This is a genomic window from Halomonas sp. PR-M31 (genome assembly GCF_001039575.1).
Taxonomy (GTDB): Bacteria; Pseudomonadota; Gammaproteobacteria; order Pseudomonadales; family Halomonadaceae; genus Modicisalibacter.
The window spans coordinates 1-57671 of the sequence record NZ_JIBT01000045.1; the positions used below are offsets into that span (position 1 = coordinate 1).

General features: G+C 57.2%; 44 protein-coding genes, 2 tRNA genes, 1 other RNA gene, 5 pseudogenes and 2 riboswitches (1 of these 54 running past the window's edge). Of the genes and pseudogenes, 38 read left to right on the forward strand and 14 right to left on the reverse strand.

What is annotated here, in order from left to right; translation table 11 throughout:
- The first annotated feature begins 196 nt into the window (after positions 1 to 196).
- The 3 genes from CH74_RS12680 (at position 197) to CH74_RS12690 (ending at position 2630) form a co-directional block, all read left to right on the forward strand.
- Positions 197 to 272 (forward strand) — tRNA-Glu (locus CH74_RS12680).
- Positions 273 to 419: 147 nt separating this feature from the next.
- Positions 420 to 513, forward strand: a riboswitch (TPP riboswitch).
- 36 nt (positions 514 to 549) lie between these two features.
- Entirely contained in the window at positions 550 to 1326 is a 777-nt protein-coding gene (locus CH74_RS12685) for a 3-oxoacyl-ACP reductase (protein ID WP_048307924.1), read from the forward strand.
- Positions 1326 to 2630 (forward strand): LLM class flavin-dependent oxidoreductase, encoded by a 1305-nt coding sequence (locus CH74_RS12690; RefSeq protein WP_048307925.1) that lies wholly within the window; start codon positions 1326 to 1328, stop codon positions 2628 to 2630. Before CH74_RS12685 ends, CH74_RS12690 begins: the two co-directional genes overlap by 1 nt.
- On the opposite strand, the gene CH74_RS12695 is transcribed toward CH74_RS12690, so the two are convergent.
- The gene (locus CH74_RS12695) at positions 2627 to 4069 is read right to left on the reverse strand and encodes a sodium:solute symporter family protein (protein WP_048307926.1); all 1443 of its coding nucleotides are present in this window, start codon (positions 4067 to 4069) and stop codon (positions 2627 to 2629) included. The two genes, CH74_RS12690 and CH74_RS12695, sit on opposite strands and share 4 nt — an antisense overlap.
- 81 nt (positions 4070 to 4150) lie before the next feature.
- Positions 4151 to 4277, reverse strand: a riboswitch (TPP riboswitch).
- Between the two features lie 170 nt (positions 4278 to 4447).
- On the opposite strand from CH74_RS12695, the gene CH74_RS12700 reads away from it, so the two are divergent.
- The 8 genes from CH74_RS12700 (at position 4448) to CH74_RS12735 (ending at position 9517) form a co-directional block, all read left to right on the forward strand.
- On the forward strand, positions 4448 to 5410 hold the full coding sequence (locus tag CH74_RS12700; RefSeq protein ID WP_048307927.1) for an ABC transporter ATP-binding protein: 963 nt from the start codon (positions 4448 to 4450) through the stop codon (positions 5408 to 5410).
- On the forward strand, positions 5407 to 6180 hold the full coding sequence (locus CH74_RS12705; protein ID WP_048307928.1) for an ABC transporter permease: 774 nt from the start codon (positions 5407 to 5409) through the stop codon (positions 6178 to 6180). Before CH74_RS12700 ends, CH74_RS12705 begins: the two co-directional genes overlap by 4 nt.
- Positions 6177 to 6995, forward strand: a complete 819-nt coding sequence (queF, locus tag CH74_RS12710; RefSeq protein WP_048307929.1) for an NADPH-dependent 7-cyano-7-deazaguanine reductase QueF — start codon at positions 6177 to 6179, stop codon at positions 6993 to 6995. Before CH74_RS12705 ends, queF begins: the two co-directional genes overlap by 4 nt.
- Positions 6996 to 7071: 76 nt before the next feature.
- The gene (locus CH74_RS12715; RefSeq protein WP_048307930.1) at positions 7072 to 7632 is read left to right on the forward strand and encodes a nitroreductase family protein; all 561 of its coding nucleotides are present in this window, start codon (positions 7072 to 7074) and stop codon (positions 7630 to 7632) included.
- Between the two features lie 2 nt (positions 7633 to 7634).
- Positions 7635 to 8156, forward strand: coding sequence for a YiiD C-terminal domain-containing protein (locus CH74_RS12720; RefSeq protein ID WP_048307931.1), 522 nt, complete (start codon positions 7635 to 7637; stop codon positions 8154 to 8156).
- A gap of 112 nt (positions 8157 to 8268) precedes the next feature.
- Positions 8269 to 8356, forward strand: a tRNA-Ser gene (locus tag CH74_RS12725).
- A 578-nt stretch (positions 8357 to 8934) separates the two neighbouring features.
- The gene (locus CH74_RS12730; protein ID WP_253273061.1) at positions 8935 to 9192 is read left to right on the forward strand and encodes a type II toxin-antitoxin system RelE/ParE family toxin; all 258 of its coding nucleotides are present in this window, start codon (positions 8935 to 8937) and stop codon (positions 9190 to 9192) included.
- A 1-nt stretch (position 9193) separates the two neighbouring features.
- Positions 9194 to 9517: a DNA-binding protein gene (locus tag CH74_RS12735; protein ID WP_048307932.1), complete on the forward strand. Its 324-nt coding sequence runs from the start codon at positions 9194 to 9196 to the stop codon at positions 9515 to 9517.
- Between the two features lie 306 nt (positions 9518 to 9823).
- Here CH74_RS12735 and CH74_RS12740 read toward each other — a convergent pair whose 3' ends face one another.
- The gene (locus tag CH74_RS12740) at positions 9824 to 10069 is read right to left on the reverse strand and encodes a type II toxin-antitoxin system HicB family antitoxin (RefSeq protein WP_082140422.1); all 246 of its coding nucleotides are present in this window, start codon (positions 10067 to 10069) and stop codon (positions 9824 to 9826) included.
- A gap of 251 nt (positions 10070 to 10320) precedes the next feature.
- Here CH74_RS12740 and CH74_RS12745 point away from each other — a divergent pair, with 251 nt between their 5' ends.
- From CH74_RS12745 to CH74_RS12765, 5 genes are all read left to right on the forward strand, one after another.
- Entirely contained in the window at positions 10321 to 11280 is a 960-nt protein-coding gene (locus CH74_RS12745) for a proline iminopeptidase-family hydrolase (protein WP_053070756.1), read from the forward strand.
- A 375-nt stretch (positions 11281 to 11655) separates the two neighbouring features.
- A complete protein-coding gene (locus CH74_RS12750) occupies positions 11656 to 14040 on the forward strand; it encodes a penicillin acylase family protein (RefSeq protein WP_216594761.1) in 2385 nt (794 codons plus the stop codon).
- Positions 14041 to 14049: 9 nt separating this feature from the next.
- Complete coding sequence (locus tag CH74_RS12755; RefSeq protein WP_048307934.1) at positions 14050 to 14262, forward strand: hypothetical protein; 213 nt, start codon at positions 14050 to 14052, stop codon at positions 14260 to 14262.
- The gene (locus CH74_RS12760) at positions 14225 to 14590 is read left to right on the forward strand and encodes a hypothetical protein (RefSeq protein WP_053070757.1); all 366 of its coding nucleotides are present in this window, start codon (positions 14225 to 14227) and stop codon (positions 14588 to 14590) included. Before CH74_RS12755 ends, CH74_RS12760 begins: the two co-directional genes overlap by 38 nt.
- Before the next feature lie 270 nt (positions 14591 to 14860).
- Positions 14861 to 17605, forward strand: coding sequence for a cation-transporting P-type ATPase (locus CH74_RS12765; RefSeq protein ID WP_048307935.1), 2745 nt, complete (start codon positions 14861 to 14863; stop codon positions 17603 to 17605).
- 54 nt (positions 17606 to 17659) lie between these two features.
- Here CH74_RS12765 and CH74_RS12770 read toward each other — a convergent pair whose 3' ends face one another.
- Positions 17660 to 18079, reverse strand: a complete 420-nt coding sequence (locus tag CH74_RS12770; protein ID WP_048307936.1) for an STAS/SEC14 domain-containing protein — start codon at positions 18077 to 18079, stop codon at positions 17660 to 17662.
- Positions 18080 to 18193: 114 nt separating this feature from the next.
- On the opposite strand from CH74_RS12770, the gene CH74_RS12775 reads away from it, so the two are divergent.
- The 3 genes from CH74_RS12775 to egtD all read left to right on the forward strand — a co-directional run bounded on the left by CH74_RS12775 (position 18194) and on the right by egtD (position 21746).
- On the forward strand, positions 18194 to 19375 hold the full coding sequence (locus tag CH74_RS12775) for an NAD(P)/FAD-dependent oxidoreductase (protein ID WP_048307937.1): 1182 nt from the start codon (positions 18194 to 18196) through the stop codon (positions 19373 to 19375).
- Between the two features lie 98 nt (positions 19376 to 19473).
- On the forward strand, positions 19474 to 20781 hold the full coding sequence (gene egtB, locus CH74_RS12780; RefSeq protein ID WP_082140423.1) for an ergothioneine biosynthesis protein EgtB: 1308 nt from the start codon (positions 19474 to 19476) through the stop codon (positions 20779 to 20781).
- Between the two features lie 2 nt (positions 20782 to 20783).
- Positions 20784 to 21746: an L-histidine N(alpha)-methyltransferase gene (gene egtD / locus CH74_RS12785; RefSeq protein ID WP_048307938.1), complete on the forward strand. Its 963-nt coding sequence runs from the start codon at positions 20784 to 20786 to the stop codon at positions 21744 to 21746.
- A gap of 97 nt (positions 21747 to 21843) precedes the next feature.
- On the opposite strand, the gene CH74_RS12790 is transcribed toward egtD, so the two are convergent.
- From CH74_RS12790 to CH74_RS12805, 4 genes are read right to left on the reverse strand one after another with little or no spacing between them, the layout of a single operon-like run.
- Positions 21844 to 22143 carry a YqjK-like family protein gene (locus tag CH74_RS12790; RefSeq protein WP_053070758.1) on the reverse strand — a complete coding sequence of 100 codons (300 nt, stop codon included), beginning with the start codon at positions 22141 to 22143 and terminating at the stop codon, positions 21844 to 21846.
- Positions 22130 to 22474, reverse strand: coding sequence for a phage holin family protein (locus tag CH74_RS12795; RefSeq protein WP_253273062.1), 345 nt, complete (start codon positions 22472 to 22474; stop codon positions 22130 to 22132). Before CH74_RS12795 ends, CH74_RS12790 begins: the two co-directional genes overlap by 14 nt.
- Positions 22475 to 22524: 50 nt before the next feature.
- Positions 22525 to 22881: a YqjD family protein gene (locus tag CH74_RS12800; RefSeq protein ID WP_082140424.1), complete on the reverse strand. Its 357-nt coding sequence runs from the start codon at positions 22879 to 22881 to the stop codon at positions 22525 to 22527.
- A 60-nt stretch (positions 22882 to 22941) separates the two neighbouring features.
- Positions 22942 to 23889: a phospholipase A gene (locus CH74_RS12805; RefSeq protein ID WP_053070759.1), complete on the reverse strand. Its 948-nt coding sequence runs from the start codon at positions 23887 to 23889 to the stop codon at positions 22942 to 22944.
- Positions 23890 to 24046: 157 nt separating this feature from the next.
- On the opposite strand from CH74_RS12805, the gene mscK reads away from it, so the two are divergent.
- A complete protein-coding gene (gene mscK, locus CH74_RS12810; protein ID WP_053070760.1) occupies positions 24047 to 27367 on the forward strand; it encodes a mechanosensitive channel MscK in 3321 nt (1106 codons plus the stop codon).
- 5 nt (positions 27368 to 27372) lie between these two features.
- Here mscK and CH74_RS12815 read toward each other — a convergent pair whose 3' ends face one another.
- The gene (locus CH74_RS12815; protein ID WP_048307940.1) at positions 27373 to 28140 is read right to left on the reverse strand and encodes a TlyA family RNA methyltransferase; all 768 of its coding nucleotides are present in this window, start codon (positions 28138 to 28140) and stop codon (positions 27373 to 27375) included.
- 191 nt (positions 28141 to 28331) lie between these two features.
- Here CH74_RS12815 and CH74_RS12820 point away from each other — a divergent pair, with 191 nt between their 5' ends.
- From CH74_RS12820 to CH74_RS12835, 4 genes are all read left to right on the forward strand, one after another.
- A complete protein-coding gene (locus CH74_RS12820; protein ID WP_048307941.1) occupies positions 28332 to 30335 on the forward strand; it encodes a cation:proton antiporter in 2004 nt (667 codons plus the stop codon).
- A gap of 139 nt (positions 30336 to 30474) precedes the next feature.
- The gene (locus tag CH74_RS12825) at positions 30475 to 31455 is read left to right on the forward strand and encodes a tripartite tricarboxylate transporter substrate binding protein (protein WP_156181515.1); all 981 of its coding nucleotides are present in this window, start codon (positions 30475 to 30477) and stop codon (positions 31453 to 31455) included.
- Entirely contained in the window at positions 31455 to 31907 is a 453-nt protein-coding gene (locus tag CH74_RS12830; RefSeq protein ID WP_048307943.1) for a tripartite tricarboxylate transporter TctB family protein, read from the forward strand. Before CH74_RS12825 ends, CH74_RS12830 begins: the two co-directional genes overlap by 1 nt.
- Entirely contained in the window at positions 31907 to 33421 is a 1515-nt protein-coding gene (locus tag CH74_RS12835) for a tripartite tricarboxylate transporter permease (protein ID WP_048307944.1), read from the forward strand. Before CH74_RS12830 ends, CH74_RS12835 begins: the two co-directional genes overlap by 1 nt.
- Before the next feature lie 69 nt (positions 33422 to 33490).
- Here the strand turns inward: CH74_RS12835 and CH74_RS12840 are convergent.
- Both CH74_RS12840 and CH74_RS12845 read right to left on the reverse strand, forming a co-directional pair.
- Positions 33491 to 35502, reverse strand: a pseudogene (locus CH74_RS12840) (hypothetical protein).
- 31 nt (positions 35503 to 35533) lie between these two features.
- Positions 35534 to 36756, reverse strand: a pseudogene (locus CH74_RS12845) (acetyl-CoA carboxylase biotin carboxylase subunit family protein).
- Between the two features lie 309 nt (positions 36757 to 37065).
- Here CH74_RS12845 and ffs point away from each other — a divergent pair.
- The 3 genes and pseudogenes from ffs (at position 37066) to CH74_RS12855 (ending at position 39919) form a co-directional block, all read left to right on the forward strand.
- Positions 37066 to 37162: signal recognition particle sRNA small type (ffs, locus tag CH74_RS18340), an RNA gene on the forward strand.
- 122 nt (positions 37163 to 37284) lie between these two features.
- A pseudogene (locus CH74_RS12850) lies at positions 37285 to 39188 on the forward strand (DUF294 nucleotidyltransferase-like domain-containing protein).
- A gap of 8 nt (positions 39189 to 39196) precedes the next feature.
- Positions 39197 to 39919, forward strand: a complete 723-nt coding sequence (locus tag CH74_RS12855) for a 3'-5' exonuclease (protein WP_048307990.1) — start codon at positions 39197 to 39199, stop codon at positions 39917 to 39919.
- Between the two features lie 19 nt (positions 39920 to 39938).
- Here the strand turns inward: CH74_RS12855 and CH74_RS12860 are convergent, their stop codons facing one another.
- From CH74_RS12860 to CH74_RS12870, 3 genes are all read right to left on the reverse strand, one after another.
- Positions 39939 to 41609, reverse strand: coding sequence for a BCCT family transporter (locus CH74_RS12860; RefSeq protein WP_048307945.1), 1671 nt, complete (start codon positions 41607 to 41609; stop codon positions 39939 to 39941).
- Positions 41610 to 41744: 135 nt separating this feature from the next.
- Complete coding sequence (locus tag CH74_RS12865; RefSeq protein ID WP_048307946.1) at positions 41745 to 43406, reverse strand: BCCT family transporter; 1662 nt, start codon at positions 43404 to 43406, stop codon at positions 41745 to 41747.
- A gap of 122 nt (positions 43407 to 43528) precedes the next feature.
- Positions 43529 to 45169, reverse strand: a complete 1641-nt coding sequence (locus CH74_RS12870; RefSeq protein WP_048307947.1) for a BCCT family transporter — start codon at positions 45167 to 45169, stop codon at positions 43529 to 43531.
- A gap of 385 nt (positions 45170 to 45554) precedes the next feature.
- Between CH74_RS12870 and dnaX the strand changes: the two genes are divergently transcribed.
- Genes dnaX through CH74_RS12900 form a run of 6 tightly spaced genes read left to right on the forward strand, consistent with a single transcriptional unit; the run spans position 45555 to position 50445 of the window.
- Entirely contained in the window at positions 45555 to 47501 is a 1947-nt protein-coding gene (gene dnaX, locus CH74_RS12875) for a DNA polymerase III subunit gamma/tau (RefSeq protein ID WP_048307948.1), read from the forward strand.
- 29 nt (positions 47502 to 47530) lie between these two features.
- Positions 47531 to 47857, forward strand: coding sequence for a YbaB/EbfC family nucleoid-associated protein (locus CH74_RS12880; protein WP_048307949.1), 327 nt, complete (start codon positions 47531 to 47533; stop codon positions 47855 to 47857).
- On the forward strand, positions 47857 to 48462 hold the full coding sequence (gene recR / locus CH74_RS12885) for a recombination mediator RecR (RefSeq protein ID WP_048307950.1): 606 nt from the start codon (positions 47857 to 47859) through the stop codon (positions 48460 to 48462). The genes CH74_RS12880 and recR overlap by 1 nt, the downstream gene beginning before the upstream one ends.
- Positions 48463 to 48508: 46 nt before the next feature.
- The gene (gene rnd, locus CH74_RS12890) at positions 48509 to 49675 is read left to right on the forward strand and encodes a ribonuclease D (protein WP_048307951.1); all 1167 of its coding nucleotides are present in this window, start codon (positions 48509 to 48511) and stop codon (positions 49673 to 49675) included.
- Positions 49675 to 49965, forward strand: a complete 291-nt coding sequence (locus tag CH74_RS12895) for a YcgL domain-containing protein (RefSeq protein WP_048307952.1) — start codon at positions 49675 to 49677, stop codon at positions 49963 to 49965. Before rnd ends, CH74_RS12895 begins: the two co-directional genes overlap by 1 nt.
- A 30-nt stretch (positions 49966 to 49995) precedes the next feature.
- The gene (locus CH74_RS12900; RefSeq protein WP_048307953.1) at positions 49996 to 50445 is read left to right on the forward strand and encodes a YcgN family cysteine cluster protein; all 450 of its coding nucleotides are present in this window, start codon (positions 49996 to 49998) and stop codon (positions 50443 to 50445) included.
- A gap of 18 nt (positions 50446 to 50463) precedes the next feature.
- Here the strand turns inward: CH74_RS12900 and CH74_RS12905 are convergent, their stop codons facing one another.
- Positions 50464 to 52521 (reverse strand): S9 family peptidase, encoded by a 2058-nt coding sequence (locus CH74_RS12905; protein WP_048307954.1) that lies wholly within the window; start codon positions 52519 to 52521, stop codon positions 50464 to 50466.
- Between the two features lie 49 nt (positions 52522 to 52570).
- Between CH74_RS12905 and CH74_RS12910 the strand changes: the two genes are divergently transcribed.
- The 5 genes and pseudogenes from CH74_RS12910 to hrpA form a co-directional block, all read left to right on the forward strand.
- Positions 52571 to 52999, forward strand: coding sequence for a hypothetical protein (locus CH74_RS12910; protein WP_048307955.1), 429 nt, complete (start codon positions 52571 to 52573; stop codon positions 52997 to 52999).
- A gap of 13 nt (positions 53000 to 53012) precedes the next feature.
- On the forward strand, positions 53013 to 54812 hold the full coding sequence (locus tag CH74_RS12915; protein WP_053070761.1) for a vWA domain-containing protein: 1800 nt from the start codon (positions 53013 to 53015) through the stop codon (positions 54810 to 54812).
- Positions 54805 to 55593 (forward strand): class II glutamine amidotransferase, encoded by a 789-nt coding sequence (locus tag CH74_RS12920; RefSeq protein WP_048307957.1) that lies wholly within the window; start codon positions 54805 to 54807, stop codon positions 55591 to 55593. Before CH74_RS12915 ends, CH74_RS12920 begins: the two co-directional genes overlap by 8 nt.
- 168 nt (positions 55594 to 55761) lie before the next feature.
- Positions 55762 to 57443: pseudogene (locus CH74_RS12925) on the forward strand (AMP-binding protein).
- Positions 57444 to 57534: 91 nt separating this feature from the next.
- Positions 57535 to 57671: pseudogene (gene hrpA, locus CH74_RS12930) on the forward strand (ATP-dependent RNA helicase HrpA); it runs 3960 nt beyond the window's last position.

The following is a 57671-nucleotide window of genomic DNA, read 5'->3' on the forward strand; positions in this document are numbered from 1 at the left end:
TGTTTGTTCGCGCCATCTGCTCATCGCTTTTTTGAATCTTGTCACTCATGGAAGCTCCAATTTCCTGTTTGCTTGCATGCCATGAGACAACGAGAAGCGGATAACTTTCCACTCTCATTTTTCAAAGCCGCAGGTGCTTGACACCCAACACCGGGCTAATTAATATACGCGCCACCTCGACGAGGCAAGGCACTGCGTCCCATTCGTCTAGTGGTCCAGGACACCGCCCTTTCACGGCGGTAACAGGGGTTCGAACCCCCTATGGGACGCCACCTTTCTTTTCCCCGATTTCCTCTTCTTGCATCCGTTCAGCAAGCGCATGGCTTGTTGGCTTCTTCGTCGTCTTTCCGCGTGATGGTTTTCCTGGGCATTCCTGAAAGACCATGGCTGTCCCGGTTCGCTGCAATGCGCTATGGTGGGGTTTCGACACGGGGTGCGGTCGTTGCTGCTGAGACAATACCCGTTGAACCTGATCCAGTTAATGCTGGCGAAGGGATGTCAGCTGGTTCCATGGCGGCACCCTTTATTGCCGCGCAAGGAGCCTTTTTCATGTCTCGTTTCTCGCCTGCAATCGACACACAAGTCGTTCTGATCACCGGTGGCGCCCGGGGGCTTGGCGCGCATCTGTCGCGTGCATTTCTCGCTCAAGGTGCCCGGGTGGTGATCAACTATCTGAACAGCAGCGAAGCGGCAAACGCGCTGACAAGTGAAGCCCCGGAGCGGGCGTTAGCGATTCAGGCGGATGTCACCGATCCAGAAGCAGTCAAGGCGCTTTTTGACGAAGCTCGAGCGCACTTTGGCGACCCGATCACCACCGTAGTGAACAATGCGCTGCCGAGTTTCTCCTTCAACGGGGACGCCCGACCCCAAGCGGATAATCTTAGCTGGGCGCAAATGAGCCAGCAGTTCGAAGGGGTGAATCGCGGCGCGCTGAATACCGTTCAAACGGCACTGCCCGGCATGCGGGAGCAGGGCGGCGGGCGCATCATCAATATCGGCACCAATCTGTTCCAGAACCCGGTGGTGCCTTATCACGACTATACCGCCGGCAAGGCGGCGCTTTTGTCCCTGACTCGTACCCTGTCCCAGGATCTGGGTCCGGACAATATCACCGTGAACATGATTTCCGGCGGACTTCTGCGTACCACAGATGCCTCCAGCGCCACGCCCGAGGCAGTGTTCGACTTGATCGCCCAGAACACACCTCTGCGCCGGGTGACCACGCCGGAAGAGTTCGCCGATGTGACGCTGTTCTTCGCCTCGCCCTGGGCCCGGGCGATCACCGGCCAGAATCTGATCGTGGACGGCGGATTGGTGAAGGGCTGATGAAAACGCGCAACGAGACTGAAAAACTGCACATCAATCTGTTCATCATGGGCTGCGGCCACCATCGGGCTGCCTGGCGACATCCGAACTCCTGCGCCGAGCGGCTGACGGATATCGCCTATTACGAATCCCTCGCCCAGATCGCCGAACGGGGCAAGCTGGATGCGGTGTTCTTCGCCGACGGCATGAGCGTGGGCAGCATGGAGGACGGCTTTCACTGGCATCTCGAGCCGCTGACGGCACTTTCCGCCATGAGCCGGGCGACCCGGCACATCGGCCTGATCAGCACCGTTTCCAGTACCTTCTATACGCCGTTTCATGCGGCGCGGCTGGTGGGGTCGCTGGATCATATTTCCGGCGGGCGCGTGGGCTGGAATGTGGTGACCTCGATGTTCGATGCGGAGGCGCGCAACCACAACTACGTTTCCATGCCTGCTCACGCCGAGCGCTACGCCCGGGCCGAGGAGTTTGTGCAGACGGTGCTGGCGCTCTGGGATAGCTGGAGTGACGATGCCATTGAACGCGACCGCAAAGGCCGCTATGCCGACCCGGCCAAGGTGAGAAAGATCCATCACCAGGGCGATCATTTTCTCGTCGATGGGCCGCTGAATCTGCCGCGTCCACCCCAGGGCCATCCTGTATTGATACAGGCTGGCGCCTCGGAGCAGGGCCGTGATCTTGCCGCCCGTTTTGCGGAAGCCATTTACGCGGTGGCCTACGATCTGCCCACCGCCCAGCGTTATTACCAGGACATCAAGGGCCGGGTAAAGGCGGCAGGGCGCAGCGCGCCGGTGCCCATCCTGCCCGGGCTCGTCACCTATGCGGGCTCTACTATGGAAGAGGCCAAGGCCAAGCAGCGCACCCTGGATGAGTGCCTGCCGGTGGAGGCGTCCTTGCGTCAGCTGGGGCTATTCATCGAACAAGACTGCAGCGACTGGGACCTGGACGCGCCGGTGCCGGAACTGCCGCCGCTTGCCGAGTTCACCGGCCCCCAGGGGCGCTATTCCACGATATTACGCATCATCAAAACCGAACAGCCGACGCTGCGAGAACTGTTGGGCCGACTGGCAGCTGGGGGCGGCCACTGCACCATGATCGGCACGCCGGAAACCATCGCCGATGAAATGGAACGCTGGTTTCGCGAGGGCGGCGCGGATGGCTTCAATCTGATGCCGCCGTCACTGCCTTCCGGCATCGAGGATTTCGTCGAGCATGTCATCCCGGAACTGCAACGCCGGGGCCTGTTCCGCGAGGAATACGACACCACCACGCTGCGCGGCCATTTGGGGCTCGAGCGTCCTTAACTCTCAAAGCGCCGCACGCCGGACTTCAAGGCTGCAAAATCAAAACGCTCTTTGGCCGGCAGGATCACAAGCATGGTAAGCGCCACGATCACCGGCACGAAGGTGGCGAGCAAAAAGGACTCCATTAGCGTGTTCAAGGCATCCCCGGGTGCGGGGAACATGAAGAGTCCCGCCACTAGCCCGGCCAGAGTTGCCAGCACCGCAGCGCGACCGTCGAAACGGCGATTGAACAGCCCAAAGAAGACCGGGAACGCCGCCGCGCAGCAAAACAGATCCGCCAGCAGGAACAGGTACAGCACGCTATACCCTTGAGCTGCCACGAAGGTGACCGGAACCGCGATGGCAAGCATCAGCCAGCGGGACAGGCGCATTAATTGGCCGTCGCTGGCACGGGGCATCATCCGTCCGCCGTCCACGGCGATCATGCTGGAAACCGCGCTGATGCTGGTGTCGGCGCTGCTCATCACTAGCGCCAATCCGAGAAAGATCAGGCCGATAGCGAACCAGGCGGGCGTGTTGTCAAGCAGCACGCTGAACAGGGCCACGGAGCCGTCTCCAGGTAGCCCTAAGCCAACGAAGGCCAGACCGAACAGCCCCATCATGAAGATCATCGGCGTGCTCAAGAGGCCGCCAAGGAAAAACCCCAGTCGCACGGCCCGATTGTCCCGGGCGGCGTACACCCGCTGCCAGTTGCCCTGATAGAAAAGACCGGTCAACAGCACTGCCAGGAAGAAGGTGATGCCGGCCTTGAGTCCGCCCAGGTCCGCAATGTTCAGAAGCTGCGGTGCATTGGTTGCAAGCCCTTCGAGGGTGGGTTCGATACCGCCAGCGGCCTGCCAACCAAAGACGATCAGAGTGATCAGCAGCGGCAGAATCACAACCATCTGCACCTTGTCCGTGAAGATCGAAGCGCGCAGTCCGCCATACAAGGTGTAAAGCAGGGTGGCGCTCATCACGATCACGCTGGTCGCCCATAGCGGCACCGGTGCGACCAACTTCACCATCATGGCAATGGCAGTGATCCCCGCAGCCAGGGAAATGAACAGATAAAACAGCATGATGATCAGGGTGAAAGCGTACATGGAACGGCCATAGCGGCTCATCACGAACTCCGTGAGGGAATGCCCTTCAGGGGAAAACTCCCGCAGACGCCGCCCCAGCGGAATCATCACCAAGCGTGGGGCAAGCGAGCCAAGCGCATAGCCTGTGATCGCTGCCAGACCGCCCCAAGTAGCGGCCTGGGCCGGGCCGAATAGAATCCAGGTGCCCAGGGTCGAGGCCATCAGGGTCAGTACCGTGGCGGTGGCGCTTTGGCTGTTGCGAGCGATGATGAAGTCTTCAAGGCTTTCATGGTGGCGCCGGGCGTAGAGCATGCCGGGCAGGGCGAACAGTGTGGCAAAGGTAATCAGCCACCAGAGCGCTTGAGTAGTCGTCAGCATTATCGTCTCCATTTACGTGAAAATGCCCGGCAGGGTGCCGAACGCCGTGATGGAGGCGTAATCGCGTTGGGTAGAAGCGTGACAGGTAAGCACTCCCTTCCCTTCGCCGGCATGATCCGGATCAGGTTCGAAGGGTTACCGCCACTCGTGATATCGTGATTCACCAGTAGCAGATTCTCAGTCCGTACGGACTCCCCCAGGAATGCAGGCAAGCGTAGAGCGACGCCTACCGAGGGTCAAGTGATCGATGATCGGCATTTGTTCCCTGCGTATTCGATTTGGCGCATCGACTTACACCCATCTGTCCGCTTGAATTTTCACATTCCGCCCCGATGTTATCAGGCTCATTATTCATTTCTTTGCCACAAGGATTTGCCCATGGCCGAACCGGCACTGTCCATACGTGGGCTGACCAAAATTTATGACAACGGTTTCAATGCTCTGAAGGGTATCGATCTGGATGTTCAACAGGGGGATTTCTTTGCCCTGCTAGGCCCCAACGGGGCGGGCAAATCCACCACCTTGGGGGTGGTGTGCTCCCTGGTGCAGAAAACCGCCGGCAAGGTGTCGATTTACGGCACCGATATCGACAAGGACTTTGCCAAGGCAAAGTACAACCTGGGCGTGGTGCCTCAGGAGTTCAACTTCTCCCAGTTCGAGAAAGTCGAGGACATCATTCACGCCCAGGCGGGCTACTACGGCATGCCCTTGCGCGAAGCCAAGCCCCGCTGCAATCAGCTGTTAAAGGATCTCGGGCTATGGGACAAGCGCAACGGGCCGGCGCGCATGCTCTCCGGCGGCATGAAGCGCCGCCTGATGATTGCTCGTGCCTTGATTCATCACCCGCGCCTCTTGATTCTCGATGAGCCCACCGCTGGGGTGGATATCGAACTGCGGCGCAGCATGTGGGAGTACATGAAGCGTATCAATCAGGAAGAAGGCACCACCATCATCCTGACGACCCACTATCTCGAGGAAGCCGAGAGCCTGTGCCGCAATATCGCCATCATCAACCATGGCGAGATCGTCAAGAACACCACGGTACGACAACTTCTGACCGAACTCGATACGGAAACCTTCATTCTCGACTTGGCGGAGCCAGTAGAAAAACCACCGCGAATCGATGGCTTTGAAGTGGAGCAAACAGAAGGTTCTCAGCTGACCCTGGCGGTCAAGAAAGGCCAGCGCCTCAACGACGCCTTCGAGCAATTTTCCGCTCAAGGCATCAATGTGATCTCGATGCGCAATCGGGCCAACCGGTTGGAGGAAATGTTCGTATCCATGGTGGAGGGTGACAACGCCAAGGCGCGGGAAATGGCAAAGGCGGAGGTGCAATCGTGAATTCGCGTCAGATCCTGGTCGCCCTATGGACTCTGGTATTCAAGGAGATACGCCGCTTCACGCGTATCTGGCCGCAAACACTGCTGCCGCCGTCCATCACCATGACCATGTACTTCATCATCTTCGGCAACCTGATTGGCTCGCGTATCGGCGAGATGGATGGCATCAGCTACATGGCCTATATCGTGCCGGGGCTGATCATGATGTCAGTGATCACCAACAGCTACTCCAACGTCGCCTCGTCGTTCTTCTCCAACAAGTTCCAGCGCAGCGTGGAGGAATTCATGGTCTCGCCCATGCCGGACTGGGTGATTCTGTCAGGCTTCGTGCTGGGCGGCATGGCCCGGGGGCTGGGAGTAGGGTTGATCGTCACTGGGGTATCGGCCTTCTTTACGGACGTGACGATTCATCATCCCTTGGTGACCCTGAGCGTGGTGCTGATGACCTCGGCGGTGTTTGCCATCGGCGGCTTCATCAACGCCTTGCTGGCGAACAAGTTCGATGATATCTCCATCGTGCCGATCTTCGTGCTGACACCGCTGACCTATCTCGGCGGGGTGTTCTACTCTATCGACATGCTGCCGGAGTTTTGGCAGCACGTCTCCATGGCCAACCCGATCCTGTACATGGTTAATGCGTTTCGCTACGGCATTCTTGGCGTCTCCGATATTCCCGTGGGCGGGGCGTTGATCGCCGTTGCCGCCTTCATTGTCGGGTTCTTTGTACTTGCTCTTTGGATGCTCAAGCGGGGCAAGGGGATCCGGTCATGAACCTGCAAGACGCACCGCTGGGCCACGCGACCGAATATCCGGAACGCTACGACCCGACGCTGTTGTTTGCCATTTCCCGGGCCGCCAATCGTGCGCCGCTGGGCATCGATGCGGCGAATCTGCCTTTTGATGGCGAAGACGAATGGCACGCCTTCGAACTTTCCTGGCTCGATCCTAAAGGCAAGCCAATCGTTGCCGTGGCGCGTTTTCGCCTGCCGGCAAGCTCGCCGAACCTGATCGAGTCGAAGTCCTGGAAGCTCTATCTCAACGGCTTCAACCAGTGCCATTTTGCCAGTCGCGACGAGGTGCGCCAGACTCTCGTTCATGACCTTTCTTCGGCCGCCGGCGCGGAGGTTCAAGTCGTGCTGCTGAATGTGGAGGACGAGGCGCTGTTGCCACGTCGTTTACCTGGGGAGTGCATCGATGCTCTCGAGGTGGAAATTCAGGACTATTCCCCCAATCCGACACTGTTGATCGCAAGCGATGAGATCGTCGAGGAAACATTGCATTCGCATCTGCTCAAATCCAACTGTCCGGTTACCGGCCAACCGGACTGGGGCAGCGTTCTGATTCGCTATTGCGGACCTAAAATTGACCGCGAAGGTCTACTCAAGTATCTGGTTTCCTATCGTCAACACCAGGATTTTCACGAGCACTGCGTCGAGCATATTTTCACCGATCTGATGGCGCGTGTACGCCCAGAAAGGCTATTGGTATTGGCCCGCTATGTGCGCCGGGGCGGAATGGATATCAGCCCCTGGCGGGCCACCCCTGGGGAACGCCCACCGGAGCCATTACGGCTGGCACGGCAGTGATTGCCTGAGGTAAAGTCGTTTCAAGAGTTGAGAAACGTTCTCGTCTAACTGTTTCGTTCATTAATAGGAGAGCCGAATGCAAGCAATGACGCTGCTGCACGAGCGCAATTCCATGGGCAAGCTGACGGGGCCGGTGCCGGATCGCGAGCAGCTTGACGTGCTTTACCGCGCAGCCTTGCGCGCCCCGGATCACAAGCAGCTTACCCCTTGGCGCTTTATCGAATTCTCCGGCGAAGGGCTCGAGCGCCTGGGCGATCTTTTTGCCGAGGCAGAGCGGCTAGAAGATCCGGATATCCCCGAGAAGAAGCTCGAAGGGGCGCGCAAGAAGCCCCTGCGCGCCCCCATGATTATCGCCGTGATCGCCAAGGTCGTACCGGACCTGCCCAAGGTGCCGCCCATCGAGCAGGTGCTTTCCGCCGGCTGTGCCGCCCACGGCATTCTGTTGGCCGCCCAGGCCCAAGGGCTTGGCGCCATGTGGCGCACCGGTCACTTCGCGTTCAACCCGACGGTGCGGGAAGGCCTTGGGCTCGATGAGCATGACGAGATCGTCGCCTTTCTCTATCTCGGTCAGCCTGGCGGCCGCGACAAGCGCATCCCCGAGCGCAACCCGGCTGATTTCGTCGAGCGCTGGACCTGAACATGACCCGTAAGATCGGTGTGCCGCATCCGCGCTTGCCACTGCCTGCAAAAGGATCAGCGAAAGGAGGGCAGGGTGACAACCTGGGCACCTTTCAGCGCTGGCTCGAGGAAGCCATTCCCATGGTGGGCCATCTTGGTATTACCAACATGGCCTGGCAGGGCGATGTGCTTGTCTGGCATCTCGAACTCGGTCCCAATCTCAATGACAAGGGCACCGGCTTCGGCGGCTCCCTAACGGCCCAGACCACCCTGATCGGCTGGTGCTGGACGACGCTATGGCTGCGCGCTCATGGACGTGTACAAGACGTGGTGGTGGCCAATGCCAGCCAGCGCTTTATTGCCCCGGTGACTGCCGATTACCGGCTTGAATGTGTACCAAAAAACGCTGACGGCCCCGAGCAGCTACGGGAACGCCTGAACGCCAAGGGAAAAGGACGCATCGCATTGATCCAGCGCCTCTATGCTGGTGATACATTATGCCTGAAAGCCGAAGGCGACTACGCCGTCCTCCCCGAGTCCTGACTGGCCTGAAACAAGCCCAATAAAGAAAAAGTGGCTTGCAATCGAGGGCTTAGCTCGCTACCATTTGCGCCGTTCTCGAGGGGCGGGAAACGCTTCGAAAGATCAAAAATGCGGAGGGGTGTCCGAGTGGTCGAAGGAGCACGCCTGGAAAGTGTGTAAGTCGAAAGGCTTCGAGGGTTCGAATCCCTCCCCCTCCGCCACGAATATCGAATCAACCGGCTCCATGGCCGGTTTTTTCATGCCTTGAAAAAGACACGACCTGGGGGAGGTAGACGAGAACCCTCCGGTTCGTACCGAGGCGCTCCGGAGTTTGAGCGCCGACAAATGGCGAGCCGGTCATCCGCAGTTGGAAGTCTAGACCGAGGTGCTCAAGAAATCTGTCGCCGACCTCAGCTCCGTTCAATAGCGTTGCGCTTGGAACTTGAGACCACCCTCCCTCAATGAGTTGCTGTACTCACAGCAATTACCGCTATAAAAATCTCGGTTTTTATCTGACTTCAGGCCCCTTAATATTGGTTAATGTGTCTGTGTAACGTCTCATTCTCTTGTGCCGTATGTAGGCTCATCCGCAGTCCACGTCGCAAGCCCAATTTGACCGGGGCTTTCCACTTTCAGAGCTCTGCGCAGCCGAGTTTGCCTGGGCCAACTTTATTCGTATTGCTAAAATAGTAACTTATAAGTTGCTATTAATGGCATGAAGATCGAGCTCCAAGAATTTCTACGCGAAGACGGCACCAGCCCCTACCGGGAGTGGTTCGACGGGCTCGATGCCTAGGCGGTGGCGAAGGTGGCCACCGCCGAGTACCGCATGTCGATGGGCAATACCTCGAGCATCAAGTGGTTCGAGGGGATCGGTGAGTACCGTATTGACTGGGGGCCGGGGTATCGCATCTACCTGGCCCGGGACGGGGAAGAACTGATCATCTTGTTCGGCGGTGGCACGAAGAAACGCCAGAAAGCCGATATCGATAATGCCAAGGCGCTACGCGACGAGTACAAGCGACGTAAGCGTCAGGCGAAGAAAGGAGATAAATGAGATGGCGCTGACACGTGATTTCAAGGCGACAATTGCAGCCCGCGTCGAGCGCGATCCGGCGTTCGCCAAAGCAATGCTGGATGAAGCCGTGACGCTGTTCCTCAACGGCGAGCCTGACACCGCTCGCCTGATGCTTCGCGACCTGGTCAACGCGACCGTGGGCTTCGAGGCGTTGGCTGAGGATACCGGCCGACCCAGTAAGAGCCTGCATCGGATGTTGTCACTGTCGGGTAATCCTGGCATGGACAATCTGTCTGCCATTATCGGGGCCGTTCGTAAGGCGCTGAAAGTCAATCTCGAGGTGCATACCGTCAGCTCAGCATGAGATGTCGGCCCAATAGGGCTGTACGTAAAAAGTAACGTACTCGGCAGGGTCAATCCCCGTCGATTTCATTCTGGGGAACTTTCATCAAAGTTACCTTATGAAACCCCCGCTTTTTCTAGTTTCACGATCACCTACATAAGTTAATGTGTCTTTATGACGTTCCTTTCTCTCGTGCCGCACGCAGGCTCGTCCGCAGTTCACGCCATACCGCCCCGGCCAAATAGTCGGGTCTTTTTGCTGCTGATCGCCTGGATCTGAACTGCCGTGACCGAGTGCTGGGCTCTAGCTCATGTAGCGCGGCTAATCTCAGGGATGCTGCTGGAGATAGCCGTCCAGAGCCTGTCGGGTCAGGTCGTTGAGGGAGATGCCTTGCTGTGATGCGGCAACGGCGGCGGCCAGGTGCAGTTCGTGACCGATGCGGACGTTGAAGGATCCCTTACAAGGGGTTTCCGGTGTTTCGTCAAGATCTTCGCAGGTGGCCAGATAGTCATCTACCGCCTCGCGAAAGGCAGCTTCCAGCTCCTGCCAGGTGAAGCCGGATCGTCCGTTCATCAGTTTGGCAATGAGCCTTCCGGTTTTGGAAATTTCAGCTCTTTCTGTGCAACTAAATATAGTTGCAGTAATGCGGTATCGCAAACCGCTTCCAAGGCACCCGTTTCGCTGGCATAGGTAGGGTCTGCATGACTTTGTCGGAAGTTGAATCGTTGCTGGAATGCTGGTTTACAGCATCCTCCCTTGGCAAAGTTGAAATTCACAACCTATGTTAACTGAGGGGCAAGCCGCACCTTACTGAGGAATCAACAATGCAGGTCAAGGCTATCCATCTGGGCTTTATCATCGCCATGGCGGTTGCAGCGTCCGGTCATGCAGAAACGCCACTACCGGACGACGGCTTTGTTGATGTTCCAGGCGGTCGCATCGCCTTTCGTACCTTCGGTGAGGGAGACGGTACCCCGTTACTCGTTATCCATGGCGGCCCAGGGGGCACCAGCTGCATGTATCCCTCGACCTTACAAGGCATTGCCGAAGATCGTCCCGTGATCACCTACGATCAGCTTGGCTCCGGTAATTCTGATCGCATGACCAACATGGAAGATCAGGCCGTTGTGCCGCGCTTCGTTGATGAGGTCGAAGCGATTCGTAATGAACTGGGTCTTGATGAGATACATCTTGCCGGCCACTCTTGGGGTGGCGCCGTGGCTATCGAATACCTGCTTAGCGCAGAGCCAGAAGGTGTTCAGTCCGTAACCTTCATTGGTCCGCTTATCGGGACTGATCGCTGGCTCAAGGATGCCAATACATTGGTGTCAGAGTTGAGCACGTCTGATCAAGCTGCTATCGAAACTGCCATCAAATCCGGAGACTACTCTACGCCTGCCTTCCAGACCGCCAATGACCACTTTATGGCTGAATTTCTATCGCGAGGTCCTCAAGCACGCAACGAGCTTCCGGAGTGCGCCAATAGTCCGGGTGGAAACAGCGCACTTTATGAATATATGTGGGGCCCCTCGGAGTTCGTCTCCACCGGCACATTGCAGGTTTTTGATCGCACCGACGATCTATCTCAAATCTCTGTGCCTACGCTGTTCATTGCAGGGGAGTATGACGAAGCGCGACCTGCCACGATGAAAGAGTTCCAGAAGCAGGTGGATGGCTCCGTCGTTAAGATCATTCCCGACGCTGGTCATCTGGTGAACGTCGATCAAACAAAAGCGTTCAATAAGGCGGTATCTGAGTTTCTGTCATCTGTCGACAAACAATAAAGTCATAGATGTCATATTCCGGGTAATTAATTACGCGCTGTAAAAATATTTTTGCGATTTTGCGCCTTTAGCAGTGCAACTTCATTATCGAGGTTACTCTGTGACAAATCGTTTAGCTAAAATTTCACAATTGAGTATCTCAAACTGCGTGACTATGCTGATCCTACCGGTGTCATGAAGAACCACTTTGGTTAGCGACCCCTTGGCCTATACGACATCGTCTGCTTGCATTCAAAGCTTATATCCAAACTTGGGATACCTGCCGCTTGCGGCGTGTAAGGGAGAAGGTCATGTCGAGATGCGCTTCTTTCAGGCTATCAACTGTACTCGCAGCGGCGTTTTTTATCTGGCGCTTCCTCGTTGGCGTTGGCAGAGGTGTCAAGCGCCGTTCATCGTGAGGACGTTGCTGTCAAAGGGCTCGAGAAACCGGCCGAAATCATCGTGGACTTTTGGGGTGTTGCGCACCTTTACGCCAAATCCGACAGGGATGCGCTATTTCTACAAGGTTACAACGCTGCGCGTGATCGCCTCTGGCAGATTGATCTATGGCGTAAGCGGGGCCTTGGCTTGTTGGCCGAAAACTTCGGCGAAAACTATGTGGATCAAGATCGCGCCACGAGAATGTTTCTCTATCGTGGCGATATGCAAAAAGAGTGGGAGGCCTATGGGCCGAATGGCAAGAAGTACGCGGCCGCCTTTGTAGAGGGCGTTAATTCCTACGTGCAAAAGGTGTTGGATGGCGATGCGCCGCTGCCCGTCGAGTTTGAGATTTCCGATACGACACCGGATCTTTGGAAAATCGATGACGTGGTTCGAATACGTAGTCACGGCCTGACGCGCAATGTTGCCTCGGAAGTCGCTCGCGCCCGAGTTGCCTGCAAGGCGGATCTCGAGACGGATGTGCTCCGGCGCAAGCTGGAGCCGCAGTGGGAAACAAAAATTCCTGACGGTCTTGATCCTTGCCTGATCCCTAAGGATGTTCTCAAGGATTATGAACTCGCGATCAAAGGCGTGGAATTTTCATCTCTCAAAGAGAATAAGGCTAACGAGACGTCGGACAAGCAGCAGACCGCTTCTGATCACAACTATGATTTTCTTCAGGCGTCTGCCGATAACGTTGACAGCATTGGCTCCAACAACTGGACGATATCGCCGGATCGCACCAAAACGGGCCGCGCAATGCTGGCCAATGATCCGCATCGATCTCATAGCGTACCGTCTTTGCGCTACGTGGTTCATTTGAACTCGCCCAACATGTCCGTGATTGGGGCCGGTGAGCCGGCGCTACCCGGTATTTCAATTGGCCACAATGAAGATATTGCCTTCGGGTTGACGATCTTTTCCGTGGATCAGGAAGATCTCTACGTCTACGAGCTGAACCCGGACAATCCGGACCAGTACCGCTATAACGGCGAATGGCAAGATATGGAGGTGGAGCAGGAGACGATTGATGTGCGCGGCGGGGATGCCCAGGATGTCACGATGCGTTATACCCGTCATGGCGCCGTGCTGAAGGTCGATGAGGATAACAACCGGGCCTTCGCGTTGCGCACCGTGTGGTTCGAGCCCGGCACGTCGGCGTACTTCGGCTCCGCCGATTACATGGGGGCCAGGAATTGGCAAGAGTTCTCCGATGCCATGCAGCGCTTCTCCACACCTTCGGAAAACCAGGTCTATGCGGATACCCAGGGCAATATTGGCTGGGTCGTAGGGGCCATGACACCGACTCGCGAGAACTGGGACGGCTTGCTTCCCGTACCGGGCAACGGGCGTTACGAATGGGACTTTCTCGATAGAAACAAGCTTCCTTCTTCTTATAATCCCGAGAAGGGTTGGATTGCCACCGCCAACCAGATGAATCTACCGGACGATTTCCCCTACGAAACGCTTCACATTGGTTTCGAATGGGCCGACCCATCGCGCTATGAGCGAATATCCAAGGTTTTGTCCGAAAACGACAGCATGACCCTGGCGGATTCGATGGCGTTACAGAACGATGTCACCAGCATGCTCGCGCTGCGACTGGTGGATCTGGTCAACCAAGCCGAATTGCAATTGCCGGAAGGAGCCGATGCTTCCGTCTCCCAAGCATTAGAGTTGTTGAAAAACTGGGATGGTGTTGTTTCAGTGGATAGTTCGGCGGCGGTCCTTGGTGAGCTGATGATCGACAAGCATCTGGGCACGGAAACCGTTGAGCGTGTTGCACCTGACGAAGTTGCGTCGCTGATCGCGCAAGGCAGCATCACCAGCGTCATCGATTTGCTCGAGGCGCCAAATGACCAGTTGGGCGACGACCCACAAAAGGCCCGCAACGACATCATTGTCAGTGCGCTCATCCAGTCCGTGGAGCAGGCAAGGGCACTGTTGGGTGATGATCTTGATTCCTGGCGATGGGGCTCGCTACACAAGGCATACTTTGAAAATAGCGTCACGCCAATTGCGCCAGAGTATTTGAAGGAGCAGCTGACGGTTGGTCCGCTGGAAACAGGTGGCGATCGATTCACACCACTGGCCGCGCGCTATGACTCGGATTTCGAAGTGACGATGGGCGCGTCGTTTCGCATGGTGCTAGATGTAGGCAACTGGGATGCCAGCAGGTTCATCAATACACCTGGGCAATCAGGCGATCCCTTCAGTCCGCATTACCGAGACCTTACGCCACTTTGGGCTACTGGCGACTATGTTCCTCTGGTGTATTCCCGTGAGGCGGTTGAAACCAATGCATCGAAGATCATGAACTTGACGCCACAGCAGCAGTAGCGCACAGCGATGGCACTTCATCCAAGCTCGGATGAGGTGCTATTGATGATCCGGCGCCCAAAACTCCCGTTTTCCCGCTGTCCGGTGACCTCGGCCACGGCAGCGGCCATTGAGCGCCTTCAGCACAAGGAACATGGCTTCGTTGCCGACCACCTGGGCACCTTCCGCAATGGCGGCGTCGAGAATGTTCGCGGTACCGGGGCAGGCCCTGAGGATCGGTAAGCGGTTTCGTGAGCAGGGCATTGCCATGGCAAACGTCCATTCCAGCCAGTGGTGCCGCTGTCTGGAAACCGCGCGTCTACTCGATCTGGGCGATGTGATTCCCACCCCCGCATTGAACTCCTTCTTCACTAACCGTGAGCACGAGCCCCGGCAGAGTGAGGCGGTTCGACAGCTACTTGCCGAGCAGGCAAAAGACAAGACAACGGTACTGGTTACCCATCAAGTCAACGTCACCGCCTTGACCGGCATCTTTCCTCGTTCCGGCGAAATCATCGTGGTACGTCCCGTCAAGAATTCCCTATCCGTGTTGGGCCGCATAGCGCCTTGAAATTTTATTCGTGAAAGACGCTAACAAATTAGCGTCTTTTATGTCATGTTATTTGTAGCACCTATATTGCCTTGGCGAAAGCCGGGCCATCGCGGGCGAAAGCTCGTCACATTCACTTGAAAGGGAGATAGGTTCTTACTTATACCGTTATCCTGTGAGGTTTTCTTGCAGGTAAAAACGAACAGGGATTGTCATCGAAGACCGTCAACAAAGGTACGCCAAATTTTAGCGATTGGATTTCTATCTTACGCAAGATAAGGACGATAGCCGATGAGTTCGTTACAGGAAAAGCACTGGCATCATCTCCCTCACGATGACGTCGTGAGTCAACTCGACACAGACCCCCACACAGGACTCGACAGCGACAGCGTAGACAACCGACAGCAGCAATATGGCCCCAATGCACTCACGCAACGCAAAGGGCAGGGGCCGCTGATACGATTCCTCCTGCAATTCCATCAAGCGTTAGTCTATATCCTTCTCGCCGCCGTCATCATCAAGCTCCTTTTGGGCGCCTGGATCGATGCCAGCGTTATTTTTGGGGTGATTTTTTTAAATTCTATTATCGGGTTCTTGCAGGAGAGCAAGGCACTGAATGCGCTGGATGCGTTGTCTCGGGCCATGGTGACGGAAACCACGGTGCTGCGAAATGGCGAAAAGCAGCGTATTGACGCCAGATCCCTGGTGCCGGGTGACGTGGTGCTGTTGGCCTCCGGGGACAAGGTGCCGGCGGATCTGCGGTTGCTCCAAAGCCGCAGCCTGCAGATCGATGAGTCGGCCCTGACTGGGGAGTCGGTGCCCGTCGAAAAACACATTGGCGAGCTTGGTACGGACACTTCTCTGGCGGATCGGGTCAATATGGCCTATTCCTCATCCCTGGTGACCTATGGCACCGGAATGGGTGTGGTGACGAGCATTGGCGATCACACCGAGATCGGGCGTATCTCCGAGCTCATCGCCAGCGCCGAGGTGTTGGCCACACCGTTGACCCGCAAGATCGCGCATTTCAGCCAATTGCTTCTCTATGCCATTCTGGGCCTGGCGGCCATCACCTTCCTGATTGGTCTTTGGCATGGCGACCCTTGGATCGATCTGTTCATGGCGGCGGTGGCTCTGTCCGTGGCGATGATTCCGGAAGGCTTGCCTGCGGTGCTGACTATCACCCTGGCACTCGGCGTTGCCCGCATGGCCAAGCGTCGCGCCATCATTCGGCGCCTTCCCGCGGTGGAAACCCTGGGCAGCACCACGGTCATCTGCTCGGACAAGACCGGCACCCTGACCCGCAACGAAATGACGGTACAGAGGCTCTGGGCGGGCGGTGAGGACTACGATGTCAGTGGTATCGGCTATGCCCCAGAGGGTGATATTCGCCAGTCCGGACAGCCGGTGATGCTCAAGGATAATATTGCCCTGAATGAATTGCTCAAGGCGGGCTGGCTATGCAACGACTCATCGTTGAAGCATGACGAAGAGGGTTGGAAGATTCAGGGGGATCCCACGGAAGGGGCGCTGCTGGTTTCGGCCCGCAAGGCAGAGATCGACGATGCCAAGTCCCTTGATGCTCAACCTCGTCTGGATACCATTCCCTTCGAGTCTCAGCATCAATACATGGCAACCCTGCATGGCGGCGAGAAGCCATCGATCTACATGAAGGGGTCCGCTGAAAGCATCTTGGCCCGATGCGATCAGGTCATGAATGCGGACGGTACGCGCAAGCCACTCGATGTGGATGCCGTCGAAGCCCAGGTCAAGGCCATCGCCAGCCAAGGTCAGCGGGTGCTGGCCTTTGCCTGTATGGAGGCGGCCGCCGACAAGCAGGGTATCGAGCATGAAGACCTGACTCAGGGGCTCACCTTTCTTGGCTTGCAGGGCATGATCGATCCGCCTAGAGAGGAAGCGGTACAGGCGGTGCGCTCCTGTCATGTGGCGGGCATTCGGGTCAAGATGATCACCGGCGATCACGCCCTGACTGCGGCGACCATTGCCGGCGAGATCGGGCTGGATCAGACGATTGCCAAGGGTGCGACGCCAAAGGTGCTGACCGGTCGCGAGCTCAAGTCGCTGTCCGATGAGCAATTGAGCCACGAGGTTGCGGATACGGCGGTCTTTGCCCGGGTAACCCCAGAGCAGAAACTGCGCTTGGTAGAAGCGCTGCAGGCCCGAGGCGAAGTGGCGGCCATGACCGGGGATGGGGTCAACGACGCCCCGGCCCTGCGTCGGGCCAATATCGGCGTGGCCATGGGCATTACCGGAACCGAGGTATCCAAAGAAGCCGCGGACATGGTGCTCACGGATGACAACTTCGCCACCATCGAAGCCGCAGTGGAAGAGGGCCGAGGGGTCTTCGACAATCTGATCAAGTTCATTACCTGGATATTGCCCACCAACGCGGGCCAAGGATTGGTCATCATTGCCGCGATCATTTTCGCTCAGCCTCTGCCGGTGTTGCCGCTACAGGCGCTGTGGATCAACATGACCACGGCGGTGCTGTTGGGGTTGACCCTGGCCTTCGAGCCTCGGGAGCCAGGTATCATGACGCGGCCACCGCGTACGCCGGGAGCGCCCATTCTCAGCAGCGAAATGATCTTCCGCGTCATCTTCGTGGGCCTGCTGTTGCTGATCGGCAGTTTCGGGCTCTTCGAGCTGGCCTTGTATCAAGGGGCGAGCGAGGCGGAAGCGCGTACCATTGCGGTGAACGTCTTTGCCGTGGGGCAGTCCTTCTATCTGCTCAACTGCCGTTCGTTGCGGCTTTCCATGTTCAATCTGGGGCTTATGAGCAATCCGTGGATATGGGTGGGCATCGCGGCGATGATGATCGCTCAGCTGCTATTCACCTATGTGCCCTTGATGAACACCCTGTTTCACACCGCGCCGATCGGGCTACTCGACTGGTTCTATATCATTCTCGTGGGTCTTGCGATCTACCTGATCATTGGCGTCGAGAAGACGATTCGCACCCGCCGGGAATCAGCCCGAAGCAACAGGGTTCAAGGAACCACTGAAGCCGCGAACTGAGAAAAGGAGAATGTGAGAAAAAAGCCGTAGGAGAACGAGAAACCCTGGCGCAATCTAACCGGATTGGGCCGGGGCCTCTTTTTCTGGGGTGGTGTCTGTACCGAGCAGCTCACAGGCCCACTGCATCGCGGTTTCCTTCTCTTCTTTCTTGAATGGCCTTACCTCGATGGATGAGAACAGCTGATTCTGCACGCTGGCGACGCTGCGCATCCATTGCTGATCCGAGACGACCGCGATGCGATGAAAATGATCCATGCGGCCAAACTGGGTCAGACCATAGCCGATGTCTCGCACAAGAGCGGTGCCGGTCATCCAGCGTAGGTTGTCGACCTCGATGTAGAAACTGATCTTGTCATGGCTTTTCTTGGCCTGTTCGATGGCATCGATGCCGTGCTGAAGCTCGTTGGCATCAATACAGCCGGATACCCGCATGGCAACCACATGTGGCGCCGGGGCAGCAATAAGTTCGAGCATGAGAGTCACTCCTGAAGTGATGATTCTTCAATAGGGTCGAACGCATTTCGCCATCGCGATCGCCTGCTAGAATGGCTGGCTTTGTCCATTAAGTAATATCTGGAGCCTGTCTGTATGTTTTCCAACCCGGATGTCGTGATAATCGGCGCTGGCGCCGCCGGACTGATGTGCGCGCTGACCGCCGGTTACGCTGGTCGCCGGGTGCTGGTCATCGATCATGCCAACAAGCCGGGCAAGAAGATTCTCATGTCCGGCGGCGGGCGCTGCAATTTCACCAATCTCGATACGCAGCCGATCAATTTCTTCTCCAATAATCCTCATTTCTGCATTTCGGCCCTCAATCGCTATCGCCCGGAGCATTTTGTCGAGCTCGTCGAGCGTCATGGCATCGAGCCGGTAGAAAAAGCGCCGGGGCAGCTGTTCTGTACCGATTCCGCAAGGCCGATTCTCGACATGCTACTCACGGAGTGCGACTGGGCGGGAGCGGAGATTCGTCTCAAAACCACCGTCGAGCGCATTGAGCGAAAGGGTGAGGGGATGTGCCTGACAACCTCGGCAGGGCGCATTGATACCGGCGCAGTGGTGGTGGCCAGTGGCGGGCTGTCGATTCCGACCATGGGGGCTTCGGGTTTTGGCTACGATATTGCCCGCCAGTTCGGGCTGCCGGTGACAGAGACCCGCGCCGCTCTGGTGCCGTTTACTCTGACCTCCCAATGGAAAGAACGTGCGGCGGCGCTTTCCGGCGTGTCTTGTGAGGTGGATGTAAAATGCCGCAGCGGGCGTTATCGGGAGCCGATGCTGTTTACTCATCGCGGACTCTCGGGACCTGCGATGCTGCAGATTTCCAGCCATTGGCGCCCGGGTGACGAGCTGTCCATTGACCTTCTTCCGGATATCGATGCTTTAGATGCGCTGACCAATGCCCGCAAGACGACTCCCAAGCGCCGGCTCTCGACCTGGCTGGGCGAGCACTTGCCCAAGAGATTGTCTCAGGCACTGATCGAGTGGTATGGCAACGATGGGCTATTGGCGGAGCAGTCCAATGCTCGATTGCAGGATTGGAGCGAACGGCTCAATCGTTGGCGGCTAAAACCCGCTGGAATCGAAGGGTGGCGTACCGCTGAAGTGACCATAGGCGGAGTGGATACGGCGGCCATTTCATCCAAGACCTTCGCGGCGAAGGATCTGCCACAGCTGCGTTTCATCGGTGAAGTACTCGATGTTACCGGTGAGTTGGGGGGCTACAACTTTCAATGGGCCTGGGCGTCTGGCGTGGCGTGTGGCCTGGCGTTGTAAAAAAGGAAGTTACCCGATTCGGCTTGGACTCGGGCACTGACCTGCTACGCTGAATTGTCATATCAAGGATGTCATTTTTCACGACAGGAGGTTGCCGCATGCCATCACTCGTTGATAGAACCCGCGATGCGTCTTTTGAGGAAACCCAGCACACAAAGGAGTGGTTGCGCAGCTATCAGCGTGTTCGCGCCGCGACAGAGGCCCTTTGCGCGCCGCTATGCAAGGAAGACTATGTGGTCCAGAGCATGGCGGATGTCAGCCCGCCCAAATGGCACATCGCTCACGTTAGCTGGTTTTTTGAAGCATTCCTGCTGACGCCGTTTCACAAATCCTACCGCCCCCTCGACAGCGCCTACGATTTTCTTTTTAACTCCTATTACGAAACTCACGGGACACCGTTTCCGCGCCCTGATCGGGGGTTGATATCCCGCCCGACGGTAGATGACGTATACCGTTATCGTGCTCATGTGGATAATGCCATGACACAATTGCTCAGCGATCCGCCTGATGAGCATGTGGATGCCATCATTCACCGAGTCGAGTTGGGGCTCAATCACGAGCAGCAGCATCAGGAATTATTGGTCATGGATATCAAGCATATCCTGGCCCAGAATCCGCTTTATCCGATCTATCGAGACGATCTTGCGCCAATTCCCAACCATCAGTCCGAAGCGCTTCGGTGGCAGGATTTCGAAGCAGGCGTTTATCATATTGGTCGTGAAGTTGATGCAAAAGGCTTCGTTTTCGATAACGAAACGCCGCGCCATCGCCAGTTCGTCGAAGCGTTTCAGCTTGCCGATCGTCCCGTGACGAATGCCGAATTTCTGGAATTCATGCAGGCCGGTGGCTATGAGCATCCCGACTATTGGCTGTCCGAGGGTTGGCAGACGGTCAAGCAGACAGGATGGAAGGCACCGCTTTACTGGGTAAAGCAAGAGGATGACTGGTATCACATGACCTTGGGCGGACTGACACCCGTGGATTGGCAGGCGCCGGTATGCCACGTCAGTTTTTACGAAGCCGACGCCTTTGCCTGTTGGGCCGGCGCGCGTTTGCCTACGGAGGCGGAATGGGAAATCGCGGCTCGCGAAGCGAATCCAAACGGCAATTTTGCCGAGCAGGATCATCTACAGCCGGTGGCCGGCGAAATTCCAAAAAACGGGCCTGGGAAGATGTTCGGGGATGTCTGGGAATGGACCGGCAGCGCCTATCGGCCTTATCCGGGCTTCAAGCCATTGCCGGGTAGCCTTGGTGAATACAATGGCAAGTTCATGTCGGGGCAAATGGTGCTGCGTGGAGGGTGCTGTGCGACGCCCCAGGCGCATATTCGTGCGACCTATCGTAACTTCTTTCCTCCTCATGCCCGCTGGGCGTTCTCAGGGTTCCGCCTTGCCAGGGAGGCATGATCATGGAGAACTGCGTAACCGTTCACGACCAGCAAACGACTTCGCAATCGGCTTCGCTACAGGAAGAGCTGCTTGCCGGACTAAGAGCGACACCCAAGACCATTCCACCCAAGTTCTTCTATGACTGGAAAGGGTCCGAGCTTTTCAATCTCATTTGCGAGCAACCGGAGTACTATCCAACCCGTACCGAAGAGGCCATATTGCACGGCTTTTCCAAGGACATTGCCCGGCTCATCGGCGATGATGGCATCTTGATCGAGCTGGGGAGTGGCGCCAGCCGCAAGATCCGCTTGCTTCTTGAAGCCATGCGTCCGGTGAGCTATCTGGGCATTGATATCTCTCGTGATTTTCTAATCGAGAGCACGCAGCGTCTCGCTGCCGATTACCCCTGGCTCGAGGTGCATGCGGCCTGCGCCGACTTTTCCCAACCGTTACAGATCCCCGGGGCCGTACGCGGAAAGCGCCCGGTCGCCTTTTTTCCAGGCTCGAGCATCGGCAATTTTTCGCCCTTGGATGCTGAAGGTTTCTTGAATGAGCTGGGGTCCTTGCTACCGCCGGGAAGCGGTTTATTGATAGGCGTGGACCTGATCAAGGATGAGGCGATCCTCAACGCCGCCTACAATGACGCTAAGGGCGTAACGGCTGCCTTCAACCTCAACCTGCTCAATCGTTTATGCAAAGAGTTCGATGCCGTCGTTGATCCCGACAGTTTCTCTCATCGGGCTTTTTACAATGTAGAGCAATCGCGCATCGAGATGCATCTGGTCAGCAAAGTGAGCCAGAGTATTACTGTTTCAGGTGAGAGTTTCGATTTTGAAGAAGGGGAAACGCTTCATACGGAAAATTCTTATAAATACAGCGTCGATGGTTTTCAAGCCCTGGCCCTGCGGGGCGGGTTTCATCCGCGCGCGCTATGGACCGATCCAGAGAACCTATTCAGCATTCACTACCTGGAACGGGTCTGATTCACCAGTGAGTGTTTTAAAACGACGCCATATCGATTGAAAATAGGCAAAAGAAAACGCGGGCTTTGCCCGCGTTTTCTTGTCTGCAGATATGAAATCAGGCACGTCTATTGCGCAGCATACGATAAGCAACCCGGCCTCGGTTGAAGAGCATCGCCCCGGTAAGCAGCTTGCCCATCAACTTACCGGTAGAGCGCGGCTTGCGTAGAGCGCGTATTGTGGCAAAACCACCTAATGCAACGAAGGCCGTGCGCCACTGGGTCAGCCGGTCCCAACCGCGATCGATAGGAGCAGTGACTTCTCGCCAGTCACGCAAGGCCATGGCCATGTCGATGCGTTGCTGAAGTATCTCGGTCTCGAGCTCTTCTCGACGTTTCAGACGATCACGATGACTCACGCGAAGACTCCAGATAGTGCCGGTCCTGGGACAGATTGCTTAGCGTTGACTCCATCAGCTTGCGCTGCTTGGCAATGCGCTTGGCGCTGAACGCCAATGTGGCGGACACGATCAACAGCGTGCCGCCGCTGGCGCCAATGGCCAAAACACGATGCTGCTCCCAATAGGCGACAATCAGCATCAGAAGTAGCATGCCGACGCCAAAGGCAAACAATATCAAGCTGGCGCCTGCAAGCATCAGTATCGTCAGGATACGATCGCGTTCGAGTTCCAGCTCGACCACGGCGAGACGCAGCCTTGTCTCACCGGTGGTAACCAAGCTGGTCAGCATGCGCCGTCCAGCTTGAATCACGCGCTCTGCTGGGCCGTTACCGCTGGACATCAGCGCCGTCCGACGATCATGCCGATCACGACACCCAGGGCTGTACCGATACCGATGCCGGTCCAGGGATTCTGATGCACATAGCGGTCGACCATGTCGGCGCTATCGAGTACGCCGTCACGGGCATCGTGATAGGCTTTTTCGCCCCGGGCTTCGATGCGCGTGCGGGTTTCACGCAAGCTCTTCTCTGCACGGCTGCGCAACTCTTTGATATTGCTACGGGAGTCATCGGCAGTCGCGCTTACCAACTCTTCCACGGTCTGAGAAAGATGACGCAGATCTTCTTTCAGTTGCTCGGTGCTGGCTTCGCGGGTGTTGGCCTCGCGGCTATGGTGTCCTACAGGGAACATACTCATTGCTACAGTCTTCCATGAGTGGTGAGTGAAGCTATCATCATAGCAATATGCCTTTGGTTATCAATCATTGCCTGGGATACCGGCCAGATAAGTGTTGAGACTGAAGCCTAGTCCGAAACGCTGTACGTCCTCATCGTAATCAACGAGACTCTCTCCATACCCGTCAAAGTATTGCACATGGCCACGGACCTTGCCGATCAACGGGAAGGTGTAATCGAGTAGCGCACCGTAATGATGCTTCCCAGGATTACCGCGCACCATCAACGAGATTTCTTGATCGCCGAAGGTGCGCACCAGAGTAAAGTCGCCATACCCGATATAGTTTTCGAGATCGGGGTTGTCGTCATCGTCGCTCGACTCGGGAATGCGCCAATGAGGTGCCACGCTGATTGCCCAGTCACCCCGTTGAAAAAGCAGGTCTGCATACAGACGATTCCAGCTGCGAGACAAGGGTTGCGATTGTCCATTGGATTGGTGCGCGAAACCTACGCGATTTTGCGTATTGGTCCAGCCAAACCAGGAATAGGCGTTATCGAAGCTGACGAACGCTTCAGGCTCATGATTGGTTTCACGGAAAGGAGAAGACGCCTTGGCATTGTAGGCCTGCCACCAGCTGCGCTGGGTATAGGCAAAATAGAGATCGCCATTATCACCGAACATGTTGTGCAGGACGCTCACCTTGAGACTGATCTGAAACTTGGCTTCTGTCTTGTCTGCATTGCCATTGGAGCTGATCGAGTCGAAATCTTCTTGATTGGGATTGGTGTTGTAAGTCCAGGGCAACAAATAGTTGCGTCGATAAACGCTCAGGGTCAAGGGATTAAGAGATGATTCCCTCTCCAATTCACGGCGGACATCCGCCTTTTTCAAACTGCTGGCGATTGCCTCTTCGCTACCAGACGTACTATTTTCTCGCGTGCTCGACTGGGCGTTGGCTTGAATCGAAACGCTCAACAATGAACAAAAAAGTAACCGCGCAATCACACGCAGCGGTGAGGGCAAAACCATTATCAGCGTCCTGTATGCGGCACCAAGCGTCTGTTTCTACCACGCTGTTCTGCCAAGTCAATCGCTTTGCGTAAGTAATTGCCAATCTGACACGGCAATCACACGATTCTTTAGTAATTAGAGTGCGATACGCTCGCACTGAAAATGAGGATTAATAATGACGGCGGGGCAAAAGAAGAGGCGTTTCAAAACAGTCACGACTGTGCTGGCGTTGTTGCTGATGTGGACCGCGGCATGGGGTCAGGAAGCCCCGCCTGAGCGTGACGCAGTCTCTCAGAGTCTTGAAACACTAACGGCAATAGAGCAGCCGAATAGCGATCAACAAGACGAGATCGAAACCCTGCAACGCGTGCTCGATACGCTAAAGGACATAGAAAACATTCGTCAGGAGCGCAATGAGCTCGAGCAGCAAATCAATCGTGCCCCGGACGAAATGCAGCGCTTGGCGCGTGCCCTGCGTGACACGATGTCGAGTGAAACAATAAACGCCGAGACCCTGAAGTCTCTCGACATTCCTGAACTGGAAACACGAGTCGCCGATACTCTGAATCGATTGCAGTCGCTGCAGGATGATCTCGCCAAGACCAATTCACGCTTGATCGCCGCCCAGACGTTGCCCGAACGCGCTCAGGCAACGATCTCCCAGGCGCTTGAGGAAATAGAAGAAAAGCGTCTTGCACTTGGTGACTATAGCGGTGTCGGAAATTCGCCCGGGGTCTGGTTGTTGCAAGGCGAGTTGGCACTGGCGGAGAGCGAATTGGCGCTCAAGCGTCGCCAGTTGGCCGTCAATACGCGCCTGCTCGAACTGGCCAGTCGCCGGCGTGAAGTGCTGATCCGCAGGATCGATCAAATAGAAGATAATCTCACCCTAATGCAGGCCATCCTCGACCAGAAGCGCCGTGATCAACTTGCGGATACGCTGGGGGCGACGTCCGGTAACGAGCCCTCTCTTGCAGATGACAATTCGGTGGTGATCGATGCGCGATCCCGCAATCGTCAGATGAGCCTCGAGCTATTGCAGGTGATCGATCGCTATAACGATCTCAAACGTGAAGCCGTCAAGGTGCGCACTCAGCTCGATCGTGTACGCCAGGTACAGCGCACCCTTAAAGAGCAAATCGAGGCGGTGCGAGGCAGTCAACTGCTGTCGCGCATTCTGCGGGAGCAGCGCAGCTCTCTGCCTCAGGTCGATGCGGTCAAGGGTATTCAAGAACAGATCGCCGATATTCGACTCAAGCAGTTCGAGTTGAATCGGCTGCGAGATGGGTTGCGTGACGCGGAGCGACTTGCCCGTCAGCAGCTTGATGAAACCGGGGTTGAGTCGCCGCCTCAGGTGATCGATACCTTGACGAAATTGTATCAAGGGCGCAGCGAGCTGGTGGATCAGCTCGAGCGGGAATACGGTGAGCTGCTGACCACGGCCATCGACCTTCAGCTCAATCAGCAGCAGCTGCTCGAGATCAGTGCATCGCTGCGCATGACCATCGAAGAACAGCTGTTCTGGGTGGCAAGTCGACATCCACTTGATCTGACCTGGCTGCGCCAACTGCCGCAATCCTTGATGGCCCAGGTCAGCGGAGAAGGGTGGCGGCAGAAGCTGCATCACTTCTGGCAGAAGCCCGATTTGGCAGGACTGTGGGGGCTGCCATTGTTGCTACTTTCCATTGGTCTGCTGTTGCGACGTCGGCCTATCAAGGCACGCTTGCTGACGCTTCACGAACAGGTAGGACGGCTCAAGCGGGATACCCAGATGCATACCCCCAAGGCCATCATGCTCAATACCCTGATCGCCGCGCCTGGGCCTCTGGCGCTGGCCGCGATTGGTGTCTTCCTGAGCCATGGCGGGACAGGTATTGCAATCGCCTGGGGCGAGGCGCTGCTGCAGCTATCCCTGGCCTGGGCGGCAATCGCCCTGGTGCGTCGTCTGCTCGTGCGAGACGGCGTCACGGTGCGGCATTTTCATTGGCCCGCCGACTATGCCACGCGCTTGCGAAGCCTGCTGTGGTGGCTGGGTATCGCCCTGATTCCGGTGCTGTTGATCAGCTCCCTGGCGCAAGGCGACGGTCCAACCCTCGCCGAACGGCCGCTTTTTCTGTTGTTGATATTGGCGGGGTTGATTGCCATGAGCGTGCTGTTGGCGCGGCTCATTCTGGCCCATACACCCTATTTTGGCGTCAAGCTGTTTCGACTGCTGCTTGGGTTGGCGCTGTCCGGCACCACCCTGGTGCTGGCGGCTCTGATCGTGCTGGGTTATGAATACACCGCCTTGCAGCTGGTCAATCGCTTCGTCGCCAGCTTGTATATCTTCGGCCTGTGGATTCTGGTCGAGGCATCCGTGGTTCGTGGATTGGCAGTGGCGGCGCGGCGTCTGGCGTATCGGCGGGCAGTGGCGCGACGGCGTGCCCAAGTTCAGGAAGGCGCTGAAGGCGGACTCGAGGTCGTCGAAGAACCGCCCTTGGATCTAGAGCAGGTCAATCAGCAGTCTCTGCGCCTGTCCAAGCTGATCCTGTTTCTTGGGTTTTCCCTGGTGCTTTACGTTCTATGGTCGGATCTCCTGGCGGTGCTGGCTTATCTCGATAACGTAGGCATCTGGTCGATCACCCGGGGCGTCGGTGAAAGCTTGAGCGAAACCCCTATTACCGTTGCGGATCTGCTCACCGCACTGATTACCGTGGTATTGACCTCCGTCATGGCGCGTAACCTGCCAGGCCTGCTTGAAGTCATGGTGCTGTCGCGATTGTCTCTCAAGCCGGGCAGCGCCTATGCGATCACATCGCTGCTTTCCTACACCATCGTCGGGGTCGGTATCGTCACAGCCCTGGGTACGCTCGGGGTGTCCTGGAGCAAGCTGCAGTGGCTGGTAGCTGCCTTGGGTGTCGGTCTGGGTTTCGGTCTTCAGGAAATATTCGCCAACTTCATCTCGGGTCTCATCATTCTCTTCGAGCGACCGATACGCATCGGCGATACCATCACTCTGGGCAATCTACACGGGACGATCAGCCGCATCCGTATTCGCGCCACTACGATGACGGATTTCGACCGCAAGGAAATCATCATTCCCAACAAGACCTTCGTCACGGATCAGCTGATCAACTGGACGCTGTCGGACAACGTCACTCGGGTAGTGCTCAACTATGGCGTGGCTCATGGCTCAGACCTGGATACCGTGCACCGTCTACTGGCAGAGGCGGCAGCGGGGAACTCCCGAGTGCTCAAGGATCCGGAGCCACAGGTGCTATGCACAAGTTATGGCTCCACCGCCTTTAACTTTGAATTGCGCATCTTCGTCAACGATTTGACGGATCGGCTGTTCGCCGCGGACGAGATCAATCGGCGACTCGATACACTGTTTCGTGACAACGACATTCGGGTGGCTTTCAATCAGATGGATGTCTGGCTGCACGATGCACAAGGACGCACGAAGAACGTCATTTCCCAGGCGAAGGACAAGACGCTGGGCGAATCAGTGAGTAAATAAGGCAATCAACGGCGCCGGGCATGCAGCAGAAATTCACGATTGCCGTCGCCGCCGAGAATGGGGCTGTTGCGCCAGCCGAGCACCTCGAAGCCGTGTTCGTGGCAACAGGCGCGGATACGCTTCTCGACCTGGGTATAGCAGGCACTATCCCTGACGATACCGCGACTATTGACCCGGCCCGGGCCCACCTCGAACTGCGGCTTGACCAAAGAGAGCAGTTCGGCACCCTGATGTAGCATTCGACCCAGCTCGGGCAAGATCAGCGTCTGGGAAATGAAAGAGACGTCCATGACCGCCACGTCAATGCCAAGCGGAGCATGACGGTCGATGGCAGCAAGCAGTTGCGAATCGTCTGCCATGGCCCGGGCGTTGAGTCCTTCGAGGCAGGTCACACGAAGATCCTCGCGCAATCCAGGATCGAGCTGATCGTGGCCGACTTCGATGCCGATGACATGAGCCGCGCCGTGACTCAAGGCGCAGTCGGTAAACCCCCCGGTGGATTGGCCCACATCCAGCACCCTTTTACCTTCCAGTCGCAATGCCAGGGCGGCAAGCAATGCTTCCAGTTTCAGACCGGCTCGAGAGACATAGCGCTCTTCTTCATCGTCGGCGAGCGACAGGCGCGTATCTTCCGCAAGCTTTTCACCAGGCTTCGTCAACACTTTGTTTGGATCGCTTTCCAACGTCACCCGGCCATTGCGAATCAGACGTTGGGCTCGGGTTCGACTACGAGCGAGGCCACATGACACAAGCAGCTGGTCCAGGCGAAGCATGAGACGTCTCGGTGATAGATAAAGGGAGCGCCATTATAGCGGCCTCGAATGGCGTAGTGTATCGATCGCAGCTGACCAGTAGCAGACAAAATGAGATACTGATAAATAATTAGTTAGATAATTGGTAGGCTGCTGAATCTGCTGCTTCAATGGAATCGGTGGAAGCAGTCGAGAAAGTAGGGAAGAACAACATGCTTGATCATGCGCTGGTACAACTGCTGTTGTTACTGGGCGTTACCGTTTCGGTACTGCTGCTCTTTCAGCGGCTACGTATACCGACCAGTCTGGCCTATCTGCTGGTAGGAGTACTGCTGGGGTCCCATACCGCTGGGCCGGTGGTGGCCGATGAGCATATTCCCGTAATCGCCGAGTTCGGCATCGTATTTCTGCTTTTTACCATTGGCTTGAGCTTCTCACTGCCGCAGATCTATGCGCTACGTCACACTATTCTTGGACTTGGGACCGCCCAGGTTGCCTTGACCACCGCGGTGGTTGGCGCTCTGGCCTGGCTATTGGGACTGCCTGGGCCCGCGGCCTTCGTGGTGGGTGCCGTCTTTGCCCAGTCTTCCACTACTATCATCACTCGGCAATTGATGGAGCAGGGCGAAAGTCAGACTCGGCACGGCCGGCTGGGTACCACCATGTCGGTGTTTCAAGACATTACGGCGGTGCCCTTCGTCGTGGTCATACCCGTGCTTGGCGTGGCAGCGACCCATGAGATAGCGGGTGCCTTGGGCCTGGCACTGATCAAGGCGCTACTAGCTTTCGTGATCGTTCTGCTGGCAGGCCGATTCCTGTTCAGACCGCTGTTTAATCTGGTGGCGCAGCGGCGCTCCGCGGAGCTTTTCACGCTGACGGTGCTGTTCGTTTCGCTGATGGCAGCCTGGACGACCAAGACCTTGGGGCTTTCCATGGCCTTTGGTGCGTTTCTGGCCGGCATGGTGCTAGGTGACACCAAGTTTCGCTACCAGGTGGAGTCGACGATTCGACCCTTTCGCGACGTGCTGCTGGGGCTGTTCTTTGTCAGCATCGGCATGCTGGTGGAACCGGCGTTGATTCCAGACATCTGGAAAGAGGCGCTGCTCGGGGCATTGACGCTATTGAGTATCAAGCTGTTACTGGTGACCTTGATCGTGCGCGTTGCGGGGGTTGGTCTGCAGACCGCCTTTCGCACCGGGCTGTTGTTGGCAGTAGGAGGGGAGTTCGGCTTTGCGCTACTGGCCATCGGTCTCGAGAGAGCGGTAATCGATGAATTTCTTGCCCAGATCATGCTGACTTCGGTGCTGCTGTCGATGATTCTGGCGCCTTTCCTGATCCGCTACAATCAGCCGTTAGCGCTTCGGCTCTTTGGTGGTGCATCGATGAAACCGGCCGAGACCCAAGATATCGCGCTAACCGCGCGCCAAGGCAAAAGAACGGGACACGTGGTGATCTGTGGTTTTGGCCGTGCCGGTCAGACCGTCAGTCGTTTTCTGGAAAGTGAAAAGGTCCCCTATGTCGCGCTCGATCTGGATCCGTCGATCGTACGGCAAGCCCGACTGGCAGGACATACGGTTTTCTATGGCGATTCCTCCGATCCTGCCGTTCTGGAAAATGTCGGTTTGAAACAGGCGTCGCTACTGATCATAAGTCACGAGGATCGATCGGCTGCTCTGGCAACTCTGAGGCACGCTACGCAACTAAGGCCGAAACTGCCGGCGATAGTGCGTACGCGAGATCAGCAGCACGTGGAGGAGCTATCCAAGGCGGGGGCCAGCGAAGTGATCCCTGAGACGCTGGAGGCTAGCATGCTGCTGACCTCTCATGCGCTATTGGCCCTTGGAGTGCCGCTTTATCGAGTCACCCAGCACCTGCAGGAGCAGCGTGGCAGTCGCTACCGCATCCTGCGCGAGCTGTTCCGGGGAACCCTTGATGACATCAAGGAGGCGGCCGATGCGAACGCAGAGCAGCAGCGCCTACACTCTGTAGTGTTGCACCAAGACAGCCCTGTGCTAGGTAAGCGCCTGGAAGAACTGGGGATCGAGCAAGACAAGGTGTCCATCACGGCACTGGTGCGCAATGCACAGCGCGAGCTCAACCCGTCGGAGAATACTCGGGTACAGGCAGGCGACGTACTGGTTTTTCTAGGGGCTCGCGACGCACTTGCACAAGTAGAAACACGGCTGACTGGGGCCGGTATGCCGGATGCAGAATAGATCTCATTCGAACAAGGTAGCTCTTCGACCACGCGTAGAACGCGCAAGCGTGAATCAAAAATTGCAAGTCCCGACGATTCGCTGTTCACTTTAAATCTGTTGGTAGTTCGATGTTCAACATATCAAGGGAACAATAATGATGAAAACACCGATCAAGCTACTTGCCGCAGTGACGTTGACGCTGAGCAGCAGTATGGTCATGGCCTTCGAGCCTTCCGGCAAAGTGGAATGTCTGGCGCCTGCCGATCCGGGGGGTGGCTGGGACTTCACCTGTCGCAGCGTGGGCAAGGTGCTGGAGGATCTCGATCTGGTGCCGCGCAGCGTGCAGACCATCAACATGGCCGGTGCCGGTGGCGGTGTCGCCTATGCTCATACGGTCAGCAAGCGTGCCGGTGACGAGCAGCTGCTGGTGGCGGCTTCAACGGCTACGACTACCCGGCTGGCTCAAGGGCAGTTCCAGGGGCTGGATGCGGAGATGGTCAACTGGATCGGTGCGCTTGGAGCCGACTATGGGGTCATTGCGGTTTCCAAGGACTCCCAATACCAGGATTTACCCGCTCTGATGAATGCCTTGAAGGAAGACCCCCGGGCGGTGAAGTTTGCCGGTGGTAGCGCCAAGGGCGGCTGGGATCATCTCAAGGTGTTGATCGCGGCGCAGAAAGCCGGCGTCGAGAACCTGCCGCGCATTCCTTATTTGTCCTACAACAATGGCGGTGAGGCCATGACCCAGGTGGTGGGCGGCCATGTAGATGCGTTTACCGGCGACATCACCGAAGCTCAAGGCTTCATGGAATCCGGTGATCTAAAAGTATTGGCAGTACTTTCCGAAGAGCGCCTGCCCGGCGAGTTCTCCGATATTCCCACCGCCAAGGAGCAGGGTATCGATGCCATCGGGCCCAACTGGCGTGGTTTTTACATGCCGGCGGATATCTCCGACGACGCCAAGCAGTATTGGGTGGACGCCATGGATACCATCTATGAGAGCGGTGAGTGGAAGCAGGTCATGAAACAGAACGGCCTGATGCCTTTCCACATGAGTGCCGGCGAATTCGAGAGCTACGTTAAAAAACAGATCGATGATATCGAGGCGCTTTCCAAGGACATCGGGTTGATCCAGTAATGGCACTCAACGATCGCGTTTTCGGTGTGCTGATGCTCGTCCTGGCCGTAGCTTACGGCTGGGGCGCCACTCAGTTTCCAGAACCCTTTGGCGGGGCCGAGTCTGTCGGCCCGGAGACCTTTCCCACGGTGTTGGCCGTCGTGCTGGCATTGACCAGTCTGTATTTGATCGTCAAACCGGACCCGGATAATGCCTGGCCTTCGGGAAGCATCTGGCTAGAGCTGATCATTGCCGTCGTCGTGCTGATCGCCTATACGCTGCTGCTGCAGCCTTTGGGATTTGTCATCGCCACGACCCTGGCGGTAGGCACCCTGTGCTGGCGCATGGGCGCGAGTGTAGTGCGGGCTTATCTTACCGGGCTCATTGCGGGGGTGGTGGTATTCCTGCTGTTCACCTATGCCCTGGACCTGCCCTTGCCCTGGGGTCTGCTTGGCGTGCTGGAGACAAGCTGATGGAAACCCTCAATTACCTGATGGACGGATTCGGCGTCGCGCTACAGCCGCACAATTTGATGTTCGCGCTGCTGGGGGCGTTTCTTGGCACCCTGATCGGTGCCTTGCCCGGCCTGGGCCCGGCCAATGGGGTGGCGATTTTGATCCCCTTGGCGTTTACCCTGGGGTTGCAGCCGGAAACCGCCCTCATCATGCTGACGGCGGTCTATGCAGGGGCCATGTACGGCGGGCGTATCTCGTCGATTCTGCTCAACATTCCCGGCGATGAGCCGGCCATGATGACCTGCCTCGACGGCTACCCGATGGCGCAAAAGGGCAAGGCGGCGGAGGCTCTGGCCATTTCCGCCGTGGCCTCGTTCATGGGGAGCTTGATCGCCACCGTCGGTCTGATCCTTCTGGCACCGCTGTTGGCCAGGTTCGCGCTGACCTTCGGCGCGGCGGAGTACTTCGCCTTGTTCGTGCTGGCCTTTGCCACTTTGGGCGGTATTACCGGCAAGAACCCGGTCAAGACGATCATGGCGGCAGCCATTGGCCTGATGATTGCTACCGTGGGGATCGACAATACCGGCACCCAGCGCTACACCTTTGGCATTCTCGAGCTTTATGAAGGCATTGATTTCATCATTGCCATCGTCGGCCTGTTCGCCATTTCCGAGCTTTTGTTCTTCATCGAGGAGCGCGCCGGCGGCGGCAAGCCGGCCATGGTGGTCAACAAGCTCAAACTCTCCTGGCGAGACATCGTTGCCATACTGCCAACCTCTTTTCGGGGAGGCGTGCTCGGGTTCATCGCTGGGGTATTGCCCGGGGCGGGGGCATCCCTTGGCAGCTTCATCAGCTACACCCTGGAAAAGAAGATCCTGGGTAAGAAAGGCTATTTTGGCGAGGGCGACCCCCGCGGGGTGGCAGCGCCGGAAGCCGGCAACAACGGCGCTTCTTCCGGGGCCCTGGTGCCCATGCTGACCCTTGGCGTGCCGGGCAGCGGCACCACGGCGGTGCTGCTGGCGCTGTTGATCTCGTTGAACATCACCCCGGGCCCACTGATGTTCACACAGAATGCGGATATCGTCTGGGGCGTGATCGCCGCGCTGCTGATCGGTAACTTCTTGTTATTGCTTTTGAACATTCCCATGGTGGGCATTTTCGTCAAGCTGCTGTCGGTGCCGCCCATGTATCTGCTGCCTATCGTCACCATGGTGGCGTTCGTGGGTATCTACTCCATCAGCAACTCAGCGTTTGACCTTTATTTCATGGTCGCCTTTGGTGTGGGCGGTTATTTTTTGCGCAAGCTGGAGATACCTTTGGTGCCGATCATTCTGGGGCTGCTGCTGGGGCCTGAAATGGAGAAGAACCTGCGCCATGCCTTGGATATTGCCGACGGCGACTGGACGGTGCTGTGGAGCAGCGGTCTGGCGATTGGCCTATGGAGCGTGGCGATCGTTGGTTTGATCCTGCCCTATCTGGTGGGGCCGATACTTCGCCAGCGCATGAAGGGAAAAAGCGGCGTGGGGGATTGAGTTTCGGACGTGATATGCCCCTACTGGGATATCAGTAGGGGCATTCGAGTTAAGCAAGAAACACGGGATTCAAACCGAACCGCTTATAGCCTGCAAAGGATCAGTGGGTATCCGATTCTTGGCCCAGGTGCGATATATCATTTGAACCACTTCACGAACGTTGTGTTCATCGACGCCGCTTGGATCTCCAGGTTCGAGTGGATCGTAATGAAAGATATAAAGCCGAGAGAGAAACGCTTCGAAGGGCAGGGAAGACTCTCCGTAGCGCTCGCCGTTACCTGCGGTACTGACCACCACGCCGTCGCCCCAATCCTGACCGCTATCGTTGTTGGGATTGAAGAAGTACATGCGCATGACCTGTTGCGGGTCCAGGCTTACCCGCAAAAGTGAAATGGCATGCCAGCCGATGAAGCGCGCGGCGCTGTCGGTGACGGCAACACCGGCGGGTTGCGGATGAATCAGCGGTTGATTGCCATTGTAGTAAGGGTGATAGCAGGCATAGAAGTGGCGCAGAAAATCTTCCAGCTGAAACAGTTTGCCCGTCGCGACGTCCACGGCAATACGAAAACCGCGTCCCGCCCACCAGCCGTGAAACTCAGGATTGACCCAGCGATGAGGGTCCTCGTTTCGGGCCACACAGCGCCGTCCCATCTCGTTGTAGATACGATCCAGGTGCGGCACCACCAGAAGAGAGACCGGATCGAGGTCCATGGGCAGGGTCTTGGCGACACCTTCGAGGTTCTCACGAGAAGAGACCGGCTGGCCTTCGAAATGCATGATGATTTCATCGTCGCGAGTGGCCCAGACGATCATCTGTAGTAGATAGTCCGGATCGTTGTAGGCCCACATTGACAAGGCCCGCGCCGATTGGCAAGTGGGGTTGTTACCCTGACCGACCCCAAGCGGCTGGCCGAGCATGCACAGCACGCCTTCCATCAGTCGCGCACTGGGGGAGGGCGTGGCGCCGAAGGCAATGGTCAGGCGTTGCTGGGAATAGGGTGACAGCTCGAGCGCCACCTGACGCCACAGCGCCGGCGCTACCGGCGGCTGATAAAGGATGCCTCGCTCGAGCATCAATGCCAGCCCGTAGATGGCCTGGCTGGTTTCCGGGTGTACCGCCAGGTCGATCATGGCGTGTGCCAATGCTCGATAACACAGCAGGCAGTCACGCCCCGTACTGGAAAGCCCGAGGCTTCGGCCAGCGTATGATCGCTTATGGTCAGCAAATGGCGCAGAAGCACCGCGTGATAGGGCGAGACCAGGCCGGTATCGTGCATTGCCCGAGCAAACCCGGTGGCTTCATATTGCAGGGCCGCCGCATCCATGCCCTCCAGACGCTGTTGATAAACATCCAGTCCAGGATCTTCGCGACAGCCGTTGGTGGTGCCGAACAGGCTACTGATCAAACGATCCGCCCCTTGACCGCTGATACCCAATTCAATGTCCGGATTAACACGACAAGAGGCAATCTGAAGAATCATCTGCTTGACGGAATCGACCTGAATCGGGCGCTGTTGCAACATGCGCCAGATTTCATCCACCAGCCGATCGACGATGTATTCATAGCCAATGCCTTCGACCAGGTAATTGAGCAGTCGTCGCGTCAACAGCGCCAAACTACCCTGTTGCGTACGCTCCGCTTCACTGGGCGCGGTGAACAGCAATTCAAGATTGAGCGCCAGCACTTGAGTCAGATAGTGATGGGCCTGCTCGGTGGAAATGGACGGGTGCTGGTAAGTCCCTCTTGCCACTGCCAGCAGACGTATTTCACTCAATGTTTCCATCAGCACTACGTCGCTTGATGCCGAACGCAGTGAATACTTGGTAAGACTCGGCTGCAGGATTTGCGGCTGGGACCAGTCGGAGCCGTTGAAGATACCCGCTGCCTCGATCAGAGAGCTGCGCTGCTCGATGGCCTCCGGGCCTCCCTCGAGCATCATTATTTTACGCAGCGCTATCAGCACCCGATTGGTTTTGGTGGCTTTGGCATAATCCGGCGTTCGGGCAAGGATTTCGATTGCCTCATCCAGATTCGCCAGCAACCTTTGCAGGTTGCCGGCGTTTTCTCCTTGATTAGTCAAGCAAGCTCCTTGGCATGCTGATTCTGTCTGCTCATACGTAGAAATCGAGCTCTTCCTGATGCTTCAACAAGTCGCGCATCGTATGGGGGTCGTCGCCGAAGAAATAGACCAGGCCCCAGTGTGTGCCAAAGGCGGTGCGCTTGGTCACGGTCTCTTCCAGCGGGGCCGTCAATTCATGAGATTCAAAATACTCATGCTGTTCGGTTTCCTCGGGAATTTCGAGTTTGCTGACTACACGGCGACGCGGATAGACCCCGAAGCAGCCTGCATGGCCCTTGGCATTCACCACTTCCTTGGGAAAGAAATTCGTGATTTCTTCCTCCGTGGTCTTAGGATCGAAGGACAGTACTAGCCCCTGATAGGCGTTGAAGCCATAGGCCCGTTCGAGCAGCTCGAAAACCTTGAAGCCCGGTGGGCGATAGGCGACTTCGCCGAAATACATCTCGCCGTCGCTGGTGACGAAGTACTCGGGGTGAATGAAGCCGAATTCGATATCGAAGGTCTTGATCAGTTTTTCGATCTGACGAGTGATCGCTTCTCGGTACTTTTCAAGTTCCGGGGTAGCGGGAACGAAGACGGAATAGCCCAGCGTCACATATTCCGAGATGTTCAAGAAGCGAATCTTGCCGTCATGTATCCAAGCCTCGACGGCGAATTCCCAGCCATCCAGGTGGCTCTCCATCAATACCGGAAACTCCTCCTCGGGGATTGTGTCGATCTCATCCGGGGTGCGGATGACCCGATGGCCCAGGCAGCCCGCTTTATCGAAAGCCTTCAAGTGGATGGGATCGTTGGGGTCACCATCGAGTTTGAGCAGGGTCTGGTTGACGCGCTTGAGAAAACGGATGACATCGGACTTGTCATGGGCCTCCTCGAAGATGCCTACTCGGATGCCGCCAAGCTGAGCGCGTCGCTTCATCAGCGCCTTATCCCGTAGCAGCAACGCCTGACCATACAGCCTGGGATTGTCCATCAGCACCGAGTTGATGGCGCCGGCCCATTCCACGGTTCTTCGAAAAGCGGAATGGCGACATCGACCCCCATGTCATTGAGGGTTTCAGCAATTTCCATGGAGCGATCATTAAGACGTTCGAAATTCCAGGCAAGATAAGGAATGTCATGTTCCTTGCAGTAATCTTCCGCCCAGTCCGGTGCCACGATGACGTAGCGCCGATCAAAGCGATCCAGAGCCTCGATGGCATTCAGGCTCCAGCCAAGCATCGCAACGTAACCCTTGTCAGGATTCTTTTCCATGAACAGTCCCCTTGTTCGTTGTTGTGCATGCAGCAGCCAAGCCGTTGCATGTCATGAAACCTAGTACTTCTCGTCTCATCCTTGGTAAGCATAGCAGCCAATGGAGCCAATAAAACCGTGGACTTTTGTCGTGCTGGGGTAATCATGGGTTATCTCGGCGCAATGATCGCCATGGACAAGCATTCAACCTTGATGACGGGCCAGGCCGCTGGTATATTGCGGGCTCGCTGAACAAGCCCCTTGAAGTTCAGGAGCTTGCCTTCGAGTCGTTGAGCGCTGTGCTGCGCCCAACGATTCTGCGGTGGCCCTCGTCGGTCCTCCCGCAACGCTAAACTGCGAACCCCGCCAGGCCCGGAAGGGAGCAACGGTAGTGGTGGCTGCGTGTGCCGGGATGTGGCTGATGGGGGCCGCCTCCATCTTAAAAGCTGTCTTGCCTCATTCTTCCTTTCACAGCTGCCGTCTTTCCTTGACCCGACAGTTCATCCTTTTGACAATTCCTGGATCGACCAATGACCTGGATGTCTGCCCATGAATACCGAATTGCTGGAAATCCGCGACCATCTCGGGCGATTCGCGCCTTTTGATCGCCTGTCAGATGAGTTACTCGATGCGGTAGCGAGCGAGGTTCAGGTCAGCTATTACCGGGCCGATACCGACATACTGGTCCGGGATCAGGAAACCCACGAGCTGTGCTACATCCGCAGTGGGGCCGTGGAGATGTATCGTCGTAGCGGCAGTCTTTACAACCGCCTGAGCGAAGGTGACATCTTCGGCTACTCCGATCTGTTGCGTCATCGAGGCGTTCAATTTCCGGTCCGGGCAATCGAAGACACGCTGATCTACTTCATCCCCGAAGCCTTGTTCGAGCGTCTTTGCGAGGAAAACGACGATTTCGCCGACTTCGTCGAGGAGGGCGGATCGGCACTGAAAACCACCGTGGAGCAGCAGCGTCGCAACAGCGACATGATGACGTCCCGGGTACGCAAGCTGATTCGGCGCTATCCCACCATGGTCGAGCCTCATCGACGCTTCAGGAAACGGCTCGACGCATGCGCGATGAGTCGGCAACCGCGGTGCTGGTGCTGAGCTTTCCCGATGAAGATCATTCACGGCAATTCACGCTGGCGGACGGTCAACACTGGAAGCTGGCGGGCATCCTGACGGATCGCGACTTCTGTACCCGGGTGCTGGCCGCCGGTGTGACCCCGGACACCCCGGTAACCGAGGTGATGTCCAAGAATCCCATCACCATTCAGTCCGAGGAATCCCTGTACGAAGCCATGCTGTGCATGTTGCGCAACAACGTGCACCATCTGCCGGTGCTACATCGTCGCCGGCCGATCGGTGTATTGCACTTGTCCGATATCGTGCGCTACGAGACCCATAGCAGCCTCTATCTGGTCAACAACATCTTTCATCAGTCCGACGTCGCTGGACTCAAGCGTCTGAGCGTCGAGGTGCGTTCCGCCTTCGTGCAGCTGGTATCGGAAGGAGCGGATTCCCAGATGATCGGCCGTGCCTTGTCCAGCATAGGTCGCAGCTTCACCCGGCGCTTGATCGAACTCGCCCAGGAAGAGCTGGGGCCCGCGCCGATCCCTTTTTGTTTCATGGCCCTGGGCTCCATGGCCCGGGATGAACAGGCCATCGTCACGGATCAGGACAATGCGCTGGTGCTGAGTGACGATTTCGTGTCCGCGGAGCACGACGGCTATTTTCTGAAGCTTGCCACCTTCGTCAGCGATGGCCTGGCAGCCTGCGGATACAGCTATTGCAAGGGCGACATCATGGCCACCAATTCTCGTTGGCGGCAGCCCTTGTCTGTCTGGAAAGAGTATTTTTCGACCTGGATCGAGCAGCCCAATCCCGAACGTCTGCTCGACAGCTCGATCTTCTTCGATCTGGACGGGGTGTATGGCGAGGAAGTATTCGTCGAACAGCTACAGGATCTGGTTGCAAGCAAGGCATCTCAAAGCCCGTTGTTTCTTGCCGCCATGGCCCGTAATGCCTGCAATCGCACGCCGCCGTTGGGCTTTTTTCGTACTTTCGTGATGGAAAAGGATGGCAAGCAGGACAACACCATCAATCTCAAGCGGCGGGGCACTGCGCCCTTCGTGGATCTGGTGCGGGTACATGCCCTGGCCTGCGGCTCGAACGCCCAGAACACCTTCAACCGGCTTGAGGCGATCAATGCAGCCCGAATACTGCCGGAAGGCGGCAGCGCAAGACTCGGTCATGCGCTCGAGTTCATTTCCATGGTGCGTCTGCGTCATCAGGTAAAGGATATAGAGGCAGGTCAGGAGCCGGACAACAGCATTGAGCCGGAGAGCATATCCAGTCGTGATCGGCACTATCTCAAGGCGGCTTTTGAAACCCTGAGTCATGCTCAAAAATTCATCAAGTTTCGCTACCCGATACCCACGAAGGGCCGTTGAACCAAAATATGACGTCGTTTCTTACAAAAAGGCATGATCAGACAAGTTGGACGGACTACATGGCAAGCCGCGCCCAGATAGCGCGCAATCCTTGTCTTCAGCGTTTTTACACCGCCGGTGTTCCAGATCCTCGAACGCCCATCCGAGATGTGCCATTAGTGGCGCTGGATCTGGAAACCACCGGGCTCGATGCGGTGCGCCACGGCATCGTCAGCGTCGGCGCACTGCCCTTTACACTGCAGCGCATTTCTCTTGCCCAACGTCACTATTGGGTGGTGCAACCCCGCCAGCCGCTGAGCGAAGAATCCATTACCTATCACCATATTACCCACTCCGAGATCGAGACGGCGCCGGATCTCGGCGACATACTGGCGGAGCTGCTGGAGGTGCTCGCAGGCAGTCTGGTGGTGGTGCATTATCGCAACATTGAGCGCCCCTTTCTTGATCGTGCGACCCGTACCCGGATGGGCGAAAATCTGCTGTTTCCCATGATCGATACCATGCAGCTGGAGGCACGGGTGCATCGCAAACGGCGCTGGGCCTGGCTGAAGCGGCTCAGCGGGCGTCCCTCTGCCTCGTTGCGCCTGGCGGAAAGCAGAGAGCGCTATAACCTGCCGTTCTATACCGGACACCATGCGTTGCTGGATGCGCTGGCCACGGCGGAGCTGTTTCAGGCCCAGATCGCACGACACTATTCGCCGCACACCCCGATCAGTGATCTGTGGTGCTAGAGCTACCCTGCTAAGGCGCTCAGTGGCCTCGCGGCTCCCCACGCAAGCCCTTCACGATGCCAAAGCAAGCCGCCAGCAATACCAGGGCGAAGGGCAGGCCAGTCGCCACCACCATGGCCTGCAGCGCGTTGATCCCCCCGCCCAGCAGCAAAGCGATGGCAATCAGCCCCTCAATAATGGCCCAGAAGACGCGCTGGATGGTAGGAGCATTGATCTTGCCGCCGGCGGTGATGGCGTCTATTACCAGCGAGCCTGAATCCGAAGAGGTCACGAAGAAGATCAGCACCAGCAAAATGCCGATGGTCGACGTTATCGTGCTCAAGGGCAGTTGCTCGAGCATCACGAACAGCTTGAGTTCCAGCGCTGCGTCCTGCACGGCGGTATAGCCACCGATGACCTGGTCGATGGCAGTACCCCCGAAGGCACTGAACCAGACGATGCAGGCAAGCGATGGCACCACCAGCACGGCGATCAAAAATTCGCGCACGGTGCGCCCGCGGCTGACCCGGGCAATGAACATGCCCACGAACGGCGACCAGCTGATCCAGAAAGCCCAGTAAAAGGCATTCCAGCCCTGGCTATAGTTGAGATCGTCTCGGCCAAAGGGATTGGACAGCGCCGGCAGATAGGTGAAATAGGCTTTCAAGTTGTCGAACAGGCCGGTGGCGATGGCCAGGGTCGGCCCGGTAATGACGACGAAGACCAGCAGCAAAAGGGCCAGGATCATGTTGACCTCGGAAAGCCGCCGTACGCCTTTATCGAGCCCCGCCAACACCGAGATCAGCGCGATGGCGGTGATGACGAGAATCAACGTGATTTTGGTGACATTGCCCCCGGGCGCGCCAAACAGATAGTTGAGCCCCGCCGTGGCCTGCTCGGCGCCAAGGCCCAAGGCAGTCGCAAGCCCGAATAGGGTCGCGAATACCGCTAGTATGTCCACGATGTGGCCCGGCCAGCCCCATATCCGCTCGCCCAGCAGCGGGTAGAAGAGCGAGCGCATGGTCAGGGGCAAGCCCTTGTTAAAGGTGAACAGCGCCAAGGCCAAAGCCACGACGGCGTAGATGGCCCAAGCGTCCAGGGACCAGTGCAGGAGTGCTGCGGCCATGCCCAGTTTCGCCGCCACCTCGGGCTGGCCCTCGGCGCCGCCCAACGGCGCCCAGTCGGTACGAATGCCCTTATCGCCGACGCTTGTGCCATCAAGTGCTGCGGAGAAATGCGTCACGGGCTCCGATACGCCGTAGAACAAGAGGCCGATGCCCATGCCCGCGGCAAACAGCATGGCGAACCAGCCCAGATAGGAATGATCCGGTCGCGCATCCGTGCCGCCCAGGCGCACCTTGCCATAGGGCGAAAAGATCAGCCCGAGGCACAGCACCAGGAAAATATCCACGGACAGGATGAAAAACCAGGTCAGGTTTCCAGTCAGCCAGCTTCTCAAACCCTCGAAGATCGGGCCTACCTGATCTTGAAAGGCTAAGGTCAACACCAGGAAGATGACGATGATCAACGCAGAAAAGCCGAACACTTTGCTGTGAATATCAAGGCTGATGCCGGCCCGGGCGCCTTGAAAATTGTCCTGACCGATGACGTAGTCCGTATCGATCAGCTCAGCTTCGCCTGAGGGGGCGGGAATACCTTCCTGTTGCGTCTTGGCACCTGCATCGTCCGTGCTGCTGGCAGTGGTGGTCATCGAAAACTCCATGAATAAAGCGAGATGATTAGACGGTTGTCAGGGTACTTGGCCCGGGCAATAAACGAAACGCTCCGCGGCCAGACATGAAAACGACGGCCCTGAGACCGTCGTTCAAGTAACGCAAGTCGTTGCTTAATCACGCGGCTCGCTCATCAGCCCCCTGACGATGGCGTAGCAGCAGGCGAGCAGTACCAGAGTGAAAGGCAGTCCTGTGGAGATGACGCCTGCCTGAAGCGCCGTCAAGCCTCCGCCCAGCAACAGGGCAATGGCAATGACGCCTTCGATGATGGCCCAGAAAACGCGCTGTATTCTGGGGGCGTTTACTTTGCCGCCGGCGGCAAGGGAGTCGATCACCAACGAGCCGGAATCCGAGGTGGTGGTGAAGAAGACGATGACCAGCACGATGCCCAAGAACGATGTGATCGACGACAAGGGCAGTTGTCCCAGCATGACGAAGAGCTGCAGTTCCAGCGCCGCGTTCTCAACGCCCTCGAACCCTTCAGTAACGACCTGATGAATGGCGGTATTGCCGAAAGCGGTCATCCAGATGATCGACACGATCGACGGAATCAACAGTACGGCAATCAGGAATTCCCGCACGCTGCGGCCCCGGCTGATGCGAGCGACGAACATGCCGACAAGCGGCGTGATGCTGATCCACCAGGCCCAGTAGAAGGCGGTCCAGTCTTGAACGAAGCCGCTGTCGTCGCGGCCGAAGGGATTGGACAGGGCCGGTAGATAGGTCACATAGGACGCCAGGTTCTTGAAGAAACCGCTGATGAGATACAAGGTCGGCCCCACGGCGATCACGAATACCAGCAGCAGAAACGCTAGCACCATATTGACCTGGGAAAGACGCTGTACGCCCTTGTCCATGCCCGCCAGAATGGAGAGCAGGGCGATGGCGGTGATACCCATGATCAATAGCACCATGGTGATGTTGTTGTTTGGAATACCGAACAGATATTCCATGCCCGCGGTGGCCTGAGACGCGCCGAAGCCAAGAGATGTTGCCAGACCAAACAGAGTCGCGAATACCGCCAGGATATCGACGATGTGTCCCGGCCAACCCCAAATGCGCTCTCCCAGGATGGGGTAGAAGATAGAGCGCATGGTCAGCGGCAGCCCTTTATTGAAGGAAAAAAGCGCCAGCGCCAGAGCGACTACCGCATAAATGGCCCAGGGGTGCAGACCCCAATGAAAGATAGTGGCGGCCATGGCCAACTGGGTGGCTTTGGCGGAGTCACTAGATGCTGCGCCCAGCGGTGCCGAATCCGTGCGCAGGCCATTTTCCGTGACAATACCGCCAGAGGCGTCGCTGAAATGAGTGATCGGCTCGGCGACGCCATAAAATATCAAACCGATGGCCATGCCTGCGGCAAATAGCATGGCGACCCAGCCGGTGTAGCTGAAATCCGGTTTCGCGTACTTGCCGCCAAGCCTGATCTTGCCATAGGGCGAAAAGATCAGGCCGACGCACAGCACTACGAAAATATTCGCGGACAGCATGAAGAACCAAGCTAGATTGCCGGTCAGCCAAGCACGCATGCTGCTGAAAACCGGCTCGACCTCGTTTTGAAACGCCAAGGTGACAGCGACGAAAAACACCACCATTAAAGACGATACGAGAAAAACCTTACCGTGCAGATCGACGTTCACGCCAAATTTTCGGGCCGTGACGTTGTCCTGCCCGATCACGTAATCAGTATCGATGAGATTGGTGGGGCCTTCCGGGGTAGGAACGCCTTCAGTGCTTTCATCGTTCGTCGAGGAAGAGGATGATTTATTGCTCAAGGGCGTCGTCTCCTTGTCGTTTGTACAAAAAATTGCTTGCGTGGGATATGCAATGAAAAAGTATAACCAAAAAGGGCAGGGCTTTTTCTTACAAAGCCCTGCCCCTGCATGCTACGAACCTGTTAGCTACGTGGTTCGCTCATGAGCCCCTTGACGATCGCGTAGCACCCTACCAGCAGAATCAGGGCAAAGGGCAGTCCGGTGGTCAGCACCGCTGCCTGCAATGCCTCCAGGCCACCTCCCAGCAGCAGCGCGATGGCGATCGCCCCTTCAATGAGCGCCCAGAAGATACGCTGAGACTTGGGTGCGTCCACCTTGCCGCCGGAGGTGATGGAGTCGATGACCAGGGAGCCGGAGTCCGAGGAGGTGATGAAGAACACCATGACCAGCACGATGCCGACGAAGGACGTGATGGCCGACAGTGGCAACTGGCCCAGCATCTCGAACAGCTGTAGTTCGACCGCGGCATCCGCGACGCCCTCGAAGCCCGAGGTGTACTGCTCGATGGCGGTACCGCCGAAAGCGGTCATCCACAGTACCGACACCAGCATCGGTACCAGCAGTACGGCGATCAAAAATTCACGCACCGTGCGGCCGCGACTGACCCGGGCAATGAACATGCCGACGAAGGGCGACCAAGAGATCCACCAGGCCCAGTAGAACGCAGTCCAGCCCCCTACGAAATCGCTATCCTCGCGGCCGAAGGGATTGGATAGCGCCGGCAGATCCTTGAGATAGGAGAGCAGGTTTTCAAAGAAGCCGGTAGCGATCATCAGGGTAGGGCCGACGACGATCACGAACAGCAGCAGCAAGAACGCAAGCCCCATGTTGACTTGGGAAAGACGCTGAACGCCCTTGTCCACACCCGCGACCACGGACCCCAGCGCCACGAGGGTAATGCCTATGATCAGCACCACCATGGTGAGGTTGTTGTTGGGCGTGTCGAACAGATAATGCAGCCCCGCGGACGCCTGGGCGGCTCCCAATCCTAGCGAGGTGGCCAGACCGAACAGGGTGGCGAATACTGCCAGGATATCGATGACATGCCCCGGCCATCCCCATATGCGCTCTCCCAGAATGGGATAGAAGATAGAGCGCATGGTCAGCGGTAGCCCCTTGTTGTAGGAAAAAAGCGCCAGGGCCAGCGCGACGACTGCATAGGTCGCCCAGGGGTGTAAGCCCCAGTGGAAGATGGTAGCCGCCATGCCAAGCGAAATGGCACCCTGTTGATCGCCCTGAGCGCCGCTGAGTGGTGCACCGGCACTACCTTCAAGCGCGGTATTGAAGTGGGTCAGCGGTTCTGCCACGCCGTAGAACATGAGTCCGATACCCATGCCTGCAGCGAACAGCATGGCAAACCAGCCGGCGTAGCTGAAGTCCGGCTTTGAATCGGGCCCACCCAGTCGAACCTTGCCTAAAGGAGTGAAGATCAAAACCACCGTCAACAGTACAAAGACATTGGCGGCAAACAGGAATACCCAGCTGAGATTCCCGGTCAACCAGGTTCTCGCACCGTTAAACGCCGTTCCCATCTGGTCCGGCAGAACCAACGTGATGACGACGAAAAACAGCACCAGCAGCGAAGACACCATGAAAACCTTGCCGTGAAGGTCCAGATCGATGCCGAGCTTTCTGGTTTGAATGTTGTCCTGACCGATCACGTAATCGGTGTCGATCAGATTTGTTGGGCCCTCTGGCGAAGGGATGCCTTCCATTCCATCGCCGGAGTCTGGTGTATTGCCTGGATCAGAATTGTTCCCCATTAGCATTCTCCATTGTTATGGATTTGATTCTTAGCTGTGAATTCGACTCTCAAGGCCATACGAAGATACGGAAGCAGCAGCGACTGACGACAGGTGGCTGCTGAGCAGACATGATGACATGAAATCATCACAATAAGTGCACGCTTACGGTTAAGCGCCTGTTGAACAAATGCGAGAAGCGGACAATTATGCGGATTTTTCAGCCCTTATTCAAAAGTATCCGGATCAGCAACCGGCAGGTTCGAACGCAGCTGGCGCACCATGTGCGCTGTTTCGCGACCTGGCGTTGCGCTTTGCGCGACTCTTCCCAAGGGCTAGAATGTAAACCGGAAGTCGTTCCTTTTTCGGCAAATCCATCATTCTTCCCGCAAGGAATCCGCGCTCAATGAGCTATCAGGTACTGGCCCGCAAATGGCGCCCGCGCACCTTCCATGAGCTGGTAGGCCAAGAGCATGTGCAGCGTGCCCTGGTCAATGCCCTGGATCAGGGTCGGCTGCACCATGCCTACTTGTTTACCGGTACCCGCGGCGTGGGCAAGACGACCTTGGCCCGTATTCTGGCCAAGTGCCTGAACTGCACCGCAGGCGGACGCGGCGATGAAGGCGTGACCTCACGACCTTGCGGTCAATGTGATAGCTGTCGTGCCATCGACGAAGGCCGCTTCGTCGATCTGATCGAGGTGGACGCCGCCTCACGCACCAAGGTCGAGGATACGCGAGAGTTATTGGACAACGTCCAGTACGCCCCGGCCCAGGGGCGCTACAAGGTGTATCTCATCGACGAGGTGCACATGCTCTCCACCCACAGTTTCAATGCGCTGTTGAAGACCTTGGAAGAGCCGCCGCCCCATGTGAAGTTCCTGCTGGCTACCACGGACCCGCAGAAACTGCCCGTTACGGTGCTGTCTCGCTGCCTGCAATTCACCCTAAAGAACATGTCGCCGGAGCGCATCGTCGAACATCTGGACCGGGTATTGACCGCCGAAGACGTGACCTTCGAGCAGGATGCCCTGTGGCTGCTGGGCAAGTCAGCAGACGGCTCCATGCGCGATGCCATGAGCCTCACGGACCAGGCTATCGCCTTCGGTCAGGGAACGGTCACGCGCCCGGACGTGGCCGCCATGCTGGGCACGCTGGATCAGCGCATGCTGCTGGCGCTGGTCGAGGCGTTGGCTGACGTGGACGCAGCGCGGGTGTTGAACGAGATTGCGGCCTTGGCGGAGCAGGGGCCGGATTTCGCCGGTGTGCTGGACGATTTGACCGGCGTTTTTCATCGTCTGGCCATTGCACAGATGGTGCCGAATGCGCTGGACAACGGCCATGGTGACCGGGATGCTCTGCTTGCCCTGGCGGCCCGTTTCACCGCCGAGGACATACAGCTTTATTACCAGATTGGTCTGCAGGGCCGAACCGACATGGAGAGCGCACCGGATGCGCGCACTGCGCTTGAAATGACACTGCTGCGCATGCTGGCGTTTCGCCCTCAAGGCGTTCCCAAACCGGCCCAGACGCCGCTGCCGCTTCGCGGTGAATCGAGCCAAGCTCAGCCGGCTCCCGCTTCCTCATCGCCATCGCTTCAGGAAACACCTTCTTCCATGCCCTCTGCGGCGGAAAGCGCCGTGGGCGGCGAGCATGAAAGCGTTCAGCATGACGAGAACGGCCAGGACGCCGACAATGCTCACCAAGCGGATGAATCGCAGGATTTGCCCCCCTGGGAAGCCTTGCCGACAGCCCCACCAGAGTATGCTGACGAACCCTTGCAGGCAGTCGAAAAAGAACCGGTCGAAGAGCCAGTGAAAGAACCGGTACCGGTAGAAGAGCCTGGAGAAGAACCTGCCAAGGAAGAACCGGTAAACGAAAAGCCGGTAGAAGAGGAGTCAGCAGAAAAGGCAACTCAATCGCAGCAAGAACCTATATCGCCTCAGGTACCGGATGCATTGGATCATGATGCCTGGCTGGCCCTGTTTCCGCGCTTGACGCTATCCGGCTTGACTCGCAATCTGGCGGCCCACTGCATTCTGGATGAGGACGATGGCACCCAGGTGCAGCTGCGACTCGATCCGAGTCAGGCGGCAATGAATGCGGATATTCATGTCGAGCGCATTCAGCGGGCCCTTTCCGAGATCGGGATCGAACGACGCCTGAGCGTGGAGCCCGAGGCCATCCCCGATAACATAGAGACGCCTAAGTTGCGCAACGATCGCGAAACCGCGGAGCGACACACGATAGCGGTTGAAGCGTTGCGTGGCGATCCCCACATCCAGCAGTTGGAGCAGGCATTTGGCGCTCGTCTGCTGGAGCAGACTGTTGCGCCTGCGGCGCAGCCCGATTGATTTTATAAACAACCCCTAGAGGTGACAGCATGTTCAAGGGCGGAATGGGTAACCTGATGAAGCAGGCCCAGGAAATGCAGGAAAAGATGCAGCAGGTGCAGGAGGAGATTGCCCAGGCTGAAGTGCTTGGTGAAGCAGGTGCGGGCATGATCAAGGTCACCATGAACGGTCGCCATGACGTGAGCAGGGTCGAGATCGATCCCTCTCTCATGGAAGAAGACAAGGAAATGCTCGAAGATCTACTGGCCGCTGCGGTCAACGATGCGGTGCGCAAGGTCGAAAGCGCCTCCAAGGCCAAGATGGAAGAGGCCACTTCCGGCTTGAACTTGCCCCCCGGCTTCAAGATGCCGTTCTAATGGGGTTTTCGCCGCTGGTCGATCGGCTGCTTGAAAGCCTTAGAGTACTTCCCGGTGTGGGACCGAAGACCGCTCAGCGCATGGCGCTGCATCTGTTGGAGCGTGATCGCGAAGGCGGGCAGCGGTTGACGGAGGTGTTGGCTCGTGCATTGACGGAGGTTGGCTATTGTCAGCGCTGCCGGACCCTCACGGAAGAAGATATCTGTGCACTGTGCAGCAGTTCTCGCCGGGACGAGGCGTTGCTATGTATCGTCGAGTCACCGGCGGACATGCTCGCCATCGAAGAAGCGGGGGGGTATCGTGGCCAGTATTATGTGCTGCATGGTCATCTTTCCCCGCTCGATGGCATCGGCCCCGAAGACATTGGGCTCGACCGGCTCGATGGGCGTCTTGATGAGGGTGGGATCGAAGAGGTCATTCTCGCGACCAACCCTACCATCGAAGGTGAGGCGACAGCGCATTATATCGCTGAACAGCTACGCGAGCGGGGCATTCGCATGTCACGGTTGGCCTATGGAGTACCCATGGGCGGCGAGCTGGAATATGTCGACGGTGGCACCCTGAGTCGTGCCTTTAATGGCCGTCTGCCCTTTGGCGGCGAATGATTCGCCCCATTCACAACAAGTATTCATATAGATAACTGAAGTCCACATGTCGCCAATCCCTGCGTTAACTCCTGCACTACACTGGATCGATACCCCGGACGCTCTTGAGCAAGCCTGTCAGGCACTTTCTGGCGCGCAGTATCTAGCCTTAGATACCGAGTTCATTCGCGAATCCAGTTTTCATCCGGTGCCCGCCCTTGTTCAATTGAGTGCTGGAGACGAGGTTTATCTGATCGATCCCCAGGCGCTGGCACCTAATGCGGCCCTCATGCAATTGCTGGGACCGAACGGTCCGCTCAAGCTGCTGCACGCCTGCGGTGAGGATCTGGAAGTGTTGTCCCATTGGGCTGGCGCGCCGGTGGCGCCTTTGATCGATACCCAGCTGGCGCAGGCGTTGTTGAGCGAAGATGCGGCCATGAGCTATCAACGTCTGGTGGAGCGCTGGACTGGCGATGTGTTGGCCAAGGACGAAACCCGTTCCGATTGGCTGGAACGACCCCTCAGCGACGCCCAGTGTCGCTACGCGGCCCTGGACGTGGCCTATCTGCCCATCATTTGGCCCCGGCAGCGGGAAGCCCTGATGGAGCTGGGTCGCCTGGAGTGGCTCGAAACGGACTGCGCCGCACTGATAGCCCAGGCAGGCCGCGACCCGGTCGAAGACAGCGAGTGGTATCGCCGCAATCGGCAGCTATGGCGTCTCAACCCACGCGCCTCGGCCACTTATCAGCAGCTGACCGTCTGGCGGGAAGCGGAGGTTCGAGAGCGTAACATGCCGCGTAACTGGCTGGTCAGCGACAAGATTCTGTTCGCCATTGCGGAAGCTCAACCGCGCAATCGCTACGAATTGGCTTCCGTGGAGGGGGTCAAGCCAGCCATGGTCAAGCGCGAGGGGGATGTGCTGTTGGCGATAGTACGCAGTACGGCGGATCTGACATCGCAGCAGCTTCCCAACCCTTTGCCTTCGCCCCTGACGGGTCCTTTCAAGCGCCGACTCAAAGCGCTCAAGCAGGTCGTTAGCGATAAGGCTCAACGGCTTGGGATCGCCGCCGAGATATTGGCGCGTCGCCGCCAGCTCGAAGAACTGGTGATTGCGGATATGAAACGCCTGCCATTGCCCCTTCCATCCGGATGGCGTGGGGAATTGCTCAATGACGCTTTCAAGCATGCGCTAGGCGATAGTAAGGCTGATCGTCACGCTGTGGGGGGTGGCTGATGCGCAGATTGGTGTGTGAGATTTTCAAGAGTTCGCGCAAGGAGGAGATGTATCTATACGTCGATAAGCTTAGAGGTCTCATCGACGTGCCAGAAGCGCTGCTAGAAGGCTTCGGCAAACCTATATCCGTCATGACGCTGCTGCTTGACGAAGACAAGAAACTGGCTCGCGTTGACGCTGTCCGGATAATGAAAGCCATTCATGAAAAGGGCTTCTATTTTCAATTGCCTCCTGCCAAGGAGGAGTATCTACTCGATTTGTACCGCACGCCCACCGAAGCGCGATACTAAGCGCTTGGGTAGCTGCGATCAGGAGGCGACATGCGTGAACGTTTCTGGGAGCGCTTTTCTTTGGAGGAGCTGGACCATGAGGAATGGGAAGCGCTATGCGATGGATGCGGACGTTGCTGTCTGATCAAGCTCGAGGATGAAGACAGTGGCGACGTCCTTACCCTGGACGTTGCCTGCAAACTGCTCGATACCCAGCAATGCCGCTGCCAGGATTACCCCCATCGTTTCGCTCGCGTACCTGCCTGCACTCAAATGAGCCTGCAGACCCTGCGTGATTTTCATTGGCTGCCGGACACCTGTGCCTATCGCCGGCTTCATGAAGGACGAGGCCTGGCAGATTGGCATCCGTTGATTTCAAAAACTTCAAAAAGTGTGCATCGCGCTCGGGTCAGCGTCGCCCATTTCGCTGTTTCCGAGCGCGATGTTTCCGAGGACAAATGGGAAGATCATGTCATCGCCGTGCTGCCTTGCGAGGATTGAAAACAGCGTCCTTTTGGTTCAGGCAGCCACTTCTGACAATCCCAGTGCCCAGAGAATGAATCCGTCCTGACGCGCATTGTCCCGCCACGCCTTGAAGCGACCGGACGCACCGCCATGACCCGCTTCCATGTCCGTGTGCAGCAGTACCGGCCCTCGTGCCGTATCCAGTTCCACCAAGCGGGCATAGAGCTTGGCCGGTTCCCAGTACGGGACCCGCGAATCATGCCAGCTGCCTTGCAGGAACACCGCCGGGTAAGGCTGGGTCGTCAGATTGTCCAGGGGGGAGTATGCTCGTATACGTCGCCGGGCCTCCGGCTCCTCGGGGTTGCCCCATTCGGTATATTCCGCGGTAGTCAAGGGGAGATCCGGGTTTTCCATGGTGCGCAGCACATCGACGAAGGGCACATCGAGCACCGCGGCACAAAATGCCTGGGGGTCAAGATTGAGACTGGCCCCCACCAGCAGGCCGCCTGCGCTGGCGCCATAGGCGGCAATACGCTCGCCGTCCGCCAGGTTTGCCTCCACCAGCGCGTGACGTACCGCCAGGAAGTCGTGAAAACTGTTTTCCTTATGCTCGAGCTTACCCGCCAGATACCAGGGCTCACCGCGATCACCGCCGCCTCGCACATGGGCCACTGCAAACGCCATGCCCCGGGACAAGAGCTCCAGGCGCGAGACCGAAAACCAGGGATCGAGCACTTCGCCATAGGCGCCATAGCCGTACAGCAGTGTCGGGAGCGGTTTCTTTCCGAGTAAATCCCGGCGGGCTACCACGGATACGGGAATACGCTCTCCGTCCGGTGCCGTGGCCCAGTGTCGCTGGCAAACAAGCTGCTCCGGGAGCAGATCGCCATGAATCGGCATGGCCTTGAGCAGGCGTCGTTCGCCACTGTCCAGATCCTGCTCGATCCAGCGGGGTGGCAGGGTAAAGGATTCTTCTCTCAGCCTTAACTTTCTGGCGTCGAAATCCGGCGTGTCTCCCAACATCAGGCTGCAGGGCGACTCCGGCAGCGGCAAGCGATAATCCTTGTCGAGGGTATGACAAGAATCGAATTCCATGACCCGAAGATGCATCTGCGCTTCATGATGGTCGCGCTCGGCGATCACCAGACCCCAGTCGAAGGCATCGATGTCTTCCAGGGTATGGGTTTGCCGATGGGACAGCAGAGGTTGCCACTGATCGGGATGATCCTCCGGGGCCACATCGAGCCGAAAATGGGGCGCTTCGCGATTATGCAGGACATAAAAGTGGCCAGGGCGATGGTCGATGCCATACTCCACGCCGCTTTCCCGGGGTTTTACGCAGCGGGGTGGCGTCTGGGGCGAGTTGGCGGGTATCAGGTGACACTCCGAGGTGTCCTTTGACGCGGTTTCCAGTATCAGCCATTGACGCGAGCGGGTCTTGCCCATGCCGACCCAGAATTCCGGATCGCTTTCTTCGAAGACCAGCCGGGAATTTTGGGTATCCAGCATGAAACACCAGACGCTGGCGGGGCGCTGAGTTGCATCGTAGCGGGTATACAAGAGCGTGCGATCATCCTCCGCCCAAGTCAGCTCCGGGCCAATATCACGTAAAAGCTTGCGCGGCGTCCCGCCCGGCAACTGACGCAGGTAGAGATCGAAATACTCGTTCCCTTGACTGTCCTCGGTCCAGGCAAGCCACTGCTCGTCCGGTGAAATGGCCATATCGCCCAGTTCGAAATAGGATTGCTCCGCCGCTCTTGCCTCGAGATCGAGCACCGACTGTCTGGCGGTATCATCATCATTGGGGTGGCGCCACCAGTGTGAATAGTCCGCGTCCGGGGCGGTCTCACTCCAATAGGTATAACGTTCTAGCGGGGTTTTCAGACCGGTAACCGCAAGCTCGCGTCGTGCCAGATGCCCTTGATAAAGGTCCTCGATCAAAGGCTCGAGCGGGGCCAGCCACTTGGCACACTGGGTGTTGGCATTCTCGAGAAAATCGATCACTCGCGAATCGTCCCGATCTTCGAGCCAATGCCAATGAGGATCTTCGGCGCGTTTGTAGCGCGTGACAGATGAGCAGTGTGACGGGCGAATCGGCGGCTGTGCTTTCATTGGACGCGGTGTACCATGATCAACGAGTTCAGGACAAGGAAATAAAGTGATGTTGATATCCGACTCCATGCCATTGCTATGGCTGAGTTATCTTGCATTGTCGCTGTTTGTACTAGTGACTGGCTACCTCGGGATTCGCTGGTTGCCTCGATTACCACGTTTTGCAATCACTGGGTTGGTGGCAGGCCTGTTATGGATGCCTGCCGGATTCACGCTGTCTCGAATCGAGGGTCAAGACCCCTACGAAGGCTTGGCACCGGCAGTGGTGGTGAGCGGTATTGCGTTTTTGCAGAATGCGTCAAAGACCTTCGGTAGTGCCTTGGTGCTGTTGTTGCTAGGAGCCGGGCTTGGAATCGCGCTGGGTGCCTTACTGTGGGGATTTCTGCGTCAGCGGCGTTCTGGCACACAACAAGAACACGCTCGGCAGGATCGTCCACAGGCCACTTCCTCGCAACGACGAGATCCGATGGTGAGTTGAGAGGACAATGACGATGCGCTTACTGGTTGCCGGAATGTTGATGTTCTTCCTGCTCGTAGCTTCGGGTAGCTGGGCTCAGGAACAGGACAAGAAAGCTATCGAAAAGGACGACGATGCCGACGTGCGCCTGGTCGTCGATGTGTCCGGCAGCATGAAACAAAACGACCCCAATCGCCTGGGAAATAGCGCTCTCGAGTTATTGGTCTCTTTGCTACCTTCAGGAGTTACCGGCGGGCTATGGACGTTTGGCAGCGAGGTGAACAACCCGCTGCCTGCCTCGACGGTCGATTCAGCGTGGCGCAAGCGTGCATTGGCGTTAAAACCTGCCTTGTCCAACTATCAGCAGTTCACCGATATCGAGCGTGCGGTACGAGAGGCGGTCAAGGCAGGCGCGAACGGAACAAGACGAAATCTGATTCTGTTCACCGATGGCGTCGTCGATATTCCTGCTAATGGCAATGATAAGCGCCAGCAGGACGCCGCTTCTCGCAAGCGACTGTTGAATGAGTTGATTCCTGAACTCGCCCAGGAAGGCGTCGTCATTCATACCATCGCCTTCTCACCGGATGTGGATCAGTCCCTGGCGCAGCAAATGGCGGGGGAAACGGGCGGGCTTGCAGTAGTCGCCGAATCTCCCGAAGCATTGTTGCGTGCCTTCCTGGACGTGGTCGATCGTATCTTTCCTGTCGATCAAGTGCCCTTGGAAGACGGTCGCTTTGCCATCGATGAGCAAATCGACGGCTTCTCGGCTCTCTTGTTTCATGGACCCAATGCATCGGCGCTGACGCTGATAGGCCCTGACGGCGAGCGTTATACTGCGGGCGATCATCCTGATAACGTTCAATGGCAGGCGCAGAATCGCTTCGATATCATCACCGTACCGCAACCGGAGACAGGACAGTGGCGCATTGAAGGTCCTGTCGGAGAGGGTAGCCGTATCAATATCGATTCATCTCTGTCCCTGCGCAGCGCCGAATTGCCCACGGTGCTTTACATGGATTTCGTCACTCGACTCGAAGCCTGGGTGGAAGGACAGGGCACTCTTAAAAAGCCAAATGGTAAACCCGCCGATCTGACACTTCGTGCCGAGCTTGCAAACGCGCAAGGGCAAACCGTTCGCACGGTGCAACTGACCTCAGACAACGGGCATTTTTCAGGAAGCCTGCCAGCACCGGATTTCGTCGGCAACGCGCGGTTGTCGTTGATGGCAAGCAGCGAGGGTTTCCAGCGTTTGCGTCAGCAAGCAGTCAATGTACTGCCGGCGGTCAGCGCTCAGGTCGATCAACCGGCCACTCAGGTCAAGCTGCAAGCGGAATATCCGCTTCTAAGCGATGACAACACCCGTATAAAAGCACGGCTGCAAGGTGAAGAGCTGCCCGTGGTTACCGTCGATTCGACGGAGTGGCGCATCGACTTGCCGGAGCTTGATCCGTCTATCTCATTGCCGCTTCGTTTGACGGCTACCGCAACCCTTGGAAGTGAAACCCGCGTTCTCGAATTACCGGCATTGACCCTCAATGATGATGCGCGCAGGGGCTTGGGGGATGCTAGCCTGGATCGCCAAGGGCTCAGCGGCGAACGTATGGAAGAAACACCCACTGACGCCAAACCGGATGCCACCTTGGCGGAAAAGCTCAACGCGAAGCTTAGCCGTATCGCCAACACGGTGCCGCGCCTGTTGCGAGACCATTATGACGATCCTGCAGGATGGCTGGCGATTGTCGCTGGCATCATTTTGCTGTGTATCATTGCATTATGGCGCCGCCACGCCATTCATCGGCGGCGTCAGCAAAGAGAGGAGCCGCATGTGTGAATTGCTTGGCATGAGTGCCAACGTACCCACTGACATTTGTTTCAGTTTCAGCGGTTTCTTGCGTCGTGGCGGGGACACTGGACCCCATGGCGACGGCTGGGGAATTGCCTTTTATGAGCAGGGAGGCTATCGCGAGTTCAGGGACCCCCATCCTTCCTCCGCATCGCCCATTGCTCGCTTGATCTGCGATTACCCGATCAAGTCGAACATCGTGATCAGTCATATCCGCCAAGCCAACGTCGGCGCTGTCGGGCTGGCCAACACCCACCCCTATACCCGGGAAATGTGGGGACGCCAGTGGTGCTATGCCCACAACGGTCAGCTCGAAGGATGGCAGGCGCTTGAATTATCGTTCTACCGCCCGGTAGGCAGTACTGACAGCGAACATGCGTTTTGCTGGCTGTTGGGCGAGCTGCGCCAGCAGTTCCCGGAGCCACCGGAAGATCCGCAACCCCTGTGGGCAGCGCTTCATCGGCTGTGTGAACGATTGAGAGCTCTAGGCGTATTTAATCTGCTCCTTTCCGACGGTCGGCATCTTTACTGTTTCTGTTCCACGAAGCTCGTCCATATCACCCGGCGAGCGCCTTTCGGTAAGGCCCAGCTGCGTGACGCGGATCTTGTCGTCGATTTCGTCGAACACACGACCTGCAATGACATCGTATCGGTGATTGCAACGGAAGCGTTGACCGACAACGAGGCGTGGATGCGAATGGCGCCCGGGGAGTTGCTGGTATGGCATCAGGGAGAGGTATTGGCCCGTTATTCTACTGCGGATCTATAGAGCAGATAAGTTGTAAACCATAGTTTCAAGCGGGTGTTTTAACGTAGTCGACGCTGGTAGGCTTATGTCAAACGCTAACGCTTCTGCCAAATGCGCTTTTCAAACGCCGGCTGGCCGGGGCAACAACAAGAAATCGCTGACGAGCGACAGAACCGCGGAGAGTTGACCATGAGCCAGCCCACCACTGAAACCATCCTGTCGGGTCCATCTCTGAAGGGAATGGACGCTTACACATCGGTGATGGATATCTTTCATGCCTCGATCAAGCGTTTTTCCGACAAGCCCGCTTTCAGCTGCATGGGAAAGTTGTTGACCTATCGGGAGCTGGAGCTTCTTTCGGCGGACTTCGCCGCCTGGCTACAGCATGAAACCGATCTCGAACCTGGCGACCGGATTGCCATTCAGTTGCCCAATGTCCTGCAGTTTCCAGTAGCGGTCTTCGGCGCGCTGCGTGCCGGTCTGGTGGTGGTCAATACCAACCCGCTCTACACGGAGCGGGAAATGCAGCACCAGTTCAGCGACTCCGGGGCCAAAGCAATCGTCATTCTTGCCAACGTCGCGGACAAGCTGGAGCGCATTATCGAACGTACCGAGATCAAGCACATAGTCGTCACCGAGATTGGTGACCTGCATGGCTTCCCCAAGCGTCAGCTGATCAACGCCGTAGTCAAGCATGTCAAGAAGATGGTGCCGCGTTACTCGCTGCCCGGACACATCGGCTTTCGCCAGGCCTTAGAGAAAGGCCATGGGCTCGAACATAGCGATATTTCGCGTAACCTTGAGGATACCGCAGCGCTGCAATACACCGGCGGCACTACCGGTCTTGCCAAGGGGGCGATGCTCACCCATACCAACCTGATCGCCAATATGCTGCAGGCGAGGGTGTTGATGTCGGGCATATTCGAGGAAGGCAGCGAAACCATCGTGGCGCCGTTGCCGGTCTATCACATCTATACCTTTACCGTGAATTGTCTGCTGATGATGGACACGGGTAACCACACCGTACTGATCACCAATCCACGGGATATCAATGGCTTCATCAAGACGTTGAAATCCACCAGGTACACCGGCTTCGTCGGCCTCAATACCCTGTTCAACGCTCTGTGCAACCGGGATGAGTTTCGCGCCCTGGACTTCTCTTCCTTGAAACTGACCATCTCCGGTGGCATGGCGCTGACCAAGGCTGCGGCCAAGCGCTGGGAAGAGGTGACTGGCTGTGCGGTGACCGAAGGGTATGGACTGACGGAAACCTCGCCCATCGTTTCCTTCAACCCGCCGGAAGCGATTCAACTCGGCACCATCGGCAAGCCGGTATCCGGAACCTCGGTCAAGGTCATTGATGGGGATGATAAGAGCCTGCCCTTTGGCGAGATGGGGGAGCTGTGCGTGAAAGGCCCTCAGGTGATGAAAGGCTACTGGCAGCGCCCGGCAGAGACTGCAAGGTGCTCGACGATGAAGGATGGTTGCGGACCGGCGATATCGCGGTACTCCAGGATGATGGCTATATTCGCATCGTCGATCGCAAGAAGGACATGATCATCGTCTCCGGTTTCAACGTCTATCCCAATGAGGTCGAGGACGTGGTGGTGGCCCATCCCGAGGTGATCGAAGCCGCCGCGGTCGGCGTGCCGGATGAGACCAATGGCGAAACCATCAAGCTCTTTGTGGTGGCACGCAGCCAGAATCTGGACGCGGAGACGCTACGTGCCTGGTGCCGCAAGGAGCTTGCCGCCTACAAGGTGCCCAAGCTGATCGAGTTTCGCGATGAGCTACCTAAGACCAATGTAGGCAAGGTACTGCGGCGAGAACTGCGTGACGACAAGGGAGAAACAACCCTATCGCCACGATGAACAGGATCGATTAGGCTACCCCGCCATCCAAGCGATATAATGTGTCTTTTGCCCCGGCATCGCCGGGGCAAACTGTCTCATATCATCTTCAATGAGGTTGTCCTTGAGCAGCACGCTCTCATCGTCTTCCACTGCTACCCAACACGCCGAACTGATTGCCTTAAAAGCGCAACTCGACGACTGCCTGTTACAGGATGCCTTGAAATTCAAAGGCCGCTTGGACGGGCT

What these genes read in the sequence shown, in the direction of transcription:
- CH74_RS12685 (WP_048307924.1), top strand. Translation starts at nt 550, where the DNA reads ATGTCTCGTTTCTCGCCTGCAATCGACACACAAGTCGTTCTGATCACC.
- CH74_RS12690 (WP_048307925.1), top strand. Translation starts at nt 1,326, where the DNA reads ATGAAAACGCGCAACGAGACTGAAAAACTGCACATCAATCTGTTCATC.
- CH74_RS12695 (WP_048307926.1), bottom strand. Translation starts at nt 4,069, where the DNA reads ATGCTGACGACTACTCAAGCGCTCTGGTGGCTGATTACCTTTGCCACA.
- CH74_RS12700 (WP_048307927.1), top strand. Translation starts at nt 4,448, where the DNA reads ATGGCCGAACCGGCACTGTCCATACGTGGGCTGACCAAAATTTATGAC.
- queF (WP_048307929.1), top strand. Translation starts at nt 6,177, where the DNA reads ATGAACCTGCAAGACGCACCGCTGGGCCACGCGACCGAATATCCGGAA.
- CH74_RS12715 (WP_048307930.1), top strand. Translation starts at nt 7,072, where the DNA reads ATGCAAGCAATGACGCTGCTGCACGAGCGCAATTCCATGGGCAAGCTG.
- CH74_RS12720 (WP_048307931.1), top strand. Translation starts at nt 7,635, where the DNA reads ATGACCCGTAAGATCGGTGTGCCGCATCCGCGCTTGCCACTGCCTGCA.
- CH74_RS12735 (WP_048307932.1), top strand. Translation starts at nt 9,194, where the DNA reads ATGGCGCTGACACGTGATTTCAAGGCGACAATTGCAGCCCGCGTCGAG.
- CH74_RS12740 (WP_082140422.1), bottom strand. Translation starts at nt 10,069, where the DNA reads ATGAACGGACGATCCGGCTTCACCTGGCAGGAGCTGGAAGCTGCCTTT.
- CH74_RS12745 (WP_053070756.1), top strand. Translation starts at nt 10,321, where the DNA reads ATGCAGGTCAAGGCTATCCATCTGGGCTTTATCATCGCCATGGCGGTT.
- CH74_RS12755 (WP_048307934.1), top strand. Translation starts at nt 14,050, where the DNA reads ATGGCACTTCATCCAAGCTCGGATGAGGTGCTATTGATGATCCGGCGC.
- CH74_RS12760 (WP_053070757.1), top strand. Translation starts at nt 14,225, where the DNA reads ATGTTCGCGGTACCGGGGCAGGCCCTGAGGATCGGTAAGCGGTTTCGT.
- CH74_RS12765 (WP_048307935.1), top strand. Translation starts at nt 14,861, where the DNA reads ATGAGTTCGTTACAGGAAAAGCACTGGCATCATCTCCCTCACGATGAC.
- CH74_RS12770 (WP_048307936.1), bottom strand. Translation starts at nt 18,079, where the DNA reads ATGCTCGAACTTATTGCTGCCCCGGCGCCACATGTGGTTGCCATGCGG.
- CH74_RS12775 (WP_048307937.1), top strand. Translation starts at nt 18,194, where the DNA reads ATGTTTTCCAACCCGGATGTCGTGATAATCGGCGCTGGCGCCGCCGGA.
- egtB (WP_082140423.1), top strand. Translation starts at nt 19,474, where the DNA reads ATGCCATCACTCGTTGATAGAACCCGCGATGCGTCTTTTGAGGAAACC.
- egtD (WP_048307938.1), top strand. Translation starts at nt 20,784, where the DNA reads ATGGAGAACTGCGTAACCGTTCACGACCAGCAAACGACTTCGCAATCG.
- CH74_RS12795 (WP_253273062.1), bottom strand. Translation starts at nt 22,474, where the DNA reads ATGCTGACCAGCTTGGTTACCACCGGTGAGACAAGGCTGCGTCTCGCC.
- CH74_RS12800 (WP_082140424.1), bottom strand. Translation starts at nt 22,881, where the DNA reads ATGAGTATGTTCCCTGTAGGACACCATAGCCGCGAGGCCAACACCCGC.
- CH74_RS12805 (WP_053070759.1), bottom strand. Translation starts at nt 23,889, where the DNA reads ATGGTTTTGCCCTCACCGCTGCGTGTGATTGCGCGGTTACTTTTTTGT.
- mscK (WP_053070760.1), top strand. Translation starts at nt 24,047, where the DNA reads ATGACGGCGGGGCAAAAGAAGAGGCGTTTCAAAACAGTCACGACTGTG.
- CH74_RS12815 (WP_048307940.1), bottom strand. Translation starts at nt 28,140, where the DNA reads ATGCTTCGCCTGGACCAGCTGCTTGTGTCATGTGGCCTCGCTCGTAGT.
- CH74_RS12820 (WP_048307941.1), top strand. Translation starts at nt 28,332, where the DNA reads ATGCTTGATCATGCGCTGGTACAACTGCTGTTGTTACTGGGCGTTACC.
- CH74_RS12825 (WP_156181515.1), top strand. Translation starts at nt 30,475, where the DNA reads ATGAAAACACCGATCAAGCTACTTGCCGCAGTGACGTTGACGCTGAGC.
- CH74_RS12830 (WP_048307943.1), top strand. Translation starts at nt 31,455, where the DNA reads ATGGCACTCAACGATCGCGTTTTCGGTGTGCTGATGCTCGTCCTGGCC.
- CH74_RS12835 (WP_048307944.1), top strand. Translation starts at nt 31,907, where the DNA reads ATGGAAACCCTCAATTACCTGATGGACGGATTCGGCGTCGCGCTACAG.
- CH74_RS12855 (WP_048307990.1), top strand. Translation starts at nt 39,197, where the DNA reads ATGACGTCGTTTCTTACAAAAAGGCATGATCAGACAAGTTGGACGGAC.
- CH74_RS12860 (WP_048307945.1), bottom strand. Translation starts at nt 41,609, where the DNA reads ATGACCACCACTGCCAGCAGCACGGACGATGCAGGTGCCAAGACGCAA.
- CH74_RS12870 (WP_048307947.1), bottom strand. Translation starts at nt 45,169, where the DNA reads ATGGGGAACAATTCTGATCCAGGCAATACACCAGACTCCGGCGATGGA.
- dnaX (WP_048307948.1), top strand. Translation starts at nt 45,555, where the DNA reads ATGAGCTATCAGGTACTGGCCCGCAAATGGCGCCCGCGCACCTTCCAT.
- CH74_RS12880 (WP_048307949.1), top strand. Translation starts at nt 47,531, where the DNA reads ATGTTCAAGGGCGGAATGGGTAACCTGATGAAGCAGGCCCAGGAAATG.
- recR (WP_048307950.1), top strand. Translation starts at nt 47,857, where the DNA reads ATGGGGTTTTCGCCGCTGGTCGATCGGCTGCTTGAAAGCCTTAGAGTA.
- rnd (WP_048307951.1), top strand. Translation starts at nt 48,509, where the DNA reads ATGTCGCCAATCCCTGCGTTAACTCCTGCACTACACTGGATCGATACC.
- CH74_RS12895 (WP_048307952.1), top strand. Translation starts at nt 49,675, where the DNA reads ATGCGCAGATTGGTGTGTGAGATTTTCAAGAGTTCGCGCAAGGAGGAG.
- CH74_RS12900 (WP_048307953.1), top strand. Translation starts at nt 49,996, where the DNA reads ATGCGTGAACGTTTCTGGGAGCGCTTTTCTTTGGAGGAGCTGGACCAT.
- CH74_RS12905 (WP_048307954.1), bottom strand. Translation starts at nt 52,521, where the DNA reads ATGAAAGCACAGCCGCCGATTCGCCCGTCACACTGCTCATCTGTCACG.
- CH74_RS12910 (WP_048307955.1), top strand. Translation starts at nt 52,571, where the DNA reads ATGTTGATATCCGACTCCATGCCATTGCTATGGCTGAGTTATCTTGCA.
- CH74_RS12915 (WP_053070761.1), top strand. Translation starts at nt 53,013, where the DNA reads ATGCGCTTACTGGTTGCCGGAATGTTGATGTTCTTCCTGCTCGTAGCT.
- CH74_RS12920 (WP_048307957.1), top strand. Translation starts at nt 54,805, where the DNA reads ATGTGTGAATTGCTTGGCATGAGTGCCAACGTACCCACTGACATTTGT.